We start from the raw sequence: 54,254 nt of genomic DNA, 5'->3' as shown, positions 1-54,254 counted from the left end.
CCATTACATGATCTGGCAACCGATTTGCCGCTGCCAACCGCCATATGTTCAGCAACGACGGTTAACCTTGCCGCTCTTCGTTTATCACCTAGCTCAGCATGATGAAAGTGATCGGCTGCCCATTGGCTCGGGTTAAAAATTGACATGGAAAATGGTGAAGTAAATGAATTTGCATGATCAGATCATCGGCAGTCAAGAGAGTTCCGTTTTTTTACTAATTATTTGTGTAGAAGAGACAGGGTAAGGATTAACGGATAAGATTAAATGCACCTTGAGAATGAAATATGTGAAGTCGCAGTTTCATACCCTCAAATGACACAGTTTCTGTTTTATCGCATTGAGTCGAATTGGTTGGTCGTTCATCATCATCTCCCTTTTGGGACGCAATAGAAAACACGCTAGCGCACTGAATTCTATTTGTATCCCGCACTGATTTCCTTGTGGCAACCTTAGGTTGCCATTTTTTTTACTCAAATTTCAACAAGCGCTAACGCTAGCTTATAGATTAATAAACTGACACGCGTTTAATTTTTTATCCCCATGATTTTAATGTAGAAAAAATGTAACACTTAAGTGTGAGTACTCAGTATTCCCCAGAAAAATGTCCCATAAAATCTTTTTTAAACTTTTTGGGATTTTTTTCTGATATCAGTGAACTTAATTAAAAATGGTGACTCTGAGTATAGGTAAGGATTAACAGATAAGATTAAATGCACCTTGAGAATGAAATATGTGAAGTCGCAGTTTCATACCCTCAAATGACACAGTTTCTGTTTTATCGCATTGAGTCGAATTGGTTGGTCGTTCATCATCATCTCCCTTTTGGGACACAATAGAAAACACGCTAGCGCATTGAATTCTATTTGTATCCCACACTGATTTCTTTGTGGCAACCCATAGGTTGCCATTTTTTTTACCTAAATTTCTATAAGCTGAGTGATTTGTCCAATTGAACTTGAATCGAAGGATGATAGCCTGCACGAGCCTTTGTATAGATGTCTTTTAATTCAGAGTGATATCCCGCAATTTGTAACTCAGCATAGAGTGGCCGCACAAATTTACCGCGTCCAATACGCACTAAATAGGCACTTAATGCCGGCAACACAGGATCATAATGATTACGAATCGCGACTCGAAACCAATCACAGGCAATTTCTGCATTAGTCGATTGGGTTAATTGGAAGGTTTCATCCAGATCCATCAATTGAACTTGACTAACGACTTCAGGTAATTGGGTCAGAAAATATTGCCAATGGTGCACTCGCCAATCTTTAACGCTTAATCGGCCCGCTGCCGTTCCCTGTAGAAAACACGCCAGCGCATCATCGACTTTATCTAAACTCATGGATGTTGGTCCGCAATAGCCCTCAGGTAAGCCTTCACCATAAATCCACGTTAATAGTTCAGCTTCAGTGATTTTATCTGCGTGTAATTGCAGTAAAGTTTGTTTTGCGTACTCGACAAACACTTCGGTGGTAATGGCTTTAAACGCAAAATGATTCACATAAGTGAGTAAAAATTTATCAAATTCTACTCGCCCTAGCCTGCGCTCTAAATCATGGACAAACATCGAAGCCTTATCATAAGTAAAACGATTAAAGGCAAGATTAGGATCGTCCTGCTGCACATTAGCGGGTAAAGTTTGCTTACCCGTAGGCAAAGACGCGATTTCTTCTTTTAAGCGACCAAACTCTATTACCCATTCTAATTCTGCCTGTTCTTTGCCGTAGACAGCCTCGACAATACGGTTAGTAAAATAGGTCGTGAAACCTTCATTTAACCAGAGATCACGCCAAGTCGCATTACTGACCAAATTGCCCGTCCACGAATGCGCTAACTCATGGGCAACGGTTGACACTAAGCTTTTATCACCAGCAATGAGCGTGGGCGTTAAAAAGGCTAAACGCGGATTTTCCATCCCACCGAATGGGAAACTCGGCGGCAAGATAATCATGTCATAGCGGCCCCATACGTAAGGACCTAACAATGACTCAGCAACGTCGAGCATGTATTCAGTATCTTCAAACTCTTTTGCGGCGGCCGCTAGCATGCTCGGCTCGGTATACACGCCGCATCTTGGACCTATCGCTTGAAAGGCAATATCACCCACAGCCAAGGCCATTAAATGGGTCGGAATAGGCTGTTCCATCTCAAAGTGAAACACACCATTAAGTGGCGTATCGGGATGATTCATCGCGCTCATAACGGCGCGCATGCCTTTGGGCACTTGCACCTTAGCATCAAAAGTGATCCGCACCTTAGGCGTATCTTGTAATGGGATCCAACTGCGGGCATTGATCGGTTGCGATTGACTAAAGAGGTAAGGTAACTGTTTACCCGCGGTTTGCTCAGGCGCTAGCCACTGTAATCCTTGGGCGGACGGCGAGGTTTGATAGTGAATACAAACCTGCTTGCAAGGAGATTCTGGTAAAGTGATACACAATTTTTGCCCGAGTATGGGGTCAGCTTCATTAAGCACAAAGTCGAGCGGTTCTTCATCCATTTCTGTTAATACATTCACCCCCTCTGTAGCATTAAAGCAAGTCACAGCAAGTATGGTTAGATCTCGACTATCAAGCCAAAGCTCTGTTACATCACACTCAAGAAAATCCAAGGACAGCGTCGCTTTAGCGAAAAGACGCTGCGCGTCAAAATCCACCATGACATCCAAAGAGACATGGGTCACTTGCACTTGTTCGGTATTCGCAAAAGAATGGTAATCTCGGGTTAAATCCCAAGGGGCTACATCAGCTAATGTACTCTTAGTTGGTTGCAACACTGTCGCCTCGATATTCAAATTTTGAGCGGTATGTTCTAAATAGTGAGTTATGAGTTACCTTGCTGTGGTGACGGGCTTGATAACTTATCACTAATCATTGGGAGGTATTATCGACTGCAAATTTACTCAGAGGCAAATCGTAACTGAGCTCTAGAGCTCCTTAGGAACAAGTTTTTTGTAACAGTTCATCTTTGGGTGTAGGTACCGAGTTTGCAATAAGCTATCTCTAGCTTGCTGGATTTATCGGTAGTCACAGTAGAAGCAGCTAAAATTGAGACGTGCAAACTTGGCAAAAATCGAGTCAGCCTCTTTTTATAAAAACAAAATACAAAATTATTTAAAATATTTCGCACTTTCCTTGAACTAATTTGATGATGCTGAGTCAGATATTATGAACCGAATCTTTGTAATGAGTTTCTTCGTTCATCATCATTCTCCTTTAGATGGTTTCTAGCGCGACCGTCCCAAGATTCCGAATTGGAATTTACAGCAACCTACTTAGGTTGCTTTTTTTATGCCTTTAATTTGGTCTAAACCTGACATCATTACACATTTAAAACCACAAAAACAAAAAGGACCTCCTGAGAGGTCCTTAATTAACAAGCCATTTGACTTACAAGCGAATACCTACTTGCTCTAAATCTTTAGCAACTACGCTATTAGGCACTGGCACATAGCCATCTTTCTCTACCACTTGCTGACCTTGCTTAGACAACACATAACGCAGGAATTCTTTTTCCATTGGTGCTAAGTCTTTGTTTGGTTGCTTGTTCACGTAAACGTATAAGTAACGTGATAGTGGGTAAGTACCATTAGCCGCGTTTTCAGCTGTAGCTTCGATAAACTCATTGCCTTTCTTAGCGATGGCAACAGCTTTAACACCTGCAGTTTTGTAACCGATACCTGAGTAGCCAATCGCATTCAAAGATTGAGAAACAGATTGCACAACAGAAGCTGAACCAGGTTGCTCGTTTACGTTAGCTTTAAAGTCACCTTTACAAAGCGCGTGCTCTTTAAAGTAACCGTAAGTGCCCGATACTGAGTTGCGACCGTAAAGTTGAACGTCTTTGGCAGACCAGTTACCGTCTAAGCCTAAATCGCCCCAACGTTGGATGTCACTGCTACCACATTTGTGAGTTGAAGAAAAAATGCCATCAACTTGATCAACGCTTAAGCCTTTGATTGGGTTATCTTTGTGCACGAATACGGCTAAAGCATCGATAGCTACACGAATCGCAGTTGGCTTATAACCAAAATGCTTTTCGAACGCTTCAACTTCATTAGGCTTCATCTTACGGCTCATAGGACCGAACTGTGAAGTGCCTTCAGTCAACGCTGGTGGCGCAGTAGAAGAACCCGCCGCTTGGATCTGAATGTTGACGTTAGGGTACATTTGTTTAAATTCTTCTGCCCAAAGTGTCATCATGTTGGCTAAGGTATCTGACCCTACAGATGATAAGTTGCCAGATACACCGCTCGCTTTTTCATAAGTAGGCAAAGATGGATCAATCGATGCCATCGCAGTGGCAGAGAATACACCAGCGGCTGTTAGAGTAATCGCGCCGACAAGCTTTTTCAGTTTCATTATGTGCTCCAGTAGTAAGCTAACTAATTTGTAACTTAAGTTTCTTCAGACGCAGCCAGTATCAATCGCTACAATGACAATTCTATGTCCGTGATATGACACTTAAATGACAATGCACTATTTATCGCTTTTTTCTGTCATTAATACCAATCACATTAAATATCTAATCAGTTCAGAGCCTCACAGGCATTTCAATCCAAGGCGCATTGACGCAGAAATAGTCATTCATGCAACACCGAAGTGGGGTGTCTGTGTGGCTCCCGAAGGGCGGATTTCAAAGCGCTTTATACTGCGTTAAAGGCTTTCGACAGAGCACCACTCTGCCTTCAAGCCTTCGCCTTGTCTAAAGCGTGTTGAATCCCCGCTGAATGAACAGATATTTAATACTATTGGTATAATAAAGACTCAATAAACCTAGAAATAAAAACAGGCCCTAATGGCCTGTTTTTATTATTTATTGTAAATATTTCACTCACACATACTATTTCTTACGTTCGATAAGATGCAAAGGGATAATAAAGCTAAAAGTACTGCCTTTACCGACTTCACTGCTGATTTTAAGCTTACTGTGATGGTGGTTAAGCGCATGTTTTACTATCGCTAAACCTAAACCACTACCACCAGTTTGCCTTGAGCGCGCACTGTCTACCCGATAAAAGCGTTCCGTTAATCGACCAATATGCTGAGCCGCAATACCTTCACCCGTATCCGTTACGCTAAAGATGGCACCCGTAGCCACACTGCACCACTGCACAGTAATTTTCCCGCCAGGTTCTGTGTAACGAATCGCATTAGAAATCAAGTTAGAACAGGCACTTCTCAGCTGCAATTCATTGCCGTGAGAATCAAGTCCAGGCTCACAATAGAAACTCAATTCATACTTATCTTGTGCCAGCGCCTTAGCTTCCTCCTTGAGCACCTCCATCAACTGCGTCATATTCACAGTGTTTTCGAGGTTAATATCCGCCGCATCTTCAATTCGCGATAACATCAATAGCTGTTCGACCATAGATTGCATTCGTCGTGTCTGCTGCTGCATCAATGCTAACGGCTTGACGTTCATCGAATCAGGCTCAGCCATGCTTTGCATCATTTCGAGGTAACCCTGTAGCACAGTGAGCGGCGTTTTTAATTCATGCGACACATTCGCGACAAACTCTTTTCGCATTCCCTCAAGCTGACGTATACGAGTGATATCCCGCGCAATTAACAGTAGCTGCCTGTCACCGTAAGCCATGATACGGATTTCAAGCAAACGCCTATCCGATACCGGCGAAGGTAACTCCAGCGGCTCTTTGTATTGTGCGGATTTAATGTAAGCAGAAAAATCAGGATGACGGATTAAATTATCGATTCGTTGACCATTATCCTGTGGCCACACAAAACCGAGAATGAGTTGCGCTAACTTGTTGCACCATAAAATATTATGTTCTGAATCAAGCACGACAGCGGCATCGGGTAACGCCTCTGCACCTTGACGAAATCGTGCCAGCAGTGCGGCCAGTTGACCGACACGTCGACGATTCTTCCCTTGAAGGCGATAAATACCGTTAAATACACCTTCCCAGCTCCCACTGCCCTGCGGCGGCGTGAGTTTCCTATCCCGCCATAACCAAAAGTTAAGCCGTGATAATTGTCGGTAATGCCAGCAAACTAACCCTAGCGTGCCGATAAAGAGTATCCAGAGAAGTTTCCCTACCAATAAACCTATTAGCGCGCAAAGCAGTAGATATAAACCTAAGCGCGTAAACAACCGATACCCTGAATAAGAGTCAGACATAAATAAACCCAAACATCAGGCTAAATAAGAGGAGCACAAGATAGCGTAAAAGCTAACTTGTGCCTAACAGTTATTCAGCACTAAATGCGTGTAGAGAAACGATAACCAGCGCCACGAACCGTTTGGATCAAGCGGTCATGACCAGACTCTTCAACGGCTTTACGAAGGCGTCTGATATGCACGTCAACGGTTCTGTCTTCAACATACACATTGGTGCCCCACACATTATCGAGCAGCTGTTCACGGCTGTAAACACGTTCAGGATGGGTCATGAAAAAGTGTAATAAACGAAATTCGGTTGGGCCCATATCTAATACAGTTTCACCCACACTCACCCTGTGACTCACAGGATCGAGCATTAAGCCCTGTACATCAATGGTTTCTTCTAAACGAGTCGGTGCACTGCGACGCAATACGGCCTTAATACGTGCGACCAGCTCTTTAGGGGAAAAAGGTTTAGTGATGTAATCATCGGCGCCAACTTCGAGGCCTTTGACTTTATCTTCCTCTTCACCGCGGGCGGTTAACATAATGATCGGAATTTGGCGCGTAAACTCATCTTGCTTTAAGCGTTTCGCCAATTGAATACCACTTCCGCCAGGAAACATCCAATCCAATAAAATCAGATCGGGGTAAGGCTCCTTTAGCAGCGCAATGGCCGAATCAAAATCTTCCGCCGCAGAGGTGGTAAACCCATGCTGTTCCATTACAAAAGTCAGCATCTCGCGGATGGCCAACTCGTCTTCTACTATCAATATCCTTGCAGTCATAAGTGATTTTCTGTCAGTGAATGTCAACACGGCTATTATTAGTCATTTTTATTACAGATTTATGAATAAGCGCGCCGCTTGAGCCATATAGTAGTAATATTTGTCATAATAAGTTTATATAACTGTTTGTTTATAGCAATAAAAAAGGAGGCTATATGCCTCCTTAATTGAGCTTTAATGCTAGATTTAGAATTTGTGTTCTAAGCCAACACCAATGTATTTGTCATCATCTGTAGACGCTTCTAACGAACGGTTCGTGTAGAAAGCGAATAGTTTAGTTGGCTTACCTAAGCTGTAGTCTGCACCTACCGACCATGAATCACCAAGTTCTTCCATATCTTGGAACTGAGCTTTTAAAGTAACAGCATCGATATCATAGGCAGCGCTTAATAGATAGCCGTTAGCACTTTCTGCAGTGACTTCAACTGGCATCGACGTTGCAGAATCAAATTTATAGGTTTGTTCTTGTTGCTGGTACATACCACCCAGTTTAATACCGGCTAACTTAGCTTGTAAGCTGGCACGAACAATCTCATATCCAGACACATCTGAGTCATAGGCAAGAGATGCATAAACGGGTGTTTTCTTCAGTTTCGCATCACCATACATGGCAGCTAAGCTAAAACCATCTTGAGCAAATTGACCTTTTACATCATTTCCTTCGGCAACATAGGTAACACCGAATACAAAATCACCAAAGGAAGGCGTAAGGTAAGTCGCCGTTTGAGCAGCGCGAACTTCACCCTTGAACAGCTTACCTAAGTCACCTGAAAGGTCGTTAAACTGATCAACATCACCTTGAGAAATTTTCAACAAGGTATCATTACGACCCACAGAGAACGAACCAAATGCGCCTTTCAAACCAACAAATTGGTTACGTGCAGTAAAGTTATCGCTTGATGCTGCACCTGTATCAACTTGATATTCCACTGTGTAGAAAGCTTCCAGCGAGCTAGACAGCGCAAAATCACCCTTCACACCAAAACGAGAAGCATTACTTTGAATAGTTGTTGTAGCATCACCTTTCTCATCATTTGATTGAGCAGTGACATTCAACTTACCATAAACAGTCAGTGGCTCAGCGGCATTAGCTGAAGCCAGAGTTGCAGAAGCTAGCGCAGAAGCAAGTAGAGTTTTACAAAAAACGTTCATCATTTAATCCTTTCGACGTTATGTTCGTCTTGGTTATTGGTTTGGAACGACCGAAAGTTTGCAATGAATGTGTTTCAATTTTATTTCAATTGTGACCATTAACGTTGGCGTGCAAAAAAGCTGACGCGAAGCCAGGCATAAAACCCAGTAAAAATGAGGGCTGCAGCTAAGCTAATTATTATGTTACAGTTTAATGAATTCTGATCCTCAGTTAAAAATCAGCTATTGAACACAGGTTTACCCCGTCCAAACTATGCCGTAAACTGCCACTTTAATTTTCAATGGGCGCCCTTATGTGGTTTAAAAATCTTACTCTTTATCGTTTCAATAAACCTTTTGCCGTCGAAACCGAAGCGCTAGAAACTGCGTTGGCCGATTTCACTTTCTCCCCCTGCTCAAGCCAAGATGTCAGTAAATTTGGTTTCTCAAATGCGTTAGGCAAAAAAGGCAGTTCTTTGGTCCATAGCGCTGACAATCGTCATCTGATCTGCGTGACTAAAGAAGAGAAAATTCTGCCAGGCCAAGTCATCAAAGAAGCCTTAGAAGAAAAAGTGGCTCTCATTGAAGATGAAGAAAATCGTAAACTGGCGAAAAAAGAAAAAGATGCGCTAAAAGATGAAATCATCACTAGCCTACTGCCACGTGCTTTCTCGCGCCGAAGCCAAACCCACGCCTTGATTTTACCTGAGCTAGAAATGATCCTCGTTGATAGTTCAAGTGCCACTAAGGCCGAAGAATTATTAGCGTTATTACGTAAAGCTCTCGGCAGTTTACCTGTGATCCCACTGAGCTTTAAAGCGCCAGTCGAATCCAATTTAACTGAATGGTTAAAACTTGGCAGCGCACCATTACCCTTTGAAATGCAAGACGAAGCCGAGCTCAAATCTGAAGCTGATGAAGGCGGAATTGTGCGTTTTAAGCAGCAGGATTTGAAAGAAGACGAAGTGTTAGCTCACTTAGCAACAGGTAAGCAAGTACACAAGTTAGCGCTGCATTTCGGCCAATCGATTGCACTATTATTGCAATCAGATGCCAGCGTGAAGCGCCTTAAATTCTCTGAAGAGTTTAGAGCAGGGAACGATGAAGTCGGCACTGACGATCCTATGGCCCGTTTAGATGCAGACTTTGCCCTAATGGGCAGCGAGTTAGTCGCCTTGATGCATGCACTCGTGGCCGCCCTTGGTGGACTCGAAGACGCACAAGTTTAAGCAAAACTCGTTAAGCATACGAGAGCTGCGACTCGCTTGTTAGACTGAGCCGTACAAGATAAGAAAAGGCGCCCCCATCAAAATAATGGTGGCGCCTTTTTTATGACGATTTCACTTTAGGTGGCTTTAAGACAAAGGCATTTAAATGCTAAAGATGAAGCCCTAACCACATTAAGCTTTAGTAGCTAACTCGCCTTTATTGTCAAACGGCCAATCAATGCCTAACCAAGTCTTGAAGAAAGCTTTTTGCTGTTTAGTCGCTTTTGCATCCCCCTTGAGCACTAGCTTACCGCTTTGCTGTTCGCCAAGGATGAGCTGTACTTGCTTGATTTTATCGTTGCTAAATAATACCACCTCTACACTATCGCCAACCTTAAAGTCTTTGATGCGCTTATAGAAACCCGCAGCAGTCACCTTGAGACCATTAATCGCTAATACTTCATCCCCCGCAACTATACCCGCTTGCCAAGCAGGACCATTACGCAACACTTGGTCTAACACTAAAGAGCCATGGGTACTGCTCAAGGTCATTCCTGCAAATGCCTCAGCTTTTGAATCTTTACCATAGGACAGATTTAACCCTGCCTGTGATAATAATTCTGGGAAATCTAAACTCATGGGACTATTCACATTGGCTTGCCACCAAGGTGCATAATCTTTGCCGGATAAGTCTTTAAGAATGTACTGAACATCACTAACACCATAGCCTTTTGGTACGCGATGTTCTTGATATAAACGACGGTGCACATCGCGATATGAATACTTAAGCTCGGAGTCTTGCAGCAATGAAAAATCTAAGGCTAAAGAGGTTAAGTAGCCCTCTGAGTAAATATTTACACTGTGGTTAATGGCATAATCGCCACCGATACTGCTCCACTCCCCCGCACTCGCCTCTGCCACAGATTGAGTTTCACGACCTGGATTGAGTTGGTTTTTCTCGACGCGCTTGGCTAAATCTTCGAGGAACTCTTTAACTGTTATGACTCCAGCCCGCAGCAACAACTGATCTTGAAAATAACTGGTAGATCCTTCGGCCATCCACAGTAATTCCGTCATGTTTTCATGTTGATAATCATAGGGAACTAATCCCTCGGGGCGATAAGCCTTCACGTTCCAGGTATGGATAAACTCATGGGATGCCGTGCTAATAAAGCGCAGGTAGTCCTTGCGTTCACGGAAACTAAAGCGCGGCAGCTGAATGACAGTAGAATTTAAATGTTCTGTCGCGCCACTGGCACCACTCGTTGCATGCACCATATAAACGTAACGATCAAAAGGATAATCATCCCAAATCACCTTAGCTTGACCGCTTAAGGCTTTAAGATCTTTTACTATTTTATCCGTGTCATAGTTACCTTCCCCCCAAAACACCAATTCATAGTTTTTACCATTAGCACTAAATTGTTTATGGGTACTCACACCAGTTTCAATCGGGGAGTCGATCAACACATCATAATTAGGGGCAATAAAGGAATGAGCGGCCTTACCCGATGACATCCCAGAGTAACTTTGCCAATTTTTAGGTACTTTTAATTCTACGGATATTGGTTCAGAGCGAAATTGCGGACTGTACATGAACACACCGCTAGCATCTAAATAGGCATGGCTCGCGTCAATATGGCGCACCCTTTGGCCTAATTCATTAGCATACAATTGATAACTGACGGTAACACGGGTTGGCTGCGTGAGCGCCACTTGCCATTCACCGCTCGCGGTGCGTTTCCATTGCAGTTCATGACCTTGACTATCTTTAGCACTAAATAAGCGCACACCATCGGCCAAAGGCAATACTTGATATTTGCCCGTCCGCCACACAGGGAGATTCACCGTAAAATCGTTCGTCTTCACTTCAGGAAAAGTGACACTCACTTGGGCAATATGGTGTTCGGGTTTAATAAGGTCGATTTGGTATTTCACATCGGCCAATACTTGACCCGAAAATAATGCGCTCAATATCAAGATTGATAGTCTGTTGGGTTTCACTCTTGCTTCCTTCTGTTATTATGCTTCTTATGATTTTTCCAAGTATAACAAGTCGATGTAGCATCCTCATTAGGCGCTAACAAAAGCTAACAAAATAAGTTCCTTGACTAAAGGAATGAGGAATCACAGTTCAAATGCAAAAACTCACGGTTATTTTATTTACTCTGTTGCTGTCACTGCCTTTTACAGTCCAAAGCCGAGATCTCGAAGCGGATGAGGTTGAGTTAAGAGAATCACCGCAGCAGATGTATGATGCGCTCAACAAAACGATTTCCTTTCCCCTCGCTTTTCAAAACCGTGACCAATTTAAGCGCGCAGCCCAAGAGCAAGGCTACAATCCACTCGAATTTGAACAGATTTTGTATTTACTGGCCCGCCTCAATATGGAGCCAAACGTTAAAACCAAGGTCGATTTTCAAAACGCAAAAAGCTTGATTGAACTCCTATCGACTGCGGCGCAATCGCCCTACGAACTTGCAATGGTCGCCATGTTAAATGGCCGTTACCTTGGCCGTACTGAACAGAAATATCAAGAAGCAATTGGTCTTTATAATGAAGCGCTCACCCGCATCAACGACAGCTATGACATCGAAGCATTAATTCTTAAACACAATATTCATGAACATCTAGGTGGCTTACATTTATTGATCCGCCAAGAAGTGCCAGCACTGATGCACTTCCACACATACCGCGACATTGCCTATAAACTCAGAAACGATTATTTAATCTCGGCGGCTGAAGCGAGGCTTGGCTTTTATTACAACTTTAATCAGCAGCTTACAAAATCATTACAGCATTATAGTGAAGCGATTCGGATCTCCAATCGTTCTAATTACCCATCAATGAAAACCAATCTGCAATTGCAACTTTCTAAAGTATACCGTGACTTAAAGCAGTGGGATGAAGCGCTTAAAAACGCTCATGAAGCCGCAGCTGGCTTTAAAAAGATGGGCAATGACACTTATCTTTCAAGTTGTATGACAGTGATCGCTATGGTCTATGGCGAACAAGGGGATTGGCATAAAGCGATTGATTACTACCTAAATGCCCAGCAATTAGATGCAAAACGCGGTAACTACATCGCACAGGGCCTTAATTTTCATAATTTAGGACAAGCCTACTCAAATATTAAAGACAATGTTAACGCCCTAAAATATTTACTGATGGCCAATCAAATATTCAAAGAAAAACAAAGCCATCACTATCAAGTTTATAACGAACTCTTAATTGGTGAAATCGCCCAAACCAACCAAGATTGGCCGCTGATGATGACCCATGCCGATATCGCATTAGCACTCGCGGTCGATTTAAAACTGGTCGATGAACAAAAATCCGCACTCACCCTTATCGCCTCGGCGGCGCAAAAATTAGGTGAATTAGCAAAAACCATCGATGCACAAGCTCGTATCATTGAGCTAGGTAAAAAGCCAGCTGAGACAGATAAAGACTCCCCAGTGTCGGCCTCTGCCCTTGCAGAGCAACAACTTAAACTTGAGCTCAACATGCTACAGGGGAAGCTCGTTGAGACAGTGAAAGAAAGCAACAACACTCACACGCTACTGCTCATTTGCAGCCTTATTGCCGGACTCTTGCTGCTAGTGATTATTTTCATGCTACAAAATCGCCGCAAAATAACAGCTAAAAACGCGGCATTAACTCAATTAACGCTACAGGAGCCCTTCACTCACAATTTAGGATATGCCGCATTATTAGCGCACTTAAGCCATAATCAAAGTCAGGAATCCACAACGGCACTCGCGATTATCGCCTTCCCCACCCAACTTACGGCGGATCTGGACTATGGCCAATATTTTAGTGATGCAGTCACAGCGCAAATTGCCAATCATCTAACGGATGCACTCGCAGCATCTGTTTATGTGGTACGCCAAGGGGTATTTGCGGTTCGTTTCACGCAACCTATTGAGCCGACACAAATACTCAGCCAAGTACGCCTGAAACTCGATGAACAGCAAATCACACATCATTTCCGTCTTGGCTTTGCACATTTGCCACTTTTAGCAAAATCAGAAATTAAAATGGCCGCGAAATTAAAATTTGAAACAGTGCAGATGGCGCTTGCCTGTGCCCGTAGTTTAGGTGGCAATAACGACTATTATGTCGCTCTCAGAGCCCTCGACTTTGTTCCTTTGAGCTTATTTGCAAATCCGTTATTTTTACACCTTGAAAAAGGCATTGAGCGTGGATTAATCAGATTAGAGACCAACGGCAATAAAGAGGATGTTCGCTGGCCTTGCTGGGAAAATAACCAAGATAGGCAATTACTGGAAAATATTTGATCAATATCGGTAATTAATCACAGAGTCACAGGTAAATCGCATTTGCACTCTACGCCCAGTGTTATAACATTAGTATCATATGAGTTAACAGCTAATCTGGACATAGGATTGTCATGTTTTTTAGCCTTGCAGAGTTAGGACAATACTCAGGATGAAGGATTCAAGCGCTACAGTTTCACAACTTGCCTTGCTGCAACAGAAACTCCATTCGGCCAAACTTGCCCTTGATGAAGTTAATGAAGATAGAAATGCAAAGTTACAGACATTACTCCAATTTATTGGTCACTTAAGCCTCGCCTGTAAAGGGCAAAATCTTGAGCTGGATAATAAACTCGCCAAACTTCGCCATAACTTAAATACGTTTGAGCGAGTCGATGAGGCATTGCCAGAATTAGTTGATGTCGAGCGCCTGCTAAAAGGCCAATATCACCATGTGATGGTACAACTCGAAGAGAGTCGTACTGGTTTGTCACAGGTGATCCGTCAGATCCAACGCGTTAACTCTGCACCTGAAAAGCTCAAAAAAGAAGTCAATTACTTCAAGCAAGATCTGGCAAAACCTTTTCATACTGTGTGGGAATATATACCTAAAGTTAAGCAAATCATTGGCTTCTACGAAACCATATTACAGCTACAATTTAGCGAATCTGAAAAACTTGATGTCTTACCAAAACACAGGCAGCTAGCCCATGAGCTGGCGCAGATGATTTCGGAAATCGAGTTCCGTAAAGATCAACGTGACCAAGTATTAGTGATCAAAGAAGTACTCTCTTCTGAGATTGAAGTTGATAGCTTGCTCGAAGCCTACCAAACCATTTTAGCGTTATTGCTTGATAACATCGCCCGCGAGAAATCAGCATCCCAAGAGTTTTTGTTTGCACTCAATGATGCCTTAGCCGCGGTGCGTGAGGTAGTGAGCGAGTCTTACAATCACAATCAACGTAGCTTCCAATTAAAAACCCAGCTGAATCGTGAGATTAACACCCGCGTCGATAATGCAGGTGAAATCATTATCGATGTGGAAGACGTCGTTGACCTTAAAGCTCAACTAACAGAGCAACTTAACTCTATCCGCTCGGCATTAGCCCGTAAAGAAGCCCTAGAGCAAAGAGAGCAAGCTCTGCTGCGCAAGTCGATGGAGACAATGCGCAAAGAGCTTAATGAGTTAAGTAGTGAGGCTAACACCTACAAAGAGCGTTTGTTTGAACAACAAAAACTCAACTTACTCGACAGCTTAACTCAATTGCCTAACCGTGCTGCATTAGAAGAGCGCATGGAGCTAGAATACCGTAACTATCAACGGCATAAGTCCCCGCTGTGGGTTGCCGTTGCCGATATCGATCACTTCAAAACCATCAACGACAGTTTTGGCCACAGCACAGGTGATAAAACCTTGCAAGTTATAGCAATGGCATTGAAAAACTCCCTGCGAGATACAGAATTTGTAGCCCGCTATGGTGGTGAAGAATTTGTACTGCTATTACCTGATGTGGCACCTGCTGATATCGCTCAACTTTTAAACAGAGTGCGCGAGAAAGTAAAAAATATTCCATTTAAATTTAAAAATCAGAGAATTACAGTTACAGTATCTATAGGGGCTGCGCAAGTTATGGGAAGTGAACTCATACATGAGACCTTTGAACGCGCCGATGCAGCACTCTACAAAGCGAAACACGAAAGCAGAGACAGGGTTGTGATTGACGTATAATTAAGCCCCACTATACGCCTCCTCTAATCACTCCTGTCATGACGAAGGAGTGGTAAATGATAGTAAAAGTCAGCCCAAAAGGCAGCATGGATCAGCTTTCGCAACTTGAAGTTGATCGACTCAAAAATAGTGCCAAAAGTGCCCTATACCAACTGTACCGCAACTGCTCCTTAGCAGTGCTTGCCGCGGGTTTAAAAACCGACAACTCTAAAGCCCTATTCGAGCAATACCATGATTTCGACATCAACGTTCTACAACGGGAGCGTGGGGTAAAATTAGAACTGATCAATCCCCCCGAACAAGCCTTTGTCGATGGTCAAATTATCACGGGAATTCAAGAGCATCTGTTCTCAGTCTTACGCGATATCCTTTATATCAGTGATAGATATGACTCACTAAAACACATTAATCTGACCAATGCCCACCATATCACCAATGTGGTGTTTGATATTCTGCGTAATGCACGGGCGATAGCACCGATGAAAGACCCTAATGTGGTCGTCTGTTGGGGCGGACACAGTATTAATGCCATCGAATACCAGTACACACGTGAGGTAGGTTATCAACTTGGCCTGAGGGAATTAGATATTTGTACAGGCTGTGGTCCTGGTGCGATGGAAGGTCCGATGAAAGGTGCGGCGATAGGTCATGCCAAGCAACGGATTAAAAATGCACGATATATTGGTTTAACTGAACCAAGTATTATTGCCGCCGAGCCACCGAATCAAATTGTCAATGAACTGGTGATCTTACCCGATATTGAAAAGCGCCTCGAAGCTTTCGTGCGCTTAGGCCACGGCATTATTATCTTCCCTGGCGGTGCTGGCACCGCTGAAGAATTGCTCTATATATTGGGTATTTTACTTAACGAAGAAAACCAACAAACGCCTTTCCCGCTGATACTCACAGGCCCAACGGAGAGCGCAGATTACTTCATTAAGATTGATGAGTTTATTGCCTCAACCTTAGGACCCGAAGCTCAGAAAAAGTACCAAATTATCATAGATAATCCCACTGAAGTGGCACGCATCATGAAGCAAGGAATGGAGCAAGTAAAAGCCTATCGCCGCTCAACGGGTGATGCTTACCAATATCAGTGGGCACTGAAGATTGAGTCTGAGTTTCAGTTACCTTTTATCCCAAGCCACGAAGTGATGGCAAACTTAGATCTACACTTCCAAACCAATAAAGCCGAACTTGCCGCCAACCTGCGTAAAGCGTTTTCAGGTATAGTGGCGGGTAACGTCAAGTCGGAAACAATCAAGCACATAGAGCGTGATGGACCCTTCCAATTAAAAGGCGATCCTAAGCTCATGGATATGATGGATAAACTCTTAAGTGCATTTGTACAGCAACAAAGAATGAAGCTTCCAGGAAGCGCCTATATTCCTTGCTATCAAATAGTGAAATAGAGAGCGAAGCAACAACACTCATGAACATGTTTTTAATCATCGATGGTCTCAACTTGGTTCGCCGCATCTATGCGGCGATCCCCGATGAATCCGATATGCAAAGCCTCACAGAGCGCGTCAGTTTGGCGTGCACTAAACTGCTGCGTGTGCATCGCCCAACCCATGTAGCTATCGTGTGGGATGGGGATGAAGTCTCATGGCGTAAACAGCTTTACCCCGATTATAAGAAAGGCCGTAAACCTATGCCTGAGCCGCTGGCAAAAGGCCTTGCTGCGCTGCAAGATCACTTAACCATGATGAACATTGGCTCTATTTATGCGGCGGCTGAAGCCGATGATGTGATTGCCACTCTAGCGATAAAAACCGCCAAAGCGCAGGGTGAAGCCATTATAGTGTCCACCGACAAAGGTTTTAGTCAGCTCAATCATCGCCAAATCAGCCAGTGGGATCACTTTAATCAGCAGTACTTAGATATCGCTGCATTGGAACAAAAACTCGGTGTCGAGCGCAATCAATTTCTCGACTTGATGGCATTAGCTGGCGACAGCGGTAATAAAATTCCTGGTATTGCGGGCATAGGCCCTAAGTCGGCTGCCGAATTATTGAAAACCTTTAGAAGCTTACCAACCTTGTTTTCATCGCTATCTAACTTAGGCGCTAAACAAGCCAAAAAACTTGCCGAAGGTAAGGAGATGGCAAGACTCAGCTATAAGCTCGCACAGTTACAAACAGACCTGCCACTCAATATTAATTTAAAAGATTTTCGCGTGATGAACTCCTTGCCTGATAATAACTGCCTGCCTGAAAACCCAATCAATCCTGCCTAAACATCTGTTAATATAAAGTTGCAATTAACGCATTTACCTTAGAACAACAAAAGCGTATTTTATGGACGTAATAACGTGACTCATTTAATGAGGTAAAGGAATAACTGTAAATGAAATCAAAAGTTTCGGTAATCATCGGTAGCATTTTTGCCGCCTACGTCGCCTTTGTCGCTGTGGTGGTACTCGTTTATGAACCTACGCCAGATGACATGAGTTGGGAGGACCGACAGTCCTATAACAGCCAAAAAATGAACGAGTTAGCGCTAGGGCAAAATATCGTTTCAGTAAAACAGTTACTAGGTAAAGCTGACTTTTCAGAGGCCAAAGCCGTAAAAGAAACCAAGCTACAGGTGCTCTTTTATCGCACTCACCATGAAAAATCAGACGGTGTAACCACGAAAGAGGAATGTACTCCACTTATTTTTGAAAATGATCAATTGATTGCTTGGGGCCAAGATACCTATAAGCAATATCTCGATGCAGATACTGACACAGCCCTCAGCTCTGCCCAAGAGACATTAACCAGTAAATAAATACGACTGACAGTTAAATAAAAACGCCACCGAATCGGTGGCGTTTTTATTTTGACAATCAACGAATTGACTCAGTTGTAAAACAACTAAGCCAATTTCCTATTCATCATCGGCCTTATACTCAACATAGGCTTCACCTTTGCTGAGCCATTCTGGCGCAGGTTTTCCCTTCAGATAATGGTCGAAATATTGCATCATGCGAATGCTGTAATCGAGCTTGTTCGGGTACTTTTTCAAGTGATGCGGCTCATCCTCGTATTGCAAGAACACCACATCTTTACCCGCACGGCGCATGGCTAAGTACATTTCAACACCTTGTTCCCAAGGCACTGCATCGTCCTTATCACCAAACATGATCATCAAAGGCGTTTGAATACGGTCAGCATAAAATACTGGCGAGTTTTCAATGTACTTTTGCGGCGCGGCAAACAAACTTGCGCCAATACGACTCTGTCCGGTTTCATATTGGAACTGACGCGCAATGCCTGTGCCGTGGCGAATACCGCTATAGGCACTGGTCATGTTCGATACTGGAGCACCTGCAACCGCCGCCTTAAACATCTTAGTTTGAGTAATGGCAAACGCCGTTTGATAACCACTCCAAGAATGACCTTGCAAACCAATAGCATCGGGTTCGGCAATACCTATCTCAATCAGCTTTTGCACGCCAGACGTGAGCGCTTGCACCGAACTCGCACCTGGGTAACCAATTTCAAAGCGAATATCCGGTAGGAACACCGCATAGCCATTATTGATGTACCAAGCAAAGTTAGGTCTGTGGTTAATGTTCATCTGCGGGAAGGCATGCAGTCTATCCGTCATAAAGCGATAGTAATAAACCAGTACAGGATAGCGCTTACCCTCTTGATAATTCGTCGGCTTGATCAGCACGCCATCTAACGGTTTACCATCGCCATTTGTCCAGTGAACTAACTCGGATTGGCTCCAGTTAAAGGCTTGACGCTGCTTATCTAAATCGGTTTGCTTAACTGCATTTTGCGGTGCGCTATAGCTGGCCGTATACAAGTCAGGGAATAAGTCAAAACGCTCCTTAGAAAACACGATAATATCGGCATCTTTACTGCGTCCCAATACTGTCAGCTTATACTCACCTTGCATCAACGTCTTCACGCCTGCTTCGCCCAAGGTGGCTTGATAAAAACCATCGGCCTTGGTTTTATCACTATAACCGTGGAGTAACACAGTTGCGTTATAGGCAAGCTCTGTCGGCTCATCGGGATTATCGACTAAGCCCTCAAGGCGATATTGAATTTTCTGGGTGCGTCCTTTACCTGCGGTTAAGGCAAAACCCGCCTTAGATTCGGTATTAAACTGCCAAACATCGTATTTGTCGTAAACCAAGAAACCCGCATCATTTTTAAGCCAAGGACCAAAACCATATCCTGGAGCACTGGATGGATAATCGTGGTCTTCATCGGCAAAACTGACCTTTAGGGATTTTGTAAGATTAGTACGACGATCCTCTTCAATATCATAGAGATACACATTACCTTGCTGATAATAAGCCACATACTTGCCATTTCCCGACAGTATAGGCTCGGCATCACTCGGCTGTTGTGTCAAAAATGGCACTTTACTGCCAGTATTAATATCGACCAGATAATAATCTTGGTAGAACCCTGCCCACGTCGCCATCTTGCGGTAGGACAAATCTGAACTGGCCAACATAAAGCGTTTATGTTGTGAAATCGTCACATCTGGAACAGTTTTATCGCCAAGCTGCACCACGTTATTCGAACCTAAATGCAATACCGCAAGGTAAGTGCGTTTTTGCTCATCCTCATATTGCTTGATTTCATTAGGTTTAATCCGTGGATCATCCCCATGCCACACCTTAAGCCCACGCTGTCCGGTGACAATATTTGTATCGAACAGGTCTTTTTCTTCGGTGATCTTCTGCAAACTGAGCTGTTGACTCACCTCAGGTACGCGGCCAAAGAACAGCCGTTCGCTATCCAATGAGAAGCTTAAGCTAGTGTAGCGATTCAGTTTCCACTCGGGTGATTCAGGGGGGTTACTGATTTTGCCCGACTGCAAATCGACCAGCGATAACTGATAGCTGCGGCCATAGGGCAATTCACTGTCTTTGCCCTGCGTAAATGCAAGCCAACGACCATTTTTAGCCAGCGCTAACGCACCAATCTGTTGGCTAAGCGAATAAAAGACAACGATTTTTTTGTGAGTGTTTAAATCGACTAACTGCAATTGATGTTGCTTATTGGTGATATCGTTCACTGCCAGCGCGAGTCTACGGCTTGCCTTATCAAAAACATAGCCAGTAACCTGCTCGACATCAATTCGCTTTGTTTGGTCTTCTAAACTGAGCAACGTAAAACGTCGACCTTGGTCAAACTTATCGACCTTTGGCTTATCAATATTCGCAGGGCTTTGTGTGCCTGCTTCAGCGAGTTTTTCGGTAGTTTTAGGCTCAGCATCTTTTTTGGACTCTTCATCAGCCTCAAACCAAATCGCCAGATGCTTACCGTCATCACTGAACACAAATTCCTTCACACGCTCGAAGCGAGTTTGCGTGCCAGTTTGAGTATCGAGCAACACCATGTCGGATTTGAGTTTTTTCTTCGCCTTGGCATCACTCGTTTCACGCGTGAGAAAACTCGGTTTAACCACCACAGCTACATAACGACCATCGTGGTTCACCAAGGGATCTGACCCCCCCGCGATTTGATAGCTTTGCTGCGACAGGACATTTTTCACAATGACGTGACTATCCCCGCGATCGGGCGCAGACTCGACCGCGATGACTTGCCCCTTATCTGAGATAACCGGCTTTTCAAGGGATTCAAAATGCATAATGTCTGTTAGGGTGAGCGGTTTAGTGCTGGTTTCAGCCTGCACTGCTGGCAATATTCCAAGGGATAACAAAACCAGAGATGTGATAGGGATTAACTTCAATGTCTTCCTCTTTTATATATTTGTTAGACTAAAGTAGACTTTTTTAACCATTGGCTCTCCATCATGGTGAGAACCCAGTATTTTTACAAGTTATACCACATAAAAAATCGTGATATTGCTCACTATTTCCTGTGAAGTTTGACCAAAGATGGTTAAAATAATAGGCAGAAAAAATACCAAATTCATAGTCCTGCTATCCAGTTAGCACTGGGGCAGACAATTGCAGTAACGACGAACCGTGGAAGGACTTCTCCATGTCAAAAAGAACGATAACCGTAATTCCAGGTGATGGAATTGGCCCAAGTATTATTGATTCAGCCTTAAAAATTCTTGATAAAGCGGGCTGTGATTTTGAATATGAATTTGCCGATGCCGGCCTGACTGCACTTGAAAAGCAAGGCGAGTTACTGCCAGCACGCACTTTAGAACTCATTGAAAAAAACCGTATCACGCTGAAAGGGCCGCTGACGACTCCCGTTGGTGAAGGCTTTACTTCTATCAACGTAACCTTGCGTAAGAAATTCGGTCTGTATGCTAACGTACGCCCAGTACTGTCTTTCAAAGGTACCCAAGCCCGTTACGAAAATATCGATATCATCACAGTACGTGAAAACACCGAAGGCATGTATTCTGGCCATGGTCAAAAAGTGTCTGAAGATGGTTTAACGGCAGAAGCGACCAGTATCGTCACTCGCCAAGGTGCTGAGCAAATCGCCACTTTCGCCTACGAACTAGCTCGCAAAGAAAACCGTAAGAAAGTCACTATCGTGCACAAAGCTAACATTATGAAGTCAACGTCAGGCCTTTTCCTGAAAGTGGCCCGTGAAGTGAGCCTACGTTACCCTGACATCAAAACAGAAGAAATGATCGTCGATGCAACGTGCATGAAGTTAGTGATGAACCCAGAAAACTTCGATGTGATCGTGACGACCAACCTGTTCGGTGACATTTTATCGGACCTGTGTGCCGGTTTAGTAGGTGGTTTAGGTATGGCACCTGGCGCAAACATTGGCCGTGATGCTGCAATTTTCGAAGCCGTTCACGGTAGTGCACCTGATATCGCAGGCAAAAACCTCGCAAACCCAACCTCAGTGATTTTAGCGTCTATCCAAATGCTGGAATACTTAGGTATGGCTGACAAAGCTGAGCAAATCCGTAAAGCGGTATCTGCAGTGATCGAAGAAGGCGACCGTACGACTCGCGATTTAGGCGGCACTCACGGCACGACTGACTTCACGCAAGCTGTGCTTGAGCGTCTGTGATCTCAATGCTGAGCGCGTTTAAGACGAGCCTAAAACGCGCTTGTTCAAGCAAAAGCTTAAAAGAAGCAAGCGCTTGAAACTCGAATGAGTAAACACAAAAAAGCCCCAAAGTTTCCTTTGGGGCTTTTTGTTATCTAGCTTTTAAACCTGCGTGGCTTTAAACCCGCATGACTATTACCATTCTAGCGACAACAAGATCACCGCAGGGTTAGCGCAGCAATTAATTCCACGCGGTATTAGGACGTAGCCATAAATGCACTGTCACTTCATCACGGTCGTGATAAAGATGCTTACACTGCACTTTAAAATCGGTCACACCATTCTCTTTAAGAATCGTCTGCATGGTCTCAAGAATGGCTGTCACTTCTTTATAGCGGCTCTTCATCGGTAATTTAAGGTTAAAAATCGCTTCCTTAAACCAACCGTTAATCGCCCAAGCTTCAATCAGTTCGGCAACACGCGCTGGTTTCTCAACCATGTCGCACACCAGCCAATAGATATTTTTACGTTGCGGTTCGAAACGGAAACCGTCTTCACGGTAATGTTTCACTTGGCCCGTTTCCATCAGTTTTTCATCCATAGGGCCATTATCAACTGCCGACACAAACATGCCGCGACGCACCAGTTGATAAGTCCAGCCACCAGGGCAAGCGCCCAAATCCACTGAGTTCATGCCACTGCGAATACGCTCTTCTTGCTCTTCCTTAGGCACGAATTGGCCAAAGGCTTCGTCGAGTTTCAGACTAGAACGACTCGGTGCATCCGCCGCCATTTTAAGGCGTGGAATGCCCATAAAATGTGGCGAACTGTTATTACTGTAGGAATAACCCACATAGGCACGGCCGGGGCCAATAAAACACACGTGGATAATCGGACGTTTTGGATTTTCCTGCGCTAGCAAGCTACCCGATTTTTTCAAATGCTGGCGTAAAGGCACAGTGAACTTACGGCAAAAAGCCGAGAGCTCTTTCGCTTCGTTAGTGTCAGGTGTTTCAACCCGCACTTCACCCGCTTTGCTGACGTCACTGAGCGCCGCAACGATTGGGCTTATTCTGTCATTTTCAGGTAAGTCGACTAACAAGTCGCTAGCAGCAAACATCTGGCGGGCGAAAATGAGCGAGTCTAAAGGTAGTTGTTTGACTAACGTATCAGCAGCGTCGTCTTCAAAACATTGGTATACAACATAAGCGTCGTTATTGTTGGCCTTAACAAAGCCACCCACATTGAGCTCACCGGCTCGCTGTTGGATTTCTGCAGCGCATTCTTTTTCAAAGCCTGCGCGGCAAAATAAAAATAGGTTTTTCATGGGGATCCCTGAGAAATCCAAGCCAAAGCATTGGCTGACTATCGATTTGGGCGCCAGTATACCAATTTCAATCCACAAATGCCCTATTTGCCTACTGCTGAACCTTGAATTGCGATTAGAGAAATAAAAAAGGCTTAGGTGCGCCCTAAGCCTGTTAACTCACATAAGCATCAGCGATTAAGACTCATGACCGTCGATAACTTTGTGACGCCATACCGCGGCGGCAAATAATAACCAACCGAGTAAGAAACAACCACCCCCCATAGGCGTAATAGGACCTAACCACTTAGTCCCAAACAAGGCCAGTCCATATAGTGAGCCCGAAAATAGTATTATGCCTGCGACAAAGAGATATGCCGACCAGTCCAGTAAACGCGAGGTTAACCATTGGCCCGAGAAGGCAACCATGATGAGGGCAAAGGTATGGTAGAAATGATATTGCACACCTAAGTTAAAGACTTCAATTAAGTTTGGTGGCGCGACCGCTTTTAAACCATGGGCACCAAAAGCCCCTAAGGCGACGGCTAAGAATCCGCTCACGGCGGCGAGTAACAATAGACCTTTACGCATTTAACGCTCCTGCTGGAATGGGATTAACTCATTCAACATTTATTCGCTTAACATCAAGCTCACGAATAAAATCACTTGATAAATCAATAGCACGTGCAAGGTTAGCGGCTTCACTGGTGCCTGATGACTTTCTTGGGACAAAACTATGATCGCCATCGGTTATCCAAGCCAATCCTATCGCAGCTTTCAAGGGCCAGCTTGGGATCTGCGCTTTGCCACCAAACTTATCCCGCTCACCCTGTACGACTAATACTGGGACTTGGCATTCATTCAAAGGTTCCAATCTAGGCTCGCCGCCTTTGAGTGGCACAAAAGGATAACCTAAACAAATCACCCTATCGATGTGCGCCGCTGATGTAGGATCGCAGGCTAATAGGGCCGCCATACGACCGCCCATGGATTTCCCCATTAACACCACACGTTCAACTTGTGGTTGTGAGTGGGCGATATCGAGCATCTGTGTAAAACACGCGAGCAATTTAGGCGCACGGTCCGGTGGACGCCGTTTACCATCTACAGCATTCGCCTGCATATAAGGAAAATTAAAGCGCATCACTCGGAAGCCCTGAGCAACGAATCCCGCCGACATGGCCTGCATAAAATCAGAATCCATGTTAGCACCCGCACCGTGGGCCAATAAAATCAAAGTACTCGCAGGCTCCCCTTCTAATACATAACTCGGCTTATCCGGGCAACAACTCACTGCGAGACTCCTCGGCAAACATGTCTAACATCCATTCACGAAACGCCACCACTTTACCCAGCTCAGCATGGTTTTGCTGGCAAACTAAGTAGTAAGCATCTTTACTGACCAAGACTTCTTGGAATGGGCACACAAGTCGCCCAGCTTTGATATCGGGGCGAGCCAGCACGCTGTAACCCAGAGCAACCCCTTGACCGTGGGCCGCCGCCTGCAATACCAAAGACGAATGACTGAAAATAGGTCCTTGATTCACATTAATATCGGTAATGCCACATTGCCTAAACCACGCCTGCCAATCGTGACGATTCATATCATGTAATAGCGTGTGATACTTTAAATCGCTCGGTTTTGAGAGTGGTTTAGGACCGTTGAGCAACATGGGCGAACACACGGGAATAAGCACTTCGTTTCTGAGCTTATCTGCACGTAGCCCAGGCCAATTACCTAAGCCATAATAAATAGCCACATCCACATCATCGGTTAATGAACTCGCTTCAGTATCAACGGCCTTTATTCGCACATCGATATCGGGATTTTTCTCACTGAATTTAGCCAAACGTGGCACTAGCCATTGAATCGCAAAACTGGGCGACATACTGACAGTCAGCGAACCAATCGCACTGCGGGCGAGTAATCTGTCGGTAGCATCGGCAAGCTGAATAAAGATATCTTTGATGTCGAGAAAATAGCTTTGCCCTTCTTCGGTTAATAGCAAAGAACGGTTCTTTCGACGAAATAATTTTAATCCGAGGAAATCTTCTAATGCCTTTATTTGATGGCTCACCGCAGCCTGTGTAACAAACAATTCTTCCGCTGCCCGCGTAAAGCTCAAATGCCGCGCGGCTGCCTCAAAAGCTTTAACCGCATTAAGCGGTGGTAATCGTCTCGACATAGTGATCTCAGTCTCGTTTTTTAATTAGTTTTTCTAATCCGTATTGTTACATTTAATCGTTTGTAAAGGCCAGCGTTTTTGGTTAAATTTTGCGCCAATGAAACAGCTTATCAACGAAACACCAATAGCGATGAAACATCCATAGCTATGAAATACCTAAGTTAGACAATCTCAAAGTTGATGATGGGAATGTCTGACAGCGTTAATTTGTCAGCCCGGAGGCGACTATGTTCAATTTAAAATCGGCATTTGCGTTAATATTAGTCTCAGCACTCAGCTTTAATGCCAGTGCAAATGTACTCGTTGACGAAATCGTCATTGACACAAGCGACTTGCAAGCCAATATCACTGCAGATTTAACCGCTGCAATGAATAAAATGCACCAAGAAGTGCTACAAGAAGCCACTCTGCTGATTGCCACAGACGATGTCGCATCTCATCAGCAAGTCGTTAAAGCCGAATAACCTAAACGACACTGAAACTCAGGTCGCGCTCAGTAAGAGCAAAGAAAAAGCCGCATTAATATGCGGCTTTTTTGTACTTAAATAGCAAATCAATCCCACTGACGATATACGGCAATGGGCAGGTTTTCGCCCGACTTATGGGCGATACACTTTCACGTTCGTGTAACCTTGCTCGATTAAATACAATGCCTGCAATTTACTCATCACCCCACGCTCACAATAAAGCAAATAAGTCTTTTGCTTATCGAGATCGGCAAACTGAGTCGCTAACTTGAAGAATGGGATGCGCTTTATCTCAATACCTTCAATTTGCAGCGGTTTACTTTCCTCTTCTTCAGGGGCACGAATATCAATGACCACTTGGTTGGTATCGATACTGGCAACCGTTTCAGTCTCAGTAATCCGAGTATCCATTTGTTCTGCGATCTCCCTGATATCGATAGTGACAGATTGGGCGATGATCTGATCGATCAAATCCTCAGAGAACTTTTTCTCTTCCGCTTCAACCTTAGCTAATACCGCTTTTACCGTTGGCTTTTGCGAAATTACGCCGCAATATTCAGGCATTGATTTAGCAAAATCTTCGGTGCCGATTTTACGGCTCTCGTTGATAATGTCTTGCTTATCCATGGCGATTAAGGGACGTAGAATCAATAACTCAGTACAACGGTCGATGACGTTTAAGTTGGTCAGGGTCTGGCTAGACACTTGGCCTAAACTTTCACCGGTAACTAAGGCTTGAATGCCCATACGCTCGGCGATACGCGCCGCGGTACGCATCATCATGCGTTTCAATACAACGCCCATTTGACCGTTATCGATACGCTCTAAAATCTCAGCAACCACAGGCTCAAAAGGCACAGAGATAAACTTCACTTTATGGGATTCACCGTAGGTTTTCCACAAATGGTAAGCCACTTGTTTAACACCAATTTCATGCTGTGCGCCGCCCAGATTGAAGAAGCAGTAGTGGGTACGAGCGCCTTTTTTGATAAATTGATAGCTAGAAACGCCAGAGTCAAAACCACCCGAAATCAAGGACAATACATCTTCCTGTGTTGCCATCGGAAAACCGCCTAGACCTTCAATACGCTTAGTCACCATATAAAGGTTATCGCGCTCAATCTCTAAATTAACGGTAATGTCCGGATTCTTTAAACGCACGCCTAGCGCATCGGTAAACTGGTTTAAGCCACCACCGACATAACGTTCAACTTCAATAGAATTAAAATCATGATCGCCAGTACGCTTTACTCGCACGCAGAAGGTTTTACCCGCGAGTTGGTCACGGTAAACAGGCAAGACTTGCTGATAAATATCATCAACAGATTCAAAGCTGTACTCATCCACTTGCACTACGTGTGCAATGCCAGGAATACACGCCAGACGCTCACCGAAAGCTTGGGCCAATTCAGGCTTATCCTTTGGTACCATCACCATAATGCGGTCCCATTGACGCTGCACTTTTGCATCTTCGTCAACTTTTTTAAGCACATTACGGATGTTAGTTTCGAGCATTTTGGTGAAGCGCATGCGTACAGGCTTGCTCTTCATCATGATTTCTGGATACAGCTTTACAATAAACTTCATGGGATTTCCGCGGGCAATTTTAAAACAGCAAAATTGGTTAAAAGAATAATCGGGGGATTATATACCCAAGCAACCTAAAAAGGCGAGTTTCAGCGCACATAGCCAACAGCGACACAGGCCAAATTTGTGGCGTATTCATCGCGTATTAATGACTAAATCACGGCAGCTAATTAGGCTGAAATAATGTCACTAAAGCCTATTCGAATGGTTTGAATTTCCCTGCTTAAAATAAGTGATTTGAGATAAATCATTAACAATAAGTCGTTGAGGGATAGTTAAGGAAACTTAGGGATTACACACTCAATGTGATTAACGTAAAGCCCAAATGGATTTAAATCAACCACAGAAATTTGATGCATAACACTTTAACTAAAAGGGAAAAGTCCACATTAGCTCAATAAAAAAGCCGCAAGATTATTGCGGCTTTAGATTGGGAGAGTATCTAAACACTTAAGGCGAATTACCGATCTGAATTTCTTCAGACTCCTTAGCTTTACCTTGCTCAATAGCAATTTCAACCCTGCGGTTACGGGCACGATTTTCCGGAGAATCGTTAGGGACAATCGGATTGTTAGACGCCATACCAACCACTTTCATTCGATTAGAATCAAAGCCGCTGACCTGTACTAACTCATGGGCCACTGCCACGGCACGTTTGCTGGATAAATCCCAATTAGAACTATAGAGCTCATCGCTTATTTGCATATCATCCGTGTAACCTGACACTGTGATGACACCTGGCACATCTTTTAACAATTCGCCGACTGAGCGTACCACAGGTTTAAATCGAGGCTGCAGGAAACCTGAGCCAGAAGCAAATGAACCCTTCTCACGTATACGAATAATAATCTGCTGACCTAATGACTCAATTTCAATCGCTCCATCGGTGATCTCTTTATTGAGCTCCTGCGCCATCTTCTTCACTTGCTGATTGATCTTTTCTTGCGCCGCTGCCGCTTCCGCTTTAACCGCATCGGCCACTTCTTGCGCCGTAGCACTCGCTTCGCCACCCCGCTGAGAACCATTTTGCTGCTGCACGCCTCCCGCACTATCGTCTTCACCCGCTTGGAAATCCAATACAGGTTCAGTCATTTCATTCGTTTGCTGGTTAATGATTTCAATCGGAGTCGGATCGGGGCGACCTGGTCTAAATTCTAAGGCAATGACAGAAGTCCCTTTCGGGATGTCTTTAACTTCCACCTTATTTTGCACACCAAAGGCATACTTCATTGAGCCCGCGATCTGTTTAAACTTCATCACGTCCATTTCAGAAAATGACAATAACAACACGAAGAAGCACATCAACAGCGACATCAAGTCGGCAAATGTTGCAAGCCACATAGGTGCTCCGGGCGGTGGACAGTTGCACTTAGCCTTAGCCATTGGCTACTCTCCGTCCGTTGTATCTATTTTGCGATTTTTCTCAGCCAGATAATTTTTCAAGAAGCCTTCAATCACCCTAGGGTTTTGTCCGTCTTGAATCGCCAATACCGCATCCATAATAAGATTACGGTTAAGCATTTCTTCTCCCATCCTAATTGTTAGCTTATCCGCGATAGGCAAGCAAACCATGTTAGCGACCATAGCGCCGTATAATGTGGTTAACAAAGCAACGGCCATCGAGGGACCAATAGATTTAGGATCTGACATGTTAGATAGCATGGCCACAAGACCCACAAGCGTACCTATCATGCCCATCGCTGGGCCAACATCGCCAAAGGCTCTAAATATGCCAATCCCCGTCCGATGACGTTCTTCCGTTAGAGCGATATCCTTCTCTAGGGCTGCACGCACCACTTCACCATCGTGACCGTCGACCAACATATCAACAGCCTTTTGCATAAAAGTATTGGTAATTTGAGCTTCTTCTAATGCCAAAAACCCCCCTTTACGGGCGGCATCCGCCATAGTGACTGACTGCTCAATCAAATCTTCTGGTTTATCAATCTTAAATACAAAGGCTTTCAAAGCAATTTTAACGGCACTAAAAAACTGTTTAAGAGTGAACTTCATCATTACCACGAAGAAGGACCCACCGAACACAATCAGGATCGAGGGCACATCAACGAAAATCATCAAGCCGCCACTGGTCACCATAGCGCCGAGAATAAAACCAAAGGCTCCCACAATTCCGATTATTGTTGCTAAATCCACAACGGCTCCTCAATTTTCGTAATAAACGACATAATACTTACTCTGGGTAAGCAAGAACACTCAGTTATTCTACCGAATAAGATAATCCCACCGACACACATACGAGCCTTGTTTATCCAGTTAAAAATTACCATACAAATGATGATACTATTGTCAGTTATCGGACACACACTAAGCAAGTTTAGCGACAATTTATATTTTCTGGAAAAATTTCAGTAACAAAGCGTGCTATTGAGCAAATATCTTTAGTCTGAATTTGACCCTTACGCCGCCCTGATATACCTTGTGTCCGCTAAATCAAAGGAAACCTGAACGTGGCGAAGAAACCCGAAAATCTTAGTTTTGAAGAATCCCTTGGCGAACTTGAACGCATCGTTGCCGATCTAGAACAAGGCGATATATCCCTCGATGACGCGTTAAAACAATTTGAACGTGGCATCAATCTCGTTCGAAATAGCCAAGCAAAACTCGAACAAGCCCAACAAAAAGTGGCCATTTTACTGAAACAAGATGAAAATGCGCCCCTATCCCCCTATGCCGTTGAGGGCGAATAAGCGTGTTAGTCAGTACCATTCAAGAATATCAACAACGAGTTGATGATCAATTAAAACAGCGTTTTAGTACGCTTGAAGATACAGCTCCCCAATTAAAAGCCGCTATGACTTACGGTGCCTTATTGGGAGGGAAGCGCATTCGACCGTTCCTCGTATACAGTGTAGGACGCATGTTTGGGGTCGAACTCGAAAAGTTAGATGCTTGCGCCGCAGCCATTGAATGTATCCATGCTTATTCATTAATCCACGACGATTTACCCGCCATGGACGATGACGAGCTCCGCCGTGGCCAGCCGACCGTGCATATTGCCTTTGATGAAGCGACGGCCATTTTAGCGGGGGATGCTCTGCAAACCTTAGCCTTTGAAATTGTCACCGAAGCCGTAGCAGGGATCAGCAGCGAACAACATATTGCTATGGTAAGAGTATTAGCCAAAGCCTCAGGTTATCGTGGTATGTGTGGAGGCCAAGCAATAGACTTAGCCTCGACCGATAAACATATTGATCTTAAAGCATTAACTCAGCTACATAATATGAAAACCGGCGCCCTTATCAGCTGCGCCGTTGAGTTAGCTTTGATCGCCGCAAACGCGCCAAAAGATCAGTATGCTGCTATGATGGATTTTGCTCGTGCGGTCGGACTCGCCTTCCAAGTACAAGACGATATCCTTGACATCGTAGCCACCACCGAAGAGCTAGGTAAACCGCAAGGCTCTGATACTGAATCGAATAAGAGTACGTTTCCACAACTACTTGGACTACAAGGTGCACAAGACACCGCCAAACAACTGATCCAAGAGGCACTATCAGCGCTGGCTAAATTGCCATACAATAGCCAGTTAATTGCAGACTTCGCCCGCTATATCATTGAGCGAAGAATATAATAAGAGTCGAAGTATCTCGCTATGAGTTTGGACATTTCTCAGTTTCCCGTGTTGGCGCAGGCCAACACCCCCAATGAGCTCCGCCAGCTTCCTCAGGCACTTTTACCACAAGTAGCCGATGAACTGCGCGAGTTCCTTCTTAAGTCTGTTGGCATGTCCAGCGGACATTTTGCCTCTGGGCTCGGCACAGTAGAACTCACTGTGGCACTGCACTATGTCTACAATACCCCCTTTGATCGACTGATCTGGGACGTAGGCCATCAAGCCTATCCCCATAAAATTCTCACGGGTCGACGTGACAAGATGCACACCATTCGGCAAAAAGATGGCTTACATCCTTTCCCATGGCGTGAAGAAAGTGAATACGACACTTTCAGCGTTGGCCATTCTGGCACGTCGATTAGCGCCGCGCTGGCGATGGCGATAGCTGCAGAAAAAGAACAAGCAGGTCGTAAAGTGGTCGCTGTGATCGGCGATGGCGCTATGACTGGCGGCATGGTGTTTGAAGCCATGAACCACGCGGGCGACTTGCACAATGACATGCTCGTGGTACTGAACGACAACGAAATGTCGATTTCAGAAAATGTCGGCGCCCTCAACAATCATTTAGCACAACTGATGTCAGGCCGTTTCTACACCACACTGCGCGAAGGCGGCAAAAAAGTGTTAAAAGGTATGCCAGTCATCAAAGAAATGGCCAAGCGCACTGAGGAACACCTCAAAGGTATGGTCGTTCCTGGCACTCTATTTGAAGAGTTAGGTTTCAACTACATAGGTCCTATCGATGGCCATGATGTAGACGCTCTGGTCGAGACCATGCGCAATATGCGTAATCTGAAAGGTCCACAGGTGCTGCACATCATGACCAAAAAAGGTCGTGGTTATGAACCTGCTGAAAAAGATCCTATCGGTTGGCATGCTGTGCCTAAGTTTGACCCATCACTCTTTAAAAAGCCGGCCACCAAACCCGGTTTACCGACCTTTTCTCAAGTCTTCGGTAAATGGTTGTGCGACATTGCCGAACAAGATGAGAAAGTGTTAGCGATTACTCCTGCGATGCGTGAGGGTTCTGGCATGGTGGAGTTTTCCCAGCGCTTCCCGAAACAATATTTTGATGCAGCGATTGCTGAGCAGCATGCCGTCACCTTAGCGGCGGGTTTTGCCTGCGAAGGCTTCAAGCCTGTAGTCGCGATTTACTCGACTTTCCTGCAACGCGCCTATGATCAGCTTATTCACGATGTGGCACTACAACAATTGCCCGTGTTATTTGCCATTGACCGTGGCGGTATCGTCGGTGCAGATGGTCCAACCCACCAAGGTGCATTCGATTTAAGTTTTATGCGTTGTATCCCTAATATGGTGATCATGGCGCCGTCCGATGAAAACGAATGTCGTCAAATGCTCTACACTGGCTATTGCTATGATGCGGGCCCAAGTGCGGTGCGTTACCCAAGAGGCAGTGCAACGGGAGCGATGCAAGTCGAGTCCATGACTGCGTTGCCAATTGGTAAAGGTGTCATTAAGCGTATCGGTAAGCGTATTGCCATACTTAACTTTGGTACCTTGCTCGCATCGGCATTAACCGCTGCCGAAAGCTTAGATGCGACGGTTGTCGATATGCGCTTTGTGAAACCACTTGATGTTGATCTGGTAAAAGAAATGGCACTAACCCATGAAGTGTTAGTCACTGTGGAGGAAAATGCCATTATAGGCGGTGCGGGTGCCGGAGTGCTTGAACAGCTTCAAAAGCTAAAAATGCCTAAAGCCGTACTCCAAATTGGTTTGCCAGACGAGTTCATTAAACATGGCTCGCCAGAGGAAGTCATCCACGATTTGCAACTGGATGCCGAAGGCATACTGGCGCAAATCAATGCTTATCTAGCGCAATAGGCTGAACTTGCTTATCTCGTTAAGACGCTAAATGTTATCAATAAAAAATTCCACCCATAAAAAAAGGACTGCAATTGCAGTCCTTTTTTGTTGCTGTCTGTTATAACAGCGGCTGATCCAATAAAGCTTAAGCTTCGATATCTATCGTTGCACTTTCTTGGTTAGGGCCACCCTGTGACACCATCACCATAGCAGGGCGCAGCAAGCGACTGTTCAGCTCATAACCCTTTTGCATCACCAACATCACAGTGTTCGCAGGGAACTCGGCGCTTGGCTGCATGCCAATCGCTTGATGTTGGTCAGGGTTAAATGACTGACCTTGTGGATCAATTTGCTTAACACCAAATTTAGCCACCGCAGTGAGTAAGCTTTTTTGAGTTAACTCAACACCTTGATAAATCGCTTTCGTCGCTTCATCTTCTGGGTTTGTCCCCATTAGCGCTCGCTCCATGTTATCAAGCACAGGCAAAAGTTCATTGGCGAACTTTTCCAAGGCAAACTTGTTCGCCTTTTCCACATCCATTGCGGCACGACGACGAATGTTATCGACCTCGGCTGCGGCGCGGATGACTGAATCCTTCTGCTCTTCAACTTTCGCCAAAGCTTCAGCGAGTAACTGTTCCAGCTCTTCAATACGGAAATTGGCCTGGGTAAGCTCATCGATCAGACTTGCTTCTGCGGTAGATACTTCAGACTCTACACCCTCTTGGATCAGATCCTGTTCTGCTTTAATCGATTCGTTGCTCATTTTCACTCCAGCTAAAAATGCTTTGTTTCTGAAATACTCTGGGCATATTATGGGGATCAATTTTGACGTTTCAAGGCCTAAGGCCAGATCTAGCATAAATATGACCACAAAGTTTCATACTATCGGCCTTATCGGCAAACCTCACCACCAAGGGACCAACCAAACCTTAAAACGTCTGCATTATTGGCTGACAATGCAGGGCTTTGAAGTCTTAGTGGAAGAGCGTGTTGCTACCGAATTAGGACCCAATATCATAGCGGTCGATTTACTAGAAATTGGCGCGCGTTGCGACTTAGCCATAGTCGTCGGTGGTGACGGTAACATGCTCGGCGCGGCAAGGGTATTAGCCCGCTTCGATTTAGGCGTGATTGGGGTTAACCGCGGCAATTTAGGCTTTTTAACCGATCTGCCGCCCGATGCCTTCGAAGAAGCACTCGCCAAGGTACTCGATGGAGAGTTCGATACCGAGCATAGATTCTTACTCGAAGCCGAAGTCTATCGCCACGGTATGCTCAAGGCGAGCAACACCGCCGTCAACGAAGCCGTACTCCATCCGGGTAAAATTGCCCACATGATTGAGTTTGAGGTCTATATTGACGATCAGTTCATGTACAGCCAACGTGCCGACGGCATGATAGTGTCAACGCCTACCGGTTCAACGGCCTACGCCCTCTCCGCTGGCGGCGCTATTCTGACGCCTAATTTACAGGCACTAATCTTAGTACCTATGTTCCCGCACACTTTGTCGTGCCGCCCGATTGTTGTCGATGCGTGCAGCACCATAAAAATGGTTGTGTCACCTGAAAATGGCGAAAACCTCGAAGTCAGCTGTGATGGCCACGTGCATTTAGCCGTGTTACCCGGCGATGAAATCATAGTGCGCCGCAGCTCTGAACGTTTACGGCTTATTCATCCTAAAGGACACAACTATTTCCACGTGCTGCGGACCAAATTAGGCTGGGGCAGCAAGTTGTTTTAAGTCTGTATCTGTTGGCTAAATCACCAATAAAAGAGACATATCACGTCTCTTTTTTATTTTGTAAATTTAACCTAGAAGGTTGCGATTAAAGCCTTATCTTTTCCCCTGCACAGTCTTTGGTGAACTTTTTAGCACCTCTCACAAACAACTAATATTCGCATTAATGGCGTTTGAGCATTAATGAAACTAACCAGTCTGATAAAAGTTCAAACAGTATTTTTTAGTTTTGTTACTTAAAATTTCTGCTTCAATTTCACCCTGTTCTCTCAATTTCCCCTCTTAACCCATTAGAAGCGGTCACTTTTTATTTCAACTTTTCTGTTATTCGCTCAATATACTTGAATATTTGGGCTGGCTGTTCGCTCAAATAAACTGAAACTAAATTAAATAATGGTTATTAAATTTCATATTAAAGTAAAATTCATTAAGTGATATCCATCACAATAAAATCCCACCATTTTAAAACGTGCTCTAGGTCACTATAAAAAACCATTCCAAAATGGACATATTAGGCAAACATTACAATAGCTTGATGAAAATAGAAGTAAATGAGTTAATCTAGCCACAACAATCTATGCGACCTTAATCACACCTTAAAAATGACTGAAAAAACCAATAACAGACTATTAATGAAATAAATGGATCAGTTAATTGCAATAATGACGATGAATATGAGTGATAGCTCTACTTTTAATAACCAGAAAAACAACAAATTTAATTTAATATAACCAAAGTAGATATACACCCAACAGTCTAAGTGATCATTGTCACATATAAGAAAATCCCCCGAGAGAAGCACCCCGCAGCACTGTAAATTAGCATTTCATATAACAGCCAAGATGATCTAGATCATATTAGTCAAGCTCACAATAGCGTCTAGTACACAACACAGAATGTCGAGACCGTAAGTACTTGCAGTATTAACTGCTGATTTATTGGTCTGGGAAGTCGACATGAAGGCAGATGAAAAATCCTAATATCAATAATAAGACAGACCACTTTATGAAGAGGCAAGCATGACAATACTTCAACTCCTCGCTAGCTTGACGCCAGTGCTCAGTGTAATGCTATTTCTAGTGTTACTCAGAATGCCTGCATCTAAGGCTATGCCTATCTCCATGATAATCACAGCGCTCGCCGCCGTGTTTATTTGGCAAATGGATACCACATTACTGGCGGCATCGGTCCTCGAAGGACTGCTCTCAGCCATCACACCGTTAACCATCATTTTTGGTGCCGTATTCCTACTCAATACCCTGAAATACTCAGGTGCCATGGACACTATCCGTGCTGGGTTTACTAACATCAGTGCCGATGCCCGTGTACAAGTCATCATCATCTGTTGGTTATTCGGTGCCTTTATTGAAGGTAGTGCTGGTTTTGGCACTCCCGCAGCCATTGGCGCACCACTACTGGTATTGCTTGGCGTACCACCCGTTGCCGCAGCTGTCGTGGCTTTGATTGCTGACTCGGCCTGTGTATCCTTCGGTGCGATTGGTCTACCTGTACTCTTTGGGATGGAACAGGGTCTGATCCAAGGTGGCGTGAGTATGGCGGCGGAGCAATTTGCTGCCCATGGCGGTAACTATGCTGGTTATGCGCGATATATCGTCATGCATATGATCACTATCGACTTAATCACAGGTTCATTAATTCCTCTCGTAATGGTGACCATGCTAACTGGATTCTTTGGTCGCAATAAATCCTTTAAGGAAGGCTTAGCAATTTGGAAATTTGCGATTTTCTCAGGTCTTGCCTTTACCGTCCCCGCATGGATCATCAACTACCTTGCAGGCCCAGAATTCCCTTCGGTTATCGGTTCATTGATCGGTATGGCCTTAGTGATCCCGGTTGCGCGTAAAGGCTACTTACTGCCTAAAACGCCATGGAATGATTTCGCAGAGAATGACAGTCAAGAAAGCGGAAAAGTCGAAACAACGGCTAAGTTTTCTCAAATTGCCGCTTGGACACCTTACATCATCATGGCTGCGCTTTTGGTACTGTCGCGTACAGTGGCACCGTTAAAAGCATGGTTATCAAGCTTTAACATCAGCTGGACAGGCCTAATGGGCACTGAGCTTAAAGCCAGCTTCGCAACCTTATATGCACCAGGTGCCTTCTTTGTTGCCGTGTGTATTCTAGGTTTCTTCCTGTTCAAAATGAAAAGCCCTGCGATTCAGCAAACGGTCGGTGTTTCATGTAAGTCCATGTTGCCAACCATTATTTCATTAGGCGCATCAGTGCCTATGGTGAAAATCTTCTTAAACTCAGGCGCGAATGGTGCAGGCCTTGCCTCAATGCCTGTCGCTTTAGCGGATATGTTGGCAGGTTCCATGGGCGCAGTGTGGGCTTGGATGGCACCTATCGTGGGGATTTTTGGTGCCTTCTTATCGGGTTCAGCCACTTTCTCAAATATGATGTTCTCCAGCCTTCAATACAGCGTGGCCGACAATATTGGCATGAACCACACACTGGTATTGGCACTACAAGGTATCGGAGCAAACGCCGGTAACATGATGTGCGTAATGAACGTGGTTGCCGCTGCAACGGTAGTGGGTATGGCAGGTAGAGAATCAGAAATTATCCGTAAAACAATGCCTGTTGCCATTGGTTATGCCTTACTGGCGGGCACAATAGCTACCCTGTGGGGTGGATTCTAAGCCGTTTTATTTTATTGAATGCCCGAAGTCACTCCCAGTGACTTCGGCTTTAATCTATTAATAAAGAGAGTGATGCTATGTCGATTAACTATAAACTGGTCATCGATGATCTAAGAACGCAATTAGGTGATCATCCCGTGACGGATGATCCCGTTCGCCGTTTTGCCTGGTCCACCGATGCAAGCTACTTCAGGATAGTCCCAGAAGTGGTTGTCCATGCAGAAACCCTAGAACAGGTAAAGCTCACATTAGCCGTTGCCCGTAAGCATGATGCACCCGTCACGTTTAGGGCCGCTGGAACCAGTTTATCTGGCCAAGCTATCGGTGAAGGTATTTTGTTGATCCTTGGCCATGATGGTTTTAGAAAGATTGAAGTCAGTAGCGATGCCAAACAGATCACCTTAGGTGCTGCTGTCATTGGTTCCGACGCTAACGCCGTACTCGCGCCGCTTAACCGCAAAATTGGTCCCGATCCCGCCACCATAGGCTCCGCCAAAATTGGTGGTATTGTGGCAAACAATGCTTCGGGAATGTGCTGTGGTACAGCGCAAAACAGTTACCAAACTATCGCTTCCGCGAAACTTCTTTTTGCAGATGGTACTGAACTCGATACTGGCTGTGAAAAATCAAAAGCTGCCTTTGTTAAATCCCATGGAAAAATACTGGATGCGCTGACAGAACTGTCGCACATGACTCGTCATAACACAGTGTTAGCGGACAGAATTCGTAAAAAGTATTCCATTAAAAATACCACCGGCTACGGCATCAATTCGTTACTCGATTTTACCGACCCATTTGACATCATCAACCACTTAATGGTGGGGATGGAAGGCACCTTAGCCTTTATTAATGAAGTCACTTATCACACAGTGAATGAAGCTAAATTTAAAGCCTCAGCTATGGCCGTATTCCATAATATGGAAGATGCCGCACGAGCCATACCACTGATAAACGGTGAAAGCGTTTCTGCGGCTGAACTCCTTGATTGGCCATCAATCAAAGCAGTAACGGGCAAGCCTGGCATGCCAGATTGGTTATCAGAATTGCCGGCCCTATCCGCTATTCTACTGATAGAATCCCGTGCTGATGACGACAAAACCTTAGATAATTATACTCAAGATGTCACCGCGAAACTCGCCGGTTTTGACTTTATCCGCCCAATGGAATTTAGTACTAATCCAGCGATTTATGACAAATACTGGGCAATGCGCAAAGGCTTGTTCCCGATTGTAGGTGGTGAGCGTCCAAAGGGAACCTCAGTTATCATCGAAGACGTGGCCTTTGAACTAGAGCACCTTGCTGCTGCGGCGCACGATATCACTGAGCTTTTCCATAAACATGGTTACCCTGAAGGCTGTATTTATGGCCATGCTCTTGCGGGGAACTTCCACTTTATCATTACCCCCACCTTCTCGACTCAAGCCGATATCGATCGTTTCCATGCCTTTATGGATGATATTGCCGACATGGTGATTAACAAGTACGACGGTTCAATGAAAGCCGAGCATGGTACTGGCCGTGCTGTCGCGCCGTTCGTCGAAAAAGAATGGGGACAAGATGCTTACACTTTGATGAAGAGCATCAAACAAGTATTTGATCCACAGGGTATTCTAAACCCAGGCGTTATTCTTAACGACGATAGCAATGTCCACGTTAAAAACATCAAGCCCTGCCCTGTGGTCGATGATTTTGTTGATAAGTGTATCGAATGTGGTTTCTGTGAAAAAACCTGCCCAACATCAGCACTCAACTTCTCACCTCGTCAGCGTATTGCGACTCTGCGTGAAATCGAACGTTTAGAACAATCCGGTGATAAAGCCGCAGCAGCAGAAATGCGCGCCGCCGCTAAATACGATGTAGTTGATACCTGTGCCGCCTGCCAGCTTTGTACTATTGCTTGCCCAGTGGATAACAGCATGGGCCAACTGGTGCGTAAACTGCGCACGCCGTACATCAGCACTACTGAACAAAAAGTCTTAGATTTCCAAGCCAAACACTTTGGCGCAGTTAACCAGGTTATCAGTTCAGGTTTTGACATGCTTGGCGTGATCCACAAGATCACTGGCGATAACATTACCAGTGCCCTAATGAAAACCGGCCGTTTGATTTCAAAAGAAGTGCCTTATTGGAACCCCGATTTCCCGAAAGGCGGCAAATTGCCAAAACCATCCCCCGCTAAAGTTGGCCAAGAAACAGTGGTTTACTTCCCAGCCTGCGGCGGCAGAACCTTTGGTCCGACGCCAAAAGATCCCGATAACCGCACTTTGCCAGAGGTGGTCGTCACGCTGCTGGAACGTGCTGGCTATAACGTCATCACACCAGAAAAAACCCGCGATTTATGTTGCGGCCAGATGTGGGAATCTAAGGGCGACTTTAAAAACGCCGATGCCAAACGCCAAGAACTTATCGATGCAGTGAGCAAGATGATCAATGGTGGCAAGCTGCCAGTGATCGTCGATGCCCTGTCTTGCACTTACCGCACTTTGTCAGGTAATCCAAAAGTACAAATTATCGACTTAGTTGAGTTTATGCACGACAAGCTACTGACTAAGCTCAACATCAGCAAAAAAGTCAATGTGGCACTGCACTTAGGTTGTAGCGCACGCAAGATGAAACTTGAACCTAAGATGCAAGCAATCGCCGATGCCTGCTCTGCACAAGTGCTCAAACCTGCGGGAATTGACTGCTGCGGTTACGCGGGTGAAAAAGGCTTGTATAAGCCTGAAATCAACGCCAGCGCACTACGTAATATCAAAAAGCTCATTCCTGTCGAGATTAAGGAAGGCTATTACGCCAACCGTATGTGCGAAGTCGGTTTGACCCAACACAGCGGCATTTCATACCGCCACTTAGCTTATCTGCTCGAAGAGTGCAGCCGCTAATCTGGTATGACAATAGTAAACAACGGGGCTATTTTTAGCCCCGTTTGTTTATATAAGCGAACTATTCTCATTTATTTGTCATTAAGTATTTTTTGAGAATTTAAAACCTGAATAAATACATTTTAAAATCAATATAATCATCAAGTTAAAATATTCTCATTTTTGAAAAAATCAACAAGCTCATTTACTAAATTAGGGCTACTTATTCCGCTAAGATAGGCCTATATTTGATCAACTACCTTAGCATTAGTGTGGATATTGGGTCACACTGCAAGGCAATGTCGTTCACTAACAAGAAAGAGAAAACACAATGAAAATCGCCCTTTTCATCCCGTGTCTAGTCAATCAAATGATGCCAGAGGTCGCGATTGCCACCTTGGAATTATTAGAGAAACTCGGGCACCAAGTGATTCTGCCCGCGGGTCAAACATGCTGTGGCCAGCCGATGACAAACTCGGGTTGCTTCGATGCAGCACGCAGTACCACCCTTAAATTGCTCAACGCCTTTAAAGGAGTGGAATGCGACGCTATTGTTTGCCCTGCCGCCTCTTGTTTAGTGGCCGCCAAAGAAAACTTCCACGAGTTTGATAGCAGCCCAGAAGCACAAGCTGTGATCAACAAACTCTATGAACTCACAGAGTTTTTACACGATATCGCGCCGATCCCAGCCTTTACAAAGCCCTTCGCGCACAAGGTAAGCCTGCAACTAAGTTGCCATGGCATTCGCATGTTAAGCCTTGCCACCCCAAGTGAGCAAATGGGGCCAAGATTCAACAAAGTCGAAGCTGTATTGGCCAATATTGCAGGCATAGACATAGTGTATCCAGACCGCCGTGACGAATGCTGCGGCTTTGGTGGCACCTTCGCCGTCGATGAAGGCGCAGTGTCGGCCAAAATGGGCAAAGACAAAGCCCACGCCCACGCCGCAACGGGTGCTGAGTATGTGGTGGGTTTTGATCCCTCATGCCTATTGCACCTCGATGGCATGATCCGCAGACAGCAATTGCCGATTGAAATTCGCCACATAGCGCAAGTGCTAAACGCCGCGATCTAGGAGACTCACCATGGCTTACAATCATAATCACGGAGCTAATGGCTCCCAAGTCCATGCCCATAAAGCCGATATTTTTTGCCGCGACGAAACCCGTGTCGACTGGCATTCAAAAGCGCTATGGATGCTCAGAGAAAAACGCGACCGCGCCGCGGGTAGCATCCCAGAATGGGAACAACTGCGCCAGCTTGGCTCAGAAATTAAGCTCCACACGCTAACCCATCTTGCTCAATATCTTGAAACCTTTGAACAAAACTGTATCGCCAACGGTATACAAGTCCATTGGGCGAAAGATGGCGCAGAGCACAATCGTATCGTGCATGACATTTTATCCCGCCATAAAGTCAAAAAGTTGGTGAAGTCTAAGTCTATGCTGACCGAGGAATGTCACCTCAATCCGTACTTAGAACAACGTGGCATTGAAGTCATAGACACCGACTTAGGTGAGCGGATTATTCAGCTCGCCAAAATGCCACCATCACACATAGTCGTGCCTGCTATCCATATGAAAAAGGAAGAAGTCGGCGAACTCTTCCATGAGAAACTCGGCACTAAAGCAGGGGCAGCCGATCCCTTGTATTTAACCCGCGCCGCCCGTGCCCACCTGCGTGAACAGTTCCTTAGCGCCGATGCCGCGATGACAGGCGTGAACATGGCGATTGCCGATAAAGGCGCCGTGGTGGTCTGCACGAACGAAGGCAACGCCGACATGGGTGCTAACCTGCCTAAGTTGCAGTTGCATTCAATGGGCATCGACAAAGTGGTGCCCGATATCGATAGCGCAGCCGTCTTGCTACGCACACTGGCGCGCAACGCCACAGGCCAACCTGTCACGACTTATAGCGCCTTTTACCGTGGCCCACAGCCCGAAGGTGAGATGCACATTATTATCGTCGACAATGGCCGCACTGAGATGCTCAAGGATAAAATCCTCGCAGAATCATTGAAGTGTATTCGTTGTGGTGGTTGCCTCAATACCTGTCCTGTGTATCGTCGCTCCGGCGGTTACAGCTACAACTACACCATACCTGGCCCAATTGGTATCGCAGTGGGCGCTAAGATTGATGACACTAACTCGATTGCCTGGGCCTGTACCTTGTGTGGCAGCTGTACCTATATCTGCCCAACGAAGGTGCCGCTCGATAAGATTATTTTCCACCACAGACGCCTTAAGGCTGAAGCCGGAAAACTCCCCTATGGCAAAAACAGTTACATGCCATTAGTGGGTAAATTTATGGCAAGCGAAACCATGCTGAACTGCTCTATGAGTGTGGCGAGAACTGCGCTGCGCATTCTACCGGGTAGTCTGTTAAAACCCTTTAGCGGTGCATGGGGTAAATACCGTGAACTGCCCGTTGCCCCGAACTCCAGCTTCGAAGCTTGGTTTAAGAAACACAGGAGCCTATAAGATGTCTAGTAAACTTGAAATTCTCAATGCGCTCAAACTGTCGGCCTTAACAAATCATCCTATGCCAAGCATAGATGTGACGCCAAGAGTAGAAAATCTCGTCGGCCAATTCGAGACCAACCTCAATACTGTCGCGGGTACGCTGCATAAAGAAGGTGGCATCAAAGCCCTGCAAGCCAAAGTCGATGAACTTATCGCCCAAGGGTTACAGGTCATCTCCCTTGTAGAGGGTGTCACGGCAAACCGTGAAATGCCACCCACTGCCCACGAGCTCAAAAACATAGATTATGCAGTGATCCCAGGTGACATTGGCGTTGCCGAAAACGGTGCCATTTGGGTTAACAATAAGAATCTAGGCCACAGAGTGACACCTTTTATCTGTGAAAACCTGATCTTAGCCCTGCCAACGAATAAGATTGTGCCGACCCTACATCAGGCAGCTAAAGAAATCACGTTAGCCTCAGGTGAGTTCGGGGTGTTTATCGCGGGTCCATCAAAAACCGCCGATATCGAACAAGCCCTCGTCGTCGGCGCCCACGGCGCCTGCAGCTTGAACGTGTATTTGCTCTAATGCCTCGAGATTTAATGTAACCAAGAAAATTCAAGGGTTATGGAATAATCGAAACACAAAAGCCGCCTTCATTAGCGGCTTTCTTATTGAGACTTCGCTGAATGATATTTGAGTTGTAGGCTGATAAACCACTAACACAGCTTACCAATTAACGTTTATTGACTAACAGTTTACAGGCTTGCCATGGCATTCACTCGCCGACTCGGTGAATAGAAACCTAGGGCCTCTAAGCTTATGAACGAGAGCCATGGCCGTTCTCATGCATCCCTGCATTGCACGACATTCAGGCGTCCTGCCTATCAGATGGCGAACTGGCAGTTAAACACGGATGTTGTTCAAGTCAATCCGTGGATGCAGGGCCGCTCCATCCTGCTCTTTGATGAACGGCGCCGTCCCTAACATTTATCTGCGTACGTTAGTGACGCTTAAATACAAACCCAACATTAAGATGTTGATTTACATTGTGATATAACTACGTTCTAAGACAATCGTTAGTGATAAGCAGGGGATCTTTATCAAGTCGCTTTAACCACGTGCGATAGCGCACATACTGAGGATACCTTGGTAGTATCCTCGACTCGGTTGATAGTATTCTCGATTATGTCCATGAGGCATTTATAGTAAAGGTGAGTAAATGAACGAGGTATTACTACAAATAAAGGCGCTCACCAATGGTGATCCTTTGTTGACGGCTGTCATTGTTGGAGTATTAACATTTACGTTAATTGGACTCGTAGGCTACATGCTAAAAGATGTCCCCGCGAAGCTGTTAAGTTGGCTCAGTAGTCTGCTGTTTGTGCGGCTCACTATAGACGATAGCCATCAGGCGCGCACAGAGGTATTCAATAAACTGTCCTTTTTGATCAGTAATACTACCATTCCGTTTTTTTCACGCTCTATCTCTGAGGCTGTGTACTATGACTATAGTGTGAGTTACGACGGGCGTGTCAGTGTTAAATCTATCGGCTACGGTATGCACCTGTTTAAATACGGTGGTTGTTTCATGTTGGCTACCCGATCTAAGGTCGATAGTACGATGGCATACGATTCTATTACTGTAAGTGCACCATGGTGGGCAAAAGATAAACTATATAGTTTTTTAGAAGATACTCGTGGAGACATATCTACAGAGCCGAAAGTTAATATTTTCGAAGAAACCGAATGGTGTCGCTATGGCACATTGAAATCATCGGGTTTTAGTGAATTAGTGCTAGATGAAGAGTTTAAGCAGAAGTTGATGGGAGAAGTTGATAACTTCGCAAGTAGAGGGAAATCGGTTGTAAGTAAGCTAACCATACTGTTACATGGAAAAACGGGTACTGGTAAGACGGGTATAGCGAGAGCCTTAGCTGTTGAGTATCATCGCGATCTATACATATTGAATCTATCGACTGTAAATGATGCCACTATTCATAAGGCGATTAGAAAGGTACCGCCCGGAGCTATGTTGTTAATAGAGGACTGTGACTGTGTAAAGGCGACGGTATCACGAACTGCTGAAAGCAATGTAGATAACCCACCACTCACTTTAGGTGGCGTTCTAAACGCGTTAGACGGAATCATTCCTCTTGATGACTGCCTTGTAATAATGACCACAAATCATCCTGATAATCTTGACCCAGCGTTGATACGTAAAGGTCGTGTAGATGTCAGTATTGAAGTACCACTTATCAGTGCAAAACAAGTTAATGAAGACTACTTTGAACGTTTTGGCGCAGTTCTTAATAGAACTGAGCCATTGTTAGGTTGTGAAGTCTATGAACTCCATCGCAGAGCGAACTTAAGATATGGTGTGTGTTGTAAGCCAGTGTAGATGCTCTGGATTCAACAAACCATGAGGTCATGATAGCCATGAATAACAATAAACTGATCGTCTTCAATTAGTGGTAACTGGCCGAGTTGCTGTAATCTGATTTTTAATTCAGCAAGCAGAAATACATTGTCATCCGCCAAACCGGCAGGAAAAACGGTTTTCGCAATTCTAATCGCGTTAATGGATTTATAGCGAATACACCTTTGCACAAAAAGACAATCAGTAGCCATGATCTCGGATAACACTTGATTTGAGGCTTCATAATCGAGAGGAAAGTCCTCTTCACCGACCAACTGTAGTTGCAAATACACAGGACGAGAAGCTAACAGCGTCATACATTCGCGCCATTTAGTATTATTCATCATAGAACTCATAATGTTAAATTGCTTTTTTACCCCTGATGATTAACAAGTTACCTTTGGTGTTTAACAGCCCGTATAGGGATTAAAAATGGTAGCGAATAAAGTAAGCCGCTTAAAGTAATGGGCTAGACGTAAACTCGTTTAGTACATCTTCTGAGGTTGACTCATATTCAACCACCAGTTTATGGGGTGTAAGCCGATACACTCTCACCTCAATATTCCCTCGCACAGCATAAATTAAAGCGCCGCCATAGGTTGTTTCAGGCCCAAGATCTCCTGCTGGAACTTGCTCGGCGGCGCCAATATACAGGCACCCTGACAATACTGTTAAATTTGCAGAGAGATAATTCGAATTGAGCCCAGCCTCACCTAGCTTACGGAAAATTTCAACCTCATAACAGCCATCGGCGCCAAGTCCTACGAATAGCACATGACCTTGATTGATTTCCAAAATTTCGTCACTCGGCACAGACCACCAATCAGCCGTATCTTCACAGCGATGAGTTAATGCCGCGGGATCAAATATCGCCATTGTGGCGGTATCTGTGTCAAACCGAGTTGTTGTATAGGGTTTACTCATCATCCTTGCCCACTAACAGAAATGATTCTGACTACCTGTTTTATCCTTGATAACTCCAAACCTAAAATAGAAAAATCGCCATAATTTTAGGCCGTTACTACCACTTAATTACAACAATCCTTTACATAAAGGCTTTAGTGAACGCTTCCTTCGACTGGCGAATGTAGTTACGGGCGCTTTTGGCGTGCTGCTCCCACACGGCGCGATCGCTAGGATCGGTAAAGGGGTTTTGCTCGGCGGCAATTGAGCGCTCAAATTTGTCGTAGAAGGTCAGCATGGCCGAAGTGATCTGATTAAAACGTTCCTTGAACTCTTGAAATTCATCAATCTTCTCAGTGGTTTTAATCATGTACTGCACTAACTCTGCATTGCTGTTCGAAGCCAATAGCGCCTCAGCTTTAGCACTGATATTGGCACTCGCCTCGGCAATCACCAGCGCGCGTGCCTGCTCGTCTTTACTCATCACTCGGCTGTAATTTTCAGGTGTGCGGGCAATACTGGCATGCTGTAAGTAACTGCGCAGATGCTTATCGAGATCCTTACGGAAATTATCTAAGTTCTTCTGCATACTGACTAAATCATTGTCGAGTGCAGTGACTTGTTGCAGTTCTTTTTCGATTTCAGACATAAACCGTTCGGCCTGCTGATAAATTTTCAGGCCATTTTCTTCAGCAAACTTTTTATCACTACGGCTTAAGTCACTGTTGTCATAATTAGAGCGATCAAAAGTCGCCGCTAAGAATGACTTAAAGGGTTCGGCAAAGGCGGAATACGCACCGGCACTGACCACGTTTAAGGTGGCAGTAGCTAAGTCACCAAAGGGTTTCACCATAGAGCCTAAACGCGCCTGTTGGAGAGGCGATGCCACACGTTTAGCGTCAGTTAAAACCGACCTAAAAGTGTTATATCCCATAGGGTTAGACATTTTATTGCGCTCAGACGTCGCCAACACAAAGGTGATACTTGAATAAATAGCATTCGAGTACTCGAGGTATTGTCTTTGGCTCTCGAGCTGGGCGGCATAATTTTTACCTAAAGTACGAAAGGACTCAGACTGCACTTCGTAATTCTTGTCAGCTTTCAGCTTATCTAAAATCCCGCCGATAATTTTCTGCTCATTTTTTTGCAGGGCCATATCAAGGCGAATTTTGCCTAAGCTCAAATCGTCCAAACTGATAGGGCCATTAATGGCCTCAATATCAAGACGGATATATTGGCGACTCGGATCATCAATAGACACTCGGTGTGCTAAATATTCGTTAGCCCCAGGGGTGATATCGATTAAAGCAACATGCTGCCACTGGGCATCGAGCTTTAATACCGGAGAGGTCAATACATTGATTCGATATTGGGTTTGAGTATTCTGGGTTTTGACCCAAAACTCTAATAGACCCGCTTCAGAAATAGGGTACTTACTGACGATACTGCTATTGCCTTCGACGCAAAGCAGCGCACTTTCACCTGTGTGAGGTTCAGCGCCTTCAAATTGACAACCCATGATCCACGACCAAGGTTGAGATAAACGATTGCCTTCGAAGTCGCTGGCAAACACTAACTCATTCTCTTTGGCACTGGCATTAACTGTCGTTAACACGCCAAGCAACAGCATAGAAATGACTGCAGTGGTGCGCATAAGGGCCTCATAAAACATAAATTACTAAAATCAACGAGCGAGTCATTCGGCTCAATACCCAGTCATATCAACAATCAATCGACCCAAAAGCCTAAGCGAACTCAGTCTGTTAATTGAGGGCTATAGCCTCGGCTCAACAGCACGCTTGGATAAGTCATTTTTGATTGCAGATTAAACCAGCGAAATGTACCAGAGGCCATCATCCCACGCTAGCCCTAAGTCATGTTTAACGACGAAAGATATGTGGGCAATTACAATCGGGGCCATTAATCACCCCAATTGTAAAATTTACGTAAAACTAAACACTTATGCCACAGCTACAGGTTACTTGCCTCGCCCCTTGTCTTGTCAATAAATCAGGCGAAACCAATACAAACCAAAGCAAGGATTAATGCAGACGTGCCTCGACTCGCTTCATGGCGTAAAACATCCATATCGTCAAGATAGTGCTACAGGTCGCGAGCGACACCCACACACCAATCACGCCGAACGCCCATGCAAAGCAGTAGATAATCGCAGCGATAAGAATAAGCTTAGCGCCCGTCAGCATAGAAGCTTGTTTCGAACAATTAATCGCTTGGAAGAAACTCGCACCAACTAAGATTAAGCCTTCCATAGGCAAGCCCCAAAAATACCAGCGCATACCTTCAATCGCCACTGGTGTTAAATTCGGATTATCACCGGCAAACAAATACACTAACCATTCAGGGCGAGAATAAATCAGCGCTAAACCTAAAGCTGCGGTAAGTAACGTCATACCAAAGGCAATATTGCGCGCTTGTTTAACCCTGTCGAAACGCCCAGCTCCCGCGTTGAAGCTATAAATGGGTTGAGTACCAAGCGCAATGCCCTCAAAAATCAGATAGAAAAACGCTTCGGTGTAACTCACCACACCATAGGCGGCCACATGTAATGGACCGCCAACCCACAAAAAAGCCGTATTATGCAAGGTTAACACTATCGACAAATACAGATTCATCAAAAAGCTGGGGAAACCAACGCGGGCTATATTAAGGCAATTATCGAGCTTGAGCTTCATCTGCTCAAAAGTGATTTTAAGCTGAGTGCGCGGACTGAAAAAATGCTGTAAACACAAAAGCCCCGTTACCGCCTGCGACAACATAGTCGCAATCGCTGCACCTGCTAAACCAAAGGGGAAAACCACAATAAACAGCCAGTCTAAGAAAGTGTTTAATACACCACCCAAAATCAGCACCCAAGTCACCATGGATGGCCTGCCATCATTACGCAGCAGTGTGGTGAAGGTCATTGAAATTATGGGGAAATGACACAGTGCAAAATACCAGAATAAGTATTCGTTAGCATTTTCGAGCATCTCACCTTGCGCCCCAAGGGCAACCAAAATATCTCGCGAGAATATCCCACCAACAAGGGCAAAAAAGCATCCCGTTAATAAACATAACGTAAAGGCATTACCCAGTAGTTTACGGGCCTTGACTACATTACCTTGGCCAAGATTGATTGACACTAATGCCGCGCTACCCATACCTATCATGGCGCCAATAGCGTATAAAATCGCGCCCACAGGGTAAGCTAGCATCATCCCCGCCAGCCCTGTTTCACCTAAATAGTGGCCAACAAAGATGCCATCAATTGTCACATATACGCCCGTGACCAACATAGAGGCTATGGTGGGTATGGTATAGCGCCAAAAAAGCTTCGCAATCGGCGCCTCGAGCAAGCTCATATCCGCAGGAGCATGATTAGATGTTGTTGCTGTCATTAGCGTTTCTCACAAAAAGGGGGGCTAGAGTCGTATCTATCTAGAAAAATGATCGGGTGAACAAAAATGCGACAATGGATTGTACCTAAAAATAGCGAGAACTCAAAGCATGTTCATTGTGAATAATTAACAATAAAGATTAATCATCACAATGACTTAAGCAGAAACAGTCCAATTTCAGCCAAATGACAAACTCAGTACAGTTCAATAACAGATGTGGGTTAATTCATCATTTTCTGCTACTTTTTTGGTGTTTAAGGCCGAATTAGGTAAAGTATCCGTTCAAGCAAGCCCATTAACGTATTTAAGCAAGATGAAATCATTAAATTTATAAATTTAAGCTTTTGATAATTAATGGGTTAAACAGAAATAAATTCAATAACAATAATAAGGGAAGGACATGAGTCAAAATAGTCCAAATGCAGGCAACGATCTGCGAGAAGTCAAACAGCTCGGCATGTGGGCCTCCATTACTAGCTTAGGTTATGTGTTTTGGTTAGTTGGCGGTATGGAATTAGTCGAGCGTATCGCCTACTACGGTGTTAAAGCCAGTGCTGGACTGTACGCTAAAGCGCCAGAGTCTGCGGGCGGCCTTGGGATCAGCCTGAGTGACTACGGCATTATTATTTCCCTCTGGGCGATCATGCAAACCTTTGTGCCCGTGTTCACCGGTGGCATGTCTGACCGAGTGGGCTACAAAGAAACCATCTTCGGCTCCACCATCATTAAAATCTTTGGCTATCTCGTCATGGCATTCTTCCCCAGCTTTTGGGGCTTCCTTGTCGGTGCATTACTCCTTGCCATAGGCACAGGGATATTTAAACCGGGCATTCAAGGCACCTTAGTGCTGTCCACTAATCGCAACAACACTTCAATGGCTTGGGGCATTTTTTACCAAGTTGTAAACATTGGCGGTTTCCTCGGGCCTTTAGTTGCTGTGCATATGCGCCAATTGTCGTGGGACAATGTATTTTTCGCCTGCGCCGCAATTATCTCACTCAACTTCTTATTCTTACTCACCTATACCGAGCCTGGTAAAGCCGAGCGACTGGAACGCAATAAGCAAATAAAATCGGGTGAAGTCGAACAAGAATCCCTGTGGCGTGATGCTTGGCGCGAGTTGAAAAAGCCGATTGTAATCTACTATATGCTCGTTTTTTCAGGATTTTGGTTCTTGTTCAATGCCCTATTCGATGTGCTGCCTATCCATATTTCCGAATGGGTCGATACCAGCGTAATCGTCACCTCCCTCTTTGGCAGCGAAGGCACCAGCAACGGCATTCTGCAATTTTGGCTTGGCCTCAATAACGAAGGCACTAAGGTGATGCCAGAAGGCATGCTCAACCTCAATGCGGGCCTGATTATGACCTGCTGCTTTATCGTTGCGGCGCTGACGGCTAAATACCGTATTACTACCGCTATGTTTATTGGTTGTTTGCTGAGTATTTTAGCTTTTGTGTTTATCGGTGCTTTCCATGCGGCATGGTTTATCGTATTCGCGATTGCCATGTTCTCAATTGGCGAAATGATGATTAGCCCGAAGAAAAACGAGTTTATGGGTAATATTGCTCCCGAAGGCAAAAAAGCCATGTACTTGGGATTTGTGATGTTGCCCCAAGGGATCGGCTGGGGATTAGAAGGCTACTTTGGCCCTAAACTCTACGAGATTTATGCATCAAAGGAATTGTTTTCGCGGGATTTATTGCTAGAGCGCGGTATGAACAGCACTGAGGTCAGCGCCATTCCTCAAGGTGAAGCCTTTACTACCTTGGTGAGTTACACAGGTGAAAACGCACACGATCTCACCCAATTGCTGTACCACAGCCATAACATTGGCATGGCGTGGTACATCATCGCCGCCATAGGGACTATCTCAGCGGTAGGAATTTACATCTATGGCAAGTGGTTACTCACACTACAAAGAGCCCAACAAGCCACCTAAGTGAAACTCGCTGACCTCATTCTGGGCAAGGACGACAAAGAAAAGATAAGGGCTAGATATGGCAAGGTGAAGAGCGATCCTCATCTTGCCTCATCAGTATCAGAAAGGACGCGTCAGCAGTTCAGGCGTAAATTGTTCGGGCGAAAGCAATAGGCCTAAGCTCTCGATTTGCGCATTCAAACGATTAAGATCTTGAGTCAGTGCCGGTAAGGTCAGCGTATTATCATCGAGTACATACACTTGTCTTAAGCTGGTGTAATAAAAAAGCAATATAATCAAAGCATTCACATCATTTTGCGCCGCAGCGGCTTTAATCTTTATCAACTTGCGATAGATACGATTATGGAGTTGCTTTAATTGCCACACATAATAAATTTCGCTGAAAAAAGGTCGGTCTTTTAAGTTGTAAATCACGGCGCTACACAGACCCAGACTGAAAATTACGCCTAAGAGATTCAAGTGAAAATTACCTGTTGGCTCACCTAGCACTGGCGTTGCCCCAAACAGCGCAATGAGTCCAGTACCAAAAATCAGTGATAACACGACTAAGCTAACAACTAGAATAACAATGAATAAATTCATGTTTTTACGATACAAGGTTTTATCTATTTCCTGCAGCTTCATAACATCCCGCTCAAATAAACCGCCCAGCATTGGGGTATAAATCAATGAATGGCAGAGCATACCCCAATCCCCTTTATTCGGCCTTAACTGATTTAAACGCATAACGAAAATACATTTCTCCACCCCATCAGTGAATGATACAAACTGAAACCTTTAAGCGTAACTAAGCAGGCTGAGGGATAGGATGATGTATCGATTGAAGATCAACGGCTTAATGCCCTTACGATTTATCTTCCATTTATTTCAAAACATTAAAATGTTAACGTTCAATCAAATCTGAGTAAAATTTGCTAACCTTAACCCTAGTGAATTGCATAACGATATCGCCGCTTTTACGAGAGACAGTGTTCTAACCTCCCGCATTCAAACCACACAAGGAATGCCATGATACTCAGCAAAGGCTTTGCACAAGTCGTCCTTTTGGCGCTCAGCAGCCTTTGCTTGACTGCACAGGCCAAAGACCTGCTCGCAGTGGGTTCGAGTTTCAGTCAAATTTTTGAACTACAAGCCAATGGAGAATATACCGGCTTAGGTGTCGATATTTTGAATCGCTTCGCCCAGCAGCAAAGTGTGAACATTCACTATCAAATTACCCCATGGCGCCGCGCTATCTCTATGGTTGAACGTGGCCAAGCGGATATTCTTATAGGTCCCTACGATACCCCAGAGCGTAATGCCAACTTGGTTTTTGCGGCGAAGGCATTTTACCGCGATGATATGGTGTTTTATGCTCGGGCAGACAATGAAATAGTGTGGAATGGCGACTATGCCAGTATTAAAACGCAACGGATTGGAAAAATGCAGGGCTGGAGTTATGGCACAAGGTTTACTGAACAAACTAAATCATTAAATATCAATGAATTTGTCGATATTAAAAGTGGCATAGAACGGCTTTCGCGGGGTGATTTAGATTTACTCGCCACCAATAGTCGCAATACAAATGCAGTGCTCGCCCAAATCAAAATCCCTAAAGCAATTACGCCAATCATGCCGATAATCGATGTGCGAGACGGCTTTATGGCTTTTCCGAAACAAGCTAAATTTGATCCGCTAAGAACTCGTTTTGACAGCTTCTTCGAGGAGATGATCCAGAATGGCACACTCACGACACTCGGCCAAAAATACCGCGTGACCTTGCCTTACTGATCCAACCTTACTGTTCCCGCCAAATCCGCCCCTCTTATCTTTGCTCACACCTGTAATAAAGAGTGATGGGGAACTCTGTTAGCTAAGACAAGCAATCAATTGCTGCTCAATCTCGTCCCAATTAACGTCGTCCATGGTAATCATTTCTAGTCTGGAATCTAAGGTGTCATCGAGTTCAACTACAGTAAACTCATGGTCAATCCAGTTAAATCCTGCAATTCCATCAGTAGTGATCATCACGGCCTTTAATCTAAGCAACACTTGCCCAACGTTGGATGACTGAGCTTGCCGCTGAATAAAATCCATTAATTTATCAAAATCAAATTCTTGACTCGGTTCAAACACCCAGCCGCAGCTAAAACAACCTTCACCTTGATTCTGCTTTCGCACTATACCGCGATCATCAAAATCAAGTGCGGCTTCGATTGCACCTTCGGCAAAGAGGCTCAACTCACTCAAGCGAGAACCACCAGTACGAAACAAGCTTGGGGCCGTCGTCGGTAGGCTGCCCAGCTTTAGGCCCGCGCTAGCATGCCCATTTATATTGAGTGACACGCGCCTTGGTTGGTTAAGATAGTCCAGCAAAGCGCTAGGTAAAGGCTGTTGATTTGAGTGGCTCACTACAGGAATATCAGTACGTTCAATATGGCTTAAATAAGTCTGCAATTCATAGAGTAACTTAGTATTTTCAGCATCATACAAGTCAGACTTAGTTGCGATGATCACATCGGCCACTTGCAACTGTTGAATAAAATTTGCATGTTCGCGATAGCGAGGATCGTGGATCTTACGCGCGTCCACCAAACATAGGGTGCTACGCAGTGAAATCACATTCTGATAATGGGGCGCACTCAGTACTTTAATGATTTCATTA

The 54,254-nt window shown here is 44.8% G+C and carries 42 protein-coding genes (1 of these 42 only partly in view); 20 read left to right on the top strand and 22 right to left on the bottom strand.

What is annotated here, in order from left to right:
* The 6 genes from L5M38_RS24595 to L5M38_RS10940 form a co-directional block, all read right to left on the bottom strand.
* The coding region (locus tag L5M38_RS24595) for a transposase DNA-binding-containing protein (protein WP_411569304.1) at window positions 1-146 on the bottom strand (146 nt) is incomplete at its 3' end.
* 779 nt (window positions 147-925) lie between these two features.
* Window positions 926-2,779: a M1 family metallopeptidase gene (locus tag L5M38_RS10960; RefSeq protein ID WP_263179094.1), complete on the bottom strand. Its 1,854-nt coding sequence runs from the start codon at window positions 2,777-2,779 to the stop codon at window positions 926-928.
* Between the two features lie 613 nt (window positions 2,780-3,392).
* Window positions 3,393-4,364, bottom strand: a complete 972-nt coding sequence (locus L5M38_RS10955) for a PstS family phosphate ABC transporter substrate-binding protein (RefSeq protein ID WP_263179093.1) — start codon at window positions 4,362-4,364, stop codon at window positions 3,393-3,395.
* Window positions 4,365-4,845: 481 nt separating this feature from the next.
* A complete protein-coding gene (gene phoR / locus L5M38_RS10950; RefSeq protein ID WP_105249762.1) occupies window positions 4,846-6,144 on the bottom strand; it encodes a phosphate regulon sensor histidine kinase PhoR in 1,299 nt (432 codons plus the stop codon).
* 80 nt (window positions 6,145-6,224) lie between these two features.
* Window positions 6,225-6,914, bottom strand: coding sequence for a phosphate regulon transcriptional regulator PhoB (phoB, locus tag L5M38_RS10945; protein WP_006085167.1), 690 nt, complete (start codon window positions 6,912-6,914; stop codon window positions 6,225-6,227).
* 186 nt (window positions 6,915-7,100) lie between these two features.
* Complete coding sequence (locus L5M38_RS10940) at window positions 7,101-8,069, bottom strand: porin (RefSeq protein WP_168823290.1); 969 nt, start codon at window positions 8,067-8,069, stop codon at window positions 7,101-7,103.
* 290 nt (window positions 8,070-8,359) lie between these two features.
* On the opposite strand from L5M38_RS10940, the gene rdgC reads away from it, so the two are divergent.
* Entirely contained in the window at window positions 8,360-9,274 is a 915-nt protein-coding gene (gene rdgC / locus L5M38_RS10935) for a recombination-associated protein RdgC (protein WP_113941038.1), read from the top strand.
* 171 nt (window positions 9,275-9,445) lie between these two features.
* Here rdgC and L5M38_RS10930 read toward each other — a convergent pair whose 3' ends face one another.
* Entirely contained in the window at window positions 9,446-11,257 is a 1,812-nt protein-coding gene (locus L5M38_RS10930) for a M61 family metallopeptidase (RefSeq protein WP_263179092.1), read from the bottom strand.
* 134 nt (window positions 11,258-11,391) lie between these two features.
* Here L5M38_RS10930 and L5M38_RS10925 point away from each other — a divergent pair, with 134 nt between their 5' ends.
* From L5M38_RS10925 to L5M38_RS10905, 5 genes are all read left to right on the top strand, one after another.
* The gene (locus tag L5M38_RS10925) at window positions 11,392-13,554 is read left to right on the top strand and encodes a tetratricopeptide repeat protein (RefSeq protein WP_263179090.1); all 2,163 of its coding nucleotides are present in this window, start codon (window positions 11,392-11,394) and stop codon (window positions 13,552-13,554) included.
* A 151-nt stretch (window positions 13,555-13,705) separates the two neighbouring features.
* Window positions 13,706-15,262 carry a GGDEF domain-containing protein gene (locus L5M38_RS10920; protein WP_105249767.1) on the top strand — a complete coding sequence of 519 codons (1,557 nt, stop codon included), beginning with the start codon at window positions 13,706-13,708 and terminating at the stop codon, window positions 15,260-15,262.
* A 56-nt stretch (window positions 15,263-15,318) separates the two neighbouring features.
* On the top strand, window positions 15,319-16,674 hold the full coding sequence (gene ppnN, locus L5M38_RS10915; protein WP_028760679.1) for a nucleotide 5'-monophosphate nucleosidase PpnN: 1,356 nt from the start codon (window positions 15,319-15,321) through the stop codon (window positions 16,672-16,674).
* Between the two features lie 20 nt (window positions 16,675-16,694).
* On the top strand, window positions 16,695-17,501 hold the full coding sequence (gene xni, locus L5M38_RS10910; protein ID WP_263179089.1) for a flap endonuclease Xni: 807 nt from the start codon (window positions 16,695-16,697) through the stop codon (window positions 17,499-17,501).
* 110 nt (window positions 17,502-17,611) lie between these two features.
* On the top strand, window positions 17,612-18,034 hold the full coding sequence (locus L5M38_RS10905) for a DUF3192 domain-containing protein (protein WP_028760680.1): 423 nt from the start codon (window positions 17,612-17,614) through the stop codon (window positions 18,032-18,034).
* Window positions 18,035-18,133: 99 nt separating this feature from the next.
* Here the strand turns inward: L5M38_RS10905 and L5M38_RS10900 are convergent, their stop codons facing one another.
* Entirely contained in the window at window positions 18,134-20,968 is a 2,835-nt protein-coding gene (locus tag L5M38_RS10900; RefSeq protein ID WP_263179088.1) for a S9 family peptidase, read from the bottom strand.
* A 254-nt stretch (window positions 20,969-21,222) separates the two neighbouring features.
* On the opposite strand from L5M38_RS10900, the gene L5M38_RS10895 reads away from it, so the two are divergent.
* Window positions 21,223-22,230, top strand: coding sequence for an isocitrate dehydrogenase (locus L5M38_RS10895; protein WP_113941031.1), 1,008 nt, complete (start codon window positions 21,223-21,225; stop codon window positions 22,228-22,230).
* A gap of 220 nt (window positions 22,231-22,450) precedes the next feature.
* Here L5M38_RS10895 and rlmM read toward each other — a convergent pair whose 3' ends face one another.
* The 4 genes from rlmM to L5M38_RS10875 all read right to left on the bottom strand — a co-directional run bounded on the left by rlmM (window position 22,451) and on the right by L5M38_RS10875 (window position 25,701).
* Window positions 22,451-23,536, bottom strand: a complete 1,086-nt coding sequence (gene rlmM, locus L5M38_RS10890) for a 23S rRNA (cytidine(2498)-2'-O)-methyltransferase RlmM (RefSeq protein WP_011846285.1) — start codon at window positions 23,534-23,536, stop codon at window positions 22,451-22,453.
* Between the two features lie 177 nt (window positions 23,537-23,713).
* Complete coding sequence (locus L5M38_RS10885) at window positions 23,714-24,106, bottom strand: DUF423 domain-containing protein (RefSeq protein ID WP_263169974.1); 393 nt, start codon at window positions 24,104-24,106, stop codon at window positions 23,714-23,716.
* 28 nt (window positions 24,107-24,134) lie between these two features.
* On the bottom strand, window positions 24,135-24,809 hold the full coding sequence (locus L5M38_RS10880; RefSeq protein ID WP_263169971.1) for an alpha/beta family hydrolase: 675 nt from the start codon (window positions 24,807-24,809) through the stop codon (window positions 24,135-24,137).
* Window positions 24,790-25,701, bottom strand: a complete 912-nt coding sequence (locus tag L5M38_RS10875; protein WP_105249769.1) for a transcriptional regulator GcvA — start codon at window positions 25,699-25,701, stop codon at window positions 24,790-24,792. Before L5M38_RS10875 ends, L5M38_RS10880 begins: the two co-directional genes overlap by 20 nt.
* Window positions 25,702-25,928: 227 nt before the next feature.
* On the opposite strand from L5M38_RS10875, the gene L5M38_RS10870 reads away from it, so the two are divergent.
* Window positions 25,929-26,165 carry a hypothetical protein gene (locus L5M38_RS10870; protein ID WP_028760686.1) on the top strand — a complete coding sequence of 79 codons (237 nt, stop codon included), beginning with the start codon at window positions 25,929-25,931 and terminating at the stop codon, window positions 26,163-26,165.
* Between the two features lie 135 nt (window positions 26,166-26,300).
* Here the strand turns inward: L5M38_RS10870 and thiI are convergent, their stop codons facing one another.
* The 3 genes from thiI to pomA all read right to left on the bottom strand — a co-directional run bounded on the left by thiI (window position 26,301) and on the right by pomA (window position 29,909).
* Window positions 26,301-27,755, bottom strand: coding sequence for a tRNA uracil 4-sulfurtransferase ThiI (gene thiI, locus L5M38_RS10865; RefSeq protein ID WP_028760687.1), 1,455 nt, complete (start codon window positions 27,753-27,755; stop codon window positions 26,301-26,303).
* A gap of 450 nt (window positions 27,756-28,205) precedes the next feature.
* On the bottom strand, window positions 28,206-29,138 hold the full coding sequence (locus tag L5M38_RS10860) for a flagellar motor protein MotB (protein ID WP_131522981.1): 933 nt from the start codon (window positions 29,136-29,138) through the stop codon (window positions 28,206-28,208).
* A gap of 3 nt (window positions 29,139-29,141) precedes the next feature.
* Entirely contained in the window at window positions 29,142-29,909 is a 768-nt protein-coding gene (pomA, locus tag L5M38_RS10855; RefSeq protein ID WP_263140359.1) for a flagellar motor protein PomA, read from the bottom strand.
* A 314-nt stretch (window positions 29,910-30,223) separates the two neighbouring features.
* On the opposite strand from pomA, the gene xseB reads away from it, so the two are divergent.
* Genes xseB through dxs form a run of 3 tightly spaced genes read left to right on the top strand, consistent with a single transcriptional unit; the run spans window position 30,224 to window position 33,237 of the window.
* Window positions 30,224-30,463, top strand: coding sequence for an exodeoxyribonuclease VII small subunit (gene xseB, locus L5M38_RS10850; protein WP_006080884.1), 240 nt, complete (start codon window positions 30,224-30,226; stop codon window positions 30,461-30,463).
* 2 nt (window positions 30,464-30,465) lie between these two features.
* Window positions 30,466-31,347 carry a (2E,6E)-farnesyl diphosphate synthase gene (ispA, locus tag L5M38_RS10845; protein ID WP_113941026.1) on the top strand — a complete coding sequence of 294 codons (882 nt, stop codon included), beginning with the start codon at window positions 30,466-30,468 and terminating at the stop codon, window positions 31,345-31,347.
* A gap of 21 nt (window positions 31,348-31,368) precedes the next feature.
* A complete protein-coding gene (gene dxs, locus L5M38_RS10840; protein ID WP_105249771.1) occupies window positions 31,369-33,237 on the top strand; it encodes a 1-deoxy-D-xylulose-5-phosphate synthase in 1,869 nt (622 codons plus the stop codon).
* Window positions 33,238-33,364: 127 nt separating this feature from the next.
* On the opposite strand, the gene grpE is transcribed toward dxs, so the two are convergent.
* Window positions 33,365-33,985 carry a nucleotide exchange factor GrpE gene (gene grpE, locus L5M38_RS10835; protein WP_028760692.1) on the bottom strand — a complete coding sequence of 207 codons (621 nt, stop codon included), beginning with the start codon at window positions 33,983-33,985 and terminating at the stop codon, window positions 33,365-33,367.
* A gap of 100 nt (window positions 33,986-34,085) precedes the next feature.
* Between grpE and nadK the strand changes: the two genes are divergently transcribed.
* The 7 genes from nadK (at window position 34,086) to L5M38_RS10800 (ending at window position 45,349) form a co-directional block, all read left to right on the top strand.
* Entirely contained in the window at window positions 34,086-34,964 is an 879-nt protein-coding gene (nadK, locus tag L5M38_RS10830; protein WP_081729057.1) for an NAD(+) kinase, read from the top strand.
* A gap of 1,016 nt (window positions 34,965-35,980) precedes the next feature.
* Window positions 35,981-37,624 carry an L-lactate permease gene (locus L5M38_RS10825; RefSeq protein ID WP_049821741.1) on the top strand — a complete coding sequence of 548 codons (1,644 nt, stop codon included), beginning with the start codon at window positions 35,981-35,983 and terminating at the stop codon, window positions 37,622-37,624.
* Between the two features lie 77 nt (window positions 37,625-37,701).
* Window positions 37,702-40,506: an FAD-binding and (Fe-S)-binding domain-containing protein gene (locus tag L5M38_RS10820; RefSeq protein WP_263179086.1), complete on the top strand. Its 2,805-nt coding sequence runs from the start codon at window positions 37,702-37,704 to the stop codon at window positions 40,504-40,506.
* A gap of 310 nt (window positions 40,507-40,816) precedes the next feature.
* Window positions 40,817-41,560, top strand: a complete 744-nt coding sequence (locus L5M38_RS10815; RefSeq protein ID WP_263179085.1) for a (Fe-S)-binding protein — start codon at window positions 40,817-40,819, stop codon at window positions 41,558-41,560.
* Window positions 41,561-41,570: 10 nt separating this feature from the next.
* Window positions 41,571-42,965 (top strand): lactate utilization protein B, encoded by a 1,395-nt coding sequence (locus tag L5M38_RS10810; protein WP_113941021.1) that lies wholly within the window; start codon window positions 41,571-41,573, stop codon window positions 42,963-42,965.
* 1 nt (window position 42,966) lies between these two features.
* On the top strand, window positions 42,967-43,536 hold the full coding sequence (locus L5M38_RS10805; protein WP_028760696.1) for a lactate utilization protein C: 570 nt from the start codon (window positions 42,967-42,969) through the stop codon (window positions 43,534-43,536).
* Window positions 43,537-44,170: 634 nt separating this feature from the next.
* The gene (locus L5M38_RS10800) at window positions 44,171-45,349 is read left to right on the top strand and encodes an AAA family ATPase (RefSeq protein WP_263169960.1); all 1,179 of its coding nucleotides are present in this window, start codon (window positions 44,171-44,173) and stop codon (window positions 45,347-45,349) included.
* Window positions 45,350-45,360: 11 nt separating this feature from the next.
* Here L5M38_RS10800 and L5M38_RS10795 read toward each other — a convergent pair whose 3' ends face one another.
* The 4 genes from L5M38_RS10795 to L5M38_RS10780 all read right to left on the bottom strand — a co-directional run bounded on the left by L5M38_RS10795 (window position 45,361) and on the right by L5M38_RS10780 (window position 49,668).
* On the bottom strand, window positions 45,361-45,714 hold the full coding sequence (locus L5M38_RS10795; RefSeq protein WP_242068336.1) for a hypothetical protein: 354 nt from the start codon (window positions 45,712-45,714) through the stop codon (window positions 45,361-45,363).
* Window positions 45,715-45,823: 109 nt separating this feature from the next.
* Window positions 45,824-46,291 (bottom strand): DUF6386 family protein, encoded by a 468-nt coding sequence (locus L5M38_RS10790; protein ID WP_251071031.1) that lies wholly within the window; start codon window positions 46,289-46,291, stop codon window positions 45,824-45,826.
* A gap of 121 nt (window positions 46,292-46,412) precedes the next feature.
* Window positions 46,413-47,924: a hypothetical protein gene (locus L5M38_RS10785; protein WP_113941018.1), complete on the bottom strand. Its 1,512-nt coding sequence runs from the start codon at window positions 47,922-47,924 to the stop codon at window positions 46,413-46,415.
* Window positions 47,925-48,312: 388 nt separating this feature from the next.
* A complete protein-coding gene (locus L5M38_RS10780) occupies window positions 48,313-49,668 on the bottom strand; it encodes an MATE family efflux transporter (RefSeq protein WP_263167191.1) in 1,356 nt (451 codons plus the stop codon).
* A gap of 400 nt (window positions 49,669-50,068) precedes the next feature.
* Between L5M38_RS10780 and L5M38_RS10775 the strand changes: the two genes are divergently transcribed.
* Window positions 50,069-51,610 (top strand): MFS transporter, encoded by a 1,542-nt coding sequence (locus L5M38_RS10775; RefSeq protein WP_263179083.1) that lies wholly within the window; start codon window positions 50,069-50,071, stop codon window positions 51,608-51,610.
* 99 nt (window positions 51,611-51,709) lie between these two features.
* Here L5M38_RS10775 and L5M38_RS10770 read toward each other — a convergent pair whose 3' ends face one another.
* Window positions 51,710-52,234 (bottom strand): DUF3087 domain-containing protein, encoded by a 525-nt coding sequence (locus L5M38_RS10770; protein WP_263179096.1) that lies wholly within the window; start codon window positions 52,232-52,234, stop codon window positions 51,710-51,712.
* A gap of 384 nt (window positions 52,235-52,618) precedes the next feature.
* On the opposite strand from L5M38_RS10770, the gene L5M38_RS10765 reads away from it, so the two are divergent.
* Window positions 52,619-53,380 carry a substrate-binding periplasmic protein gene (locus L5M38_RS10765; RefSeq protein ID WP_168823321.1) on the top strand — a complete coding sequence of 254 codons (762 nt, stop codon included), beginning with the start codon at window positions 52,619-52,621 and terminating at the stop codon, window positions 53,378-53,380.
* 78 nt (window positions 53,381-53,458) lie between these two features.
* Here the strand turns inward: L5M38_RS10765 and L5M38_RS10760 are convergent, their stop codons facing one another.
* On the bottom strand, window positions 53,459-54,254 hold the 3' portion of the coding sequence (locus L5M38_RS10760) for a CobW family GTP-binding protein (RefSeq protein ID WP_263179082.1). The gene runs 311 nt beyond the window's last position; only the last 796 of its 1,107 coding nucleotides appear in the window; its start codon lies beyond the right edge, outside the window — the gene reads right to left on this strand; its stop codon occupies window positions 53,459-53,461.

The organism is Shewanella sp. SM101 (assembly GCF_025654465.1).
In the GTDB taxonomy this organism is placed as follows: Bacteria; Pseudomonadota; Gammaproteobacteria; order Enterobacterales; family Shewanellaceae; genus Shewanella; species Shewanella oncorhynchi.
The sequence above is the reverse complement of the archived record's forward strand: the minus strand, read 5'-3'. Positions and strand labels throughout refer to the sequence as shown.

Excerpts from the sequence above, each read along its gene's own strand:
- L5M38_RS10955 (WP_263179093.1), bottom strand. The coding sequence starts at position 4,364 with ATGAAACTGAAAAAGCTTGTCGGCGCGATTACTCTAACAGCCGCTGGT.
- phoR (WP_105249762.1), bottom strand. The coding sequence starts at position 6,144 with ATGTCTGACTCTTATTCAGGGTATCGGTTGTTTACGCGCTTAGGTTTA.
- phoB (WP_006085167.1), bottom strand. The coding sequence starts at position 6,914 with ATGACTGCAAGGATATTGATAGTAGAAGACGAGTTGGCCATCCGCGAG.
- L5M38_RS10940 (WP_168823290.1), bottom strand. The coding sequence starts at position 8,069 with ATGATGAACGTTTTTTGTAAAACTCTACTTGCTTCTGCGCTAGCTTCT.
- rdgC (WP_113941038.1), top strand. The coding sequence starts at position 8,360 with ATGTGGTTTAAAAATCTTACTCTTTATCGTTTCAATAAACCTTTTGCC.
- L5M38_RS10925 (WP_263179090.1), top strand. The coding sequence starts at position 11,392 with ATGCAAAAACTCACGGTTATTTTATTTACTCTGTTGCTGTCACTGCCT.
- L5M38_RS10920 (WP_105249767.1), top strand. The coding sequence starts at position 13,706 with ATGAAGGATTCAAGCGCTACAGTTTCACAACTTGCCTTGCTGCAACAG.
- ppnN (WP_028760679.1), top strand. The coding sequence starts at position 15,319 with ATGATAGTAAAAGTCAGCCCAAAAGGCAGCATGGATCAGCTTTCGCAA.
- xni (WP_263179089.1), top strand. The coding sequence starts at position 16,695 with ATGAACATGTTTTTAATCATCGATGGTCTCAACTTGGTTCGCCGCATC.
- L5M38_RS10905 (WP_028760680.1), top strand. The coding sequence starts at position 17,612 with ATGAAATCAAAAGTTTCGGTAATCATCGGTAGCATTTTTGCCGCCTAC.
- L5M38_RS10895 (WP_113941031.1), top strand. The coding sequence starts at position 21,223 with ATGTCAAAAAGAACGATAACCGTAATTCCAGGTGATGGAATTGGCCCA.
- rlmM (WP_011846285.1), bottom strand. The coding sequence starts at position 23,536 with ATGAAAAACCTATTTTTATTTTGCCGCGCAGGCTTTGAAAAAGAATGC.
- L5M38_RS10885 (WP_263169974.1), bottom strand. The coding sequence starts at position 24,106 with ATGCGTAAAGGTCTATTGTTACTCGCCGCCGTGAGCGGATTCTTAGCC.
- L5M38_RS10875 (WP_105249769.1), bottom strand. The coding sequence starts at position 25,701 with ATGTCGAGACGATTACCACCGCTTAATGCGGTTAAAGCTTTTGAGGCA.
- L5M38_RS10870 (WP_028760686.1), top strand. The coding sequence starts at position 25,929 with ATGTTCAATTTAAAATCGGCATTTGCGTTAATATTAGTCTCAGCACTC.
- thiI (WP_028760687.1), bottom strand. The coding sequence starts at position 27,755 with ATGAAGTTTATTGTAAAGCTGTATCCAGAAATCATGATGAAGAGCAAG.
- L5M38_RS10860 (WP_131522981.1), bottom strand. The coding sequence starts at position 29,138 with ATGGCTAAGGCTAAGTGCAACTGTCCACCGCCCGGAGCACCTATGTGG.
- dxs (WP_105249771.1), top strand. The coding sequence starts at position 31,369 with ATGAGTTTGGACATTTCTCAGTTTCCCGTGTTGGCGCAGGCCAACACC.
- grpE (WP_028760692.1), bottom strand. The coding sequence starts at position 33,985 with ATGAGCAACGAATCGATTAAAGCAGAACAGGATCTGATCCAAGAGGGT.
- nadK (WP_081729057.1), top strand. The coding sequence starts at position 34,086 with ATGACCACAAAGTTTCATACTATCGGCCTTATCGGCAAACCTCACCAC.
- L5M38_RS10825 (WP_049821741.1), top strand. The coding sequence starts at position 35,981 with ATGACAATACTTCAACTCCTCGCTAGCTTGACGCCAGTGCTCAGTGTA.
- L5M38_RS10820 (WP_263179086.1), top strand. The coding sequence starts at position 37,702 with ATGTCGATTAACTATAAACTGGTCATCGATGATCTAAGAACGCAATTA.
- L5M38_RS10815 (WP_263179085.1), top strand. The coding sequence starts at position 40,817 with ATGAAAATCGCCCTTTTCATCCCGTGTCTAGTCAATCAAATGATGCCA.
- L5M38_RS10810 (WP_113941021.1), top strand. The coding sequence starts at position 41,571 with ATGGCTTACAATCATAATCACGGAGCTAATGGCTCCCAAGTCCATGCC.
- L5M38_RS10805 (WP_028760696.1), top strand. The coding sequence starts at position 42,967 with ATGTCTAGTAAACTTGAAATTCTCAATGCGCTCAAACTGTCGGCCTTA.
- L5M38_RS10800 (WP_263169960.1), top strand. The coding sequence starts at position 44,171 with ATGAACGAGGTATTACTACAAATAAAGGCGCTCACCAATGGTGATCCT.
- L5M38_RS10795 (WP_242068336.1), bottom strand. The coding sequence starts at position 45,714 with ATGATGAATAATACTAAATGGCGCGAATGTATGACGCTGTTAGCTTCT.
- L5M38_RS10790 (WP_251071031.1), bottom strand. The coding sequence starts at position 46,291 with ATGAGTAAACCCTATACAACAACTCGGTTTGACACAGATACCGCCACA.
- L5M38_RS10785 (WP_113941018.1), bottom strand. The coding sequence starts at position 47,924 with ATGCGCACCACTGCAGTCATTTCTATGCTGTTGCTTGGCGTGTTAACG.
- L5M38_RS10780 (WP_263167191.1), bottom strand. The coding sequence starts at position 49,668 with ATGACAGCAACAACATCTAATCATGCTCCTGCGGATATGAGCTTGCTC.
- L5M38_RS10775 (WP_263179083.1), top strand. The coding sequence starts at position 50,069 with ATGAGTCAAAATAGTCCAAATGCAGGCAACGATCTGCGAGAAGTCAAA.
- L5M38_RS10770 (WP_263179096.1), bottom strand. The coding sequence starts at position 52,234 with ATGAAGCTGCAGGAAATAGATAAAACCTTGTATCGTAAAAACATGAAT.
- L5M38_RS10765 (WP_168823321.1), top strand. The coding sequence starts at position 52,619 with ATGATACTCAGCAAAGGCTTTGCACAAGTCGTCCTTTTGGCGCTCAGC.